This is a genomic window from Hymenobacter sp. BT559 (assembly GCF_017571525.1).
In the GTDB taxonomy this organism is placed as follows: domain Bacteria; phylum Bacteroidota; class Bacteroidia; order Cytophagales; family Hymenobacteraceae; genus Hymenobacter; species Hymenobacter ginsengisoli.
Window position 1 is genome coordinate 1 of the sequence record NZ_JAGETY010000001.1, and the last position, 57671, is coordinate 57671.

At 61.3% G+C, this 57671-nt stretch carries 49 protein-coding genes, 1 tRNA gene and 1 riboswitch (1 of these 51 running past the window's edge); of the genes, 29 read left to right on the forward strand and 21 right to left on the reverse strand.

Annotation, left to right across the window (positions count from 1 at the left end; genetic code table 11):
- Positions 1-812 precede the first annotated feature (812 nt).
- Positions 813-1829: an ABC transporter ATP-binding protein gene (locus J4D99_RS00005; RefSeq protein WP_208129644.1), complete on the forward strand. Its 1017-nt coding sequence runs from the start codon at positions 813-815 to the stop codon at positions 1827-1829.
- Positions 1830-1852: 23 nt separating this feature from the next.
- On the opposite strand, the gene J4D99_RS00010 is transcribed toward J4D99_RS00005, so the two are convergent.
- The 3 genes from J4D99_RS00010 to J4D99_RS00020 form a co-directional block, all read right to left on the reverse strand.
- Positions 1853-2236, reverse strand: a complete 384-nt coding sequence (locus J4D99_RS00010; protein WP_208129645.1) for a DUF3037 domain-containing protein — start codon at positions 2234-2236, stop codon at positions 1853-1855.
- Positions 2214-3011, reverse strand: a complete 798-nt coding sequence (locus J4D99_RS00015; protein WP_208129646.1) for a HipA family kinase — start codon at positions 3009-3011, stop codon at positions 2214-2216. The genes J4D99_RS00010 and J4D99_RS00015 overlap by 23 nt, the downstream gene beginning before the upstream one ends.
- Before the next feature lie 90 nt (positions 3012-3101).
- Positions 3102-3174 (reverse strand) — tRNA-Gly (locus J4D99_RS00020).
- An 86-nt stretch (positions 3175-3260) separates the two neighbouring features.
- Between J4D99_RS00020 and J4D99_RS00025 the strand changes: the two genes are divergently transcribed.
- From J4D99_RS00025 to J4D99_RS00035, 3 genes are read left to right on the forward strand one after another with little or no spacing between them, the layout of a single operon-like run.
- Entirely contained in the window at positions 3261-3515 is a 255-nt protein-coding gene (locus J4D99_RS00025) for a hypothetical protein (RefSeq protein ID WP_208129647.1), read from the forward strand.
- 44 nt (positions 3516-3559) lie between these two features.
- Positions 3560-4111, forward strand: coding sequence for a GNAT family N-acetyltransferase (locus J4D99_RS00030; RefSeq protein WP_208129648.1), 552 nt, complete (start codon positions 3560-3562; stop codon positions 4109-4111).
- A gap of 12 nt (positions 4112-4123) precedes the next feature.
- Entirely contained in the window at positions 4124-5110 is a 987-nt protein-coding gene (locus tag J4D99_RS00035; RefSeq protein ID WP_208129649.1) for a hypothetical protein, read from the forward strand.
- A gap of 30 nt (positions 5111-5140) precedes the next feature.
- Here the strand turns inward: J4D99_RS00035 and J4D99_RS00040 are convergent, their stop codons facing one another.
- From J4D99_RS00040 to J4D99_RS00050, 3 genes are all read right to left on the reverse strand, one after another.
- Positions 5141-7357, reverse strand: a complete 2217-nt coding sequence (locus J4D99_RS00040) for a radical SAM protein (RefSeq protein WP_208129650.1) — start codon at positions 7355-7357, stop codon at positions 5141-5143.
- 150 nt (positions 7358-7507) lie between these two features.
- Positions 7508-9958 carry a TonB-dependent receptor gene (locus tag J4D99_RS00045; RefSeq protein ID WP_208129651.1) on the reverse strand — a complete coding sequence of 817 codons (2451 nt, stop codon included), beginning with the start codon at positions 9956-9958 and terminating at the stop codon, positions 7508-7510.
- Positions 9959-10105: 147 nt separating this feature from the next.
- Positions 10106-11479 carry an Nramp family divalent metal transporter gene (locus tag J4D99_RS00050; protein ID WP_208129652.1) on the reverse strand — a complete coding sequence of 458 codons (1374 nt, stop codon included), beginning with the start codon at positions 11477-11479 and terminating at the stop codon, positions 10106-10108.
- A gap of 217 nt (positions 11480-11696) precedes the next feature.
- On the opposite strand from J4D99_RS00050, the gene J4D99_RS00055 reads away from it, so the two are divergent.
- Together J4D99_RS00055 and J4D99_RS00060 are read left to right on the forward strand one after the other, a co-directional pair.
- Positions 11697-12698: a cation diffusion facilitator family transporter gene (locus J4D99_RS00055; RefSeq protein WP_208129653.1), complete on the forward strand. Its 1002-nt coding sequence runs from the start codon at positions 11697-11699 to the stop codon at positions 12696-12698.
- Between the two features lie 13 nt (positions 12699-12711).
- Positions 12712-13149, forward strand: a complete 438-nt coding sequence (locus J4D99_RS00060) for a GNAT family N-acetyltransferase (RefSeq protein WP_208129654.1) — start codon at positions 12712-12714, stop codon at positions 13147-13149.
- A gap of 9 nt (positions 13150-13158) precedes the next feature.
- Here the strand turns inward: J4D99_RS00060 and J4D99_RS00065 are convergent, their stop codons facing one another.
- Entirely contained in the window at positions 13159-13800 is a 642-nt protein-coding gene (locus J4D99_RS00065) for a DNA-3-methyladenine glycosylase (RefSeq protein WP_208129655.1), read from the reverse strand.
- 146 nt (positions 13801-13946) lie between these two features.
- A riboswitch (cobalamin riboswitch) is annotated at positions 13947-14169 on the forward strand.
- Between the two features lie 167 nt (positions 14170-14336).
- On the opposite strand from J4D99_RS00065, the gene J4D99_RS00070 reads away from it, so the two are divergent.
- Positions 14337-16346 (forward strand): TonB-dependent receptor domain-containing protein, encoded by a 2010-nt coding sequence (locus J4D99_RS00070; protein WP_208129656.1) that lies wholly within the window; start codon positions 14337-14339, stop codon positions 16344-16346.
- A gap of 48 nt (positions 16347-16394) precedes the next feature.
- Complete coding sequence (locus J4D99_RS00075) at positions 16395-17459, forward strand: YncE family protein (RefSeq protein WP_208129657.1); 1065 nt, start codon at positions 16395-16397, stop codon at positions 17457-17459.
- Between the two features lie 104 nt (positions 17460-17563).
- Here J4D99_RS00075 and J4D99_RS00080 read toward each other — a convergent pair whose 3' ends face one another.
- Complete coding sequence (locus J4D99_RS00080; protein ID WP_208129658.1) at positions 17564-17833, reverse strand: hypothetical protein; 270 nt, start codon at positions 17831-17833, stop codon at positions 17564-17566.
- Between the two features lie 185 nt (positions 17834-18018).
- On the opposite strand from J4D99_RS00080, the gene J4D99_RS00085 reads away from it, so the two are divergent.
- Together J4D99_RS00085 and J4D99_RS00090 are read left to right on the forward strand one after the other, a co-directional pair.
- A complete protein-coding gene (locus J4D99_RS00085) occupies positions 18019-18357 on the forward strand; it encodes a DUF2798 domain-containing protein (protein ID WP_208129659.1) in 339 nt (112 codons plus the stop codon).
- A 10-nt stretch (positions 18358-18367) separates the two neighbouring features.
- Positions 18368-18940: a helix-turn-helix domain-containing protein gene (locus tag J4D99_RS00090; RefSeq protein WP_208129660.1), complete on the forward strand. Its 573-nt coding sequence runs from the start codon at positions 18368-18370 to the stop codon at positions 18938-18940.
- A 77-nt stretch (positions 18941-19017) separates the two neighbouring features.
- Here the strand turns inward: J4D99_RS00090 and J4D99_RS00095 are convergent, their stop codons facing one another.
- Positions 19018-19353: a four-helix bundle copper-binding protein gene (locus J4D99_RS00095; protein WP_208129661.1), complete on the reverse strand. Its 336-nt coding sequence runs from the start codon at positions 19351-19353 to the stop codon at positions 19018-19020.
- 230 nt (positions 19354-19583) lie between these two features.
- Here J4D99_RS00095 and J4D99_RS00100 point away from each other — a divergent pair, with 230 nt between their 5' ends.
- The 4 genes from J4D99_RS00100 (at position 19584) to J4D99_RS00115 (ending at position 24194) form a co-directional block, all read left to right on the forward strand.
- Entirely contained in the window at positions 19584-21098 is a 1515-nt protein-coding gene (locus J4D99_RS00100; protein ID WP_208129662.1) for a hypothetical protein, read from the forward strand.
- Between the two features lie 94 nt (positions 21099-21192).
- Positions 21193-21957 (forward strand): ABC transporter ATP-binding protein, encoded by a 765-nt coding sequence (locus tag J4D99_RS00105; RefSeq protein WP_208129663.1) that lies wholly within the window; start codon positions 21193-21195, stop codon positions 21955-21957.
- Positions 21936-23312, forward strand: a complete 1377-nt coding sequence (locus J4D99_RS00110) for a hypothetical protein (protein ID WP_208129664.1) — start codon at positions 21936-21938, stop codon at positions 23310-23312. The genes J4D99_RS00105 and J4D99_RS00110 overlap by 22 nt, the downstream gene beginning before the upstream one ends.
- A gap of 114 nt (positions 23313-23426) precedes the next feature.
- A complete protein-coding gene (locus tag J4D99_RS00115) occupies positions 23427-24194 on the forward strand; it encodes a CPBP family intramembrane glutamic endopeptidase (protein ID WP_208129665.1) in 768 nt (255 codons plus the stop codon).
- On the opposite strand, the gene J4D99_RS00120 is transcribed toward J4D99_RS00115, so the two are convergent.
- Together J4D99_RS00120 and J4D99_RS00125 are read right to left on the reverse strand one after the other, a co-directional pair.
- Positions 24191-24391 carry a hypothetical protein gene (locus J4D99_RS00120; protein WP_208129666.1) on the reverse strand — a complete coding sequence of 67 codons (201 nt, stop codon included), beginning with the start codon at positions 24389-24391 and terminating at the stop codon, positions 24191-24193. The two genes, J4D99_RS00115 and J4D99_RS00120, sit on opposite strands and share 4 nt — an antisense overlap.
- Positions 24392-24581: 190 nt before the next feature.
- The gene (locus tag J4D99_RS00125) at positions 24582-25583 is read right to left on the reverse strand and encodes an aspartate-semialdehyde dehydrogenase (protein WP_208129667.1); all 1002 of its coding nucleotides are present in this window, start codon (positions 25581-25583) and stop codon (positions 24582-24584) included.
- A gap of 799 nt (positions 25584-26382) precedes the next feature.
- Here J4D99_RS00125 and J4D99_RS00130 point away from each other — a divergent pair.
- Positions 26383-27864 (forward strand): T9SS type A sorting domain-containing protein, encoded by a 1482-nt coding sequence (locus J4D99_RS00130; RefSeq protein WP_208129668.1) that lies wholly within the window; start codon positions 26383-26385, stop codon positions 27862-27864.
- Here J4D99_RS00130 and J4D99_RS00135 read toward each other — a convergent pair.
- The gene (locus tag J4D99_RS00135; RefSeq protein ID WP_208129669.1) at positions 27861-28997 is read right to left on the reverse strand and encodes a glycoside hydrolase family 2 TIM barrel-domain containing protein; all 1137 of its coding nucleotides are present in this window, start codon (positions 28995-28997) and stop codon (positions 27861-27863) included. The two genes, J4D99_RS00130 and J4D99_RS00135, sit on opposite strands and share 4 nt — an antisense overlap.
- Before the next feature lie 666 nt (positions 28998-29663).
- On the opposite strand from J4D99_RS00135, the gene J4D99_RS00140 reads away from it, so the two are divergent.
- The 5 genes from J4D99_RS00140 (at position 29664) to J4D99_RS00160 (ending at position 41002) form a co-directional block, all read left to right on the forward strand.
- The gene (locus J4D99_RS00140) at positions 29664-31901 is read left to right on the forward strand and encodes a glycosyltransferase (RefSeq protein WP_236018440.1); all 2238 of its coding nucleotides are present in this window, start codon (positions 29664-29666) and stop codon (positions 31899-31901) included.
- A 135-nt stretch (positions 31902-32036) separates the two neighbouring features.
- Entirely contained in the window at positions 32037-34604 is a 2568-nt protein-coding gene (locus tag J4D99_RS00145) for a lamin tail domain-containing protein (protein ID WP_208129671.1), read from the forward strand.
- 603 nt (positions 34605-35207) lie between these two features.
- A complete protein-coding gene (locus J4D99_RS00150) occupies positions 35208-37952 on the forward strand; it encodes a S8/S53 family peptidase (protein WP_208129672.1) in 2745 nt (914 codons plus the stop codon).
- A gap of 127 nt (positions 37953-38079) precedes the next feature.
- The gene (locus J4D99_RS00155; RefSeq protein WP_208129673.1) at positions 38080-39678 is read left to right on the forward strand and encodes a DUF1800 domain-containing protein; all 1599 of its coding nucleotides are present in this window, start codon (positions 38080-38082) and stop codon (positions 39676-39678) included.
- Between the two features lie 97 nt (positions 39679-39775).
- Positions 39776-41002, forward strand: a complete 1227-nt coding sequence (locus J4D99_RS00160; protein WP_208129674.1) for a DUF1501 domain-containing protein — start codon at positions 39776-39778, stop codon at positions 41000-41002.
- An 87-nt stretch (positions 41003-41089) separates the two neighbouring features.
- Here J4D99_RS00160 and J4D99_RS00165 read toward each other — a convergent pair whose 3' ends face one another.
- Positions 41090-41920, reverse strand: a complete 831-nt coding sequence (locus J4D99_RS00165; RefSeq protein ID WP_236018441.1) for a hypothetical protein — start codon at positions 41918-41920, stop codon at positions 41090-41092.
- 301 nt (positions 41921-42221) lie between these two features.
- Here J4D99_RS00165 and J4D99_RS00170 point away from each other — a divergent pair, with 301 nt between their 5' ends.
- Positions 42222-42731: a hypothetical protein gene (locus tag J4D99_RS00170; protein WP_208129675.1), complete on the forward strand. Its 510-nt coding sequence runs from the start codon at positions 42222-42224 to the stop codon at positions 42729-42731.
- Between the two features lie 60 nt (positions 42732-42791).
- Here J4D99_RS00170 and J4D99_RS00175 read toward each other — a convergent pair whose 3' ends face one another.
- Positions 42792-43553 carry an alpha/beta fold hydrolase gene (locus J4D99_RS00175; RefSeq protein WP_208129676.1) on the reverse strand — a complete coding sequence of 254 codons (762 nt, stop codon included), beginning with the start codon at positions 43551-43553 and terminating at the stop codon, positions 42792-42794.
- A 144-nt stretch (positions 43554-43697) separates the two neighbouring features.
- Here J4D99_RS00175 and J4D99_RS00180 point away from each other — a divergent pair, with 144 nt between their 5' ends.
- The 6 genes from J4D99_RS00180 to J4D99_RS00205 all read left to right on the forward strand — a co-directional run bounded on the left by J4D99_RS00180 (position 43698) and on the right by J4D99_RS00205 (position 49169).
- Positions 43698-44984: a PQQ-dependent sugar dehydrogenase gene (locus J4D99_RS00180; RefSeq protein WP_208129677.1), complete on the forward strand. Its 1287-nt coding sequence runs from the start codon at positions 43698-43700 to the stop codon at positions 44982-44984.
- Complete coding sequence (locus J4D99_RS00185; protein ID WP_208129678.1) at positions 44984-45436, forward strand: c-type cytochrome; 453 nt, start codon at positions 44984-44986, stop codon at positions 45434-45436. Before J4D99_RS00180 ends, J4D99_RS00185 begins: the two co-directional genes overlap by 1 nt.
- 103 nt (positions 45437-45539) lie before the next feature.
- The gene (locus J4D99_RS00190) at positions 45540-46526 is read left to right on the forward strand and encodes an SRPBCC family protein (RefSeq protein WP_208129679.1); all 987 of its coding nucleotides are present in this window, start codon (positions 45540-45542) and stop codon (positions 46524-46526) included.
- Between the two features lie 95 nt (positions 46527-46621).
- The gene (locus J4D99_RS00195; RefSeq protein WP_208129680.1) at positions 46622-46885 is read left to right on the forward strand and encodes a hypothetical protein; all 264 of its coding nucleotides are present in this window, start codon (positions 46622-46624) and stop codon (positions 46883-46885) included.
- Positions 46886-46962: 77 nt separating this feature from the next.
- Positions 46963-47844: a pirin family protein gene (locus J4D99_RS00200; RefSeq protein WP_208129681.1), complete on the forward strand. Its 882-nt coding sequence runs from the start codon at positions 46963-46965 to the stop codon at positions 47842-47844.
- A gap of 164 nt (positions 47845-48008) precedes the next feature.
- Positions 48009-49169 carry a Gfo/Idh/MocA family protein gene (locus J4D99_RS00205; protein ID WP_208129682.1) on the forward strand — a complete coding sequence of 387 codons (1161 nt, stop codon included), beginning with the start codon at positions 48009-48011 and terminating at the stop codon, positions 49167-49169.
- A gap of 545 nt (positions 49170-49714) precedes the next feature.
- On the opposite strand, the gene J4D99_RS00210 is transcribed toward J4D99_RS00205, so the two are convergent.
- From J4D99_RS00210 to J4D99_RS00240, 7 genes are all read right to left on the reverse strand, one after another.
- A complete protein-coding gene (locus J4D99_RS00210; RefSeq protein WP_208129683.1) occupies positions 49715-50281 on the reverse strand; it encodes a DUF4136 domain-containing protein in 567 nt (188 codons plus the stop codon).
- A gap of 100 nt (positions 50282-50381) precedes the next feature.
- Positions 50382-51755: a sensor histidine kinase gene (locus J4D99_RS22105; protein ID WP_208129684.1), complete on the reverse strand. Its 1374-nt coding sequence runs from the start codon at positions 51753-51755 to the stop codon at positions 50382-50384.
- 29 nt (positions 51756-51784) lie between these two features.
- Entirely contained in the window at positions 51785-52462 is a 678-nt protein-coding gene (locus J4D99_RS00220; protein WP_208129685.1) for a response regulator, read from the reverse strand.
- Between the two features lie 88 nt (positions 52463-52550).
- Positions 52551-53483 (reverse strand): hypothetical protein, encoded by a 933-nt coding sequence (locus tag J4D99_RS00225; RefSeq protein ID WP_208129686.1) that lies wholly within the window; start codon positions 53481-53483, stop codon positions 52551-52553.
- On the reverse strand, positions 53473-53763 hold the full coding sequence (locus J4D99_RS00230; RefSeq protein WP_208129687.1) for a hypothetical protein: 291 nt from the start codon (positions 53761-53763) through the stop codon (positions 53473-53475). The genes J4D99_RS00225 and J4D99_RS00230 overlap by 11 nt, the downstream gene beginning before the upstream one ends.
- A gap of 237 nt (positions 53764-54000) precedes the next feature.
- The gene (locus J4D99_RS00235) at positions 54001-54390 is read right to left on the reverse strand and encodes a hypothetical protein (RefSeq protein ID WP_208129688.1); all 390 of its coding nucleotides are present in this window, start codon (positions 54388-54390) and stop codon (positions 54001-54003) included.
- Between the two features lie 258 nt (positions 54391-54648).
- Positions 54649-55503, reverse strand: a complete 855-nt coding sequence (locus J4D99_RS00240) for an aldo/keto reductase (RefSeq protein ID WP_208129689.1) — start codon at positions 55501-55503, stop codon at positions 54649-54651.
- A gap of 194 nt (positions 55504-55697) precedes the next feature.
- Here J4D99_RS00240 and J4D99_RS00245 point away from each other — a divergent pair, with 194 nt between their 5' ends.
- Entirely contained in the window at positions 55698-57233 is a 1536-nt protein-coding gene (locus tag J4D99_RS00245; RefSeq protein WP_208129690.1) for a lipase maturation factor family protein, read from the forward strand.
- A 31-nt stretch (positions 57234-57264) separates the two neighbouring features.
- A protein-coding gene (locus J4D99_RS00250) for a phytoene desaturase family protein (RefSeq protein ID WP_208129691.1) crosses the window boundary here: on the forward strand, positions 57265-57671 show its beginning. Its footprint extends 1045 nt past the window's final position; the window shows 407 of its 1452 coding nt (coding positions 1-407); its start codon is at positions 57265-57267; its stop codon lies beyond the right edge, outside the window.

Genomic DNA, 57671 nt, shown 5'->3' on the forward strand with positions numbered 1-57671 from the left:
ATCCTGAGCCAGGATCAAACTCTCCATTGTAAAATATTCCTGCACCTTACCCAAGTAAGGCTGATGTCGAGTGCTAACCTTGTGCTCTTGTTGACGTTTGCCGTCTAATTCGATTTCGCTTGTTTCTACTTAGCCAAAGCTGAGCAGAATCTTACTATTTTGTCTATTTCCAACATTCAAAGAACGTGCGCTACTTCCAGTTGAAGTAACCCTGTGAGCTGGCTTTCCAGCTCCTTTCTTGCCGTTTGCAAGCCCTTTCTGCGATTGGGAGTGCAAAGGTAAGAAAACTTTCTGGCTTTCCAAATTTAGAGCGAAAATTTTTAAGTTTTTCGCTGCTTCTTTTTTTCAGTCTTTACCGCTTCCGGTCGAAACGGGGTGCAAAGGTACGGTGAGCATTTTTGATTTCGCAAGCGATTTGAAAAATTTCTTTTTCTACTCGGGTTGCGGCGCGCCCGGCAGGTACTACCCGCTGGCTCGCCAGAAAGTTCCGCGACCGGTGCGTTTGCAGCTTGCCAGTGGGCCTTTTGCCGTTTGGGACTGCAAAGGTAGCAGGACTTTTGGAGCAGACAAGCCCATGAATACGAAATAGGACGTGCTGCAGTTGTAAGTGCCTGGGTTTGGGGAAGAAATTTTCTAGTAGGCGAGCAGATGAAATGGCTACAGTGGCTTTGGCTGCCATTACCTAGTAAATGACGTCTTAATTCACACTGATGGGCATTCGATGATTGTAGCTTTTCCATCAGTTGTTAGCTGCGCTTTTACCACTTGTGTTGTGAGAGCGGAGAGGAAGTAAGAAAAGAGTAGCCGCTAGCTTGCAGCCCTACTTAGATATTTTTAGCACGGCGCGCAACATGGAGTTTGTACAGGTTAGGGACCTCAGCTTGAAAGAACGGGGGGCAGTAGTAGTGCACCCGCTAAGCTTTAGCCAAGCTCAAGGCCAGCGGCTGGCAATAGCTGGGGAGAGTGGTGCGGGCAAAAGCACCTTGCTTCAACTAATTGGTGGTTTGATTGAACCCACTACTGGAGAAATTCGCATTGATGGAACTAGGGTACGTGGCCCAGCCGTAGCGTTGGTACCGGGGCATCCGGGCGTGGCGTACTTATCACAAAAGTCTGATTTGCCCAAGTTTTTGCGGGTGGCGCAGGTATTGCGCTATAGTAGCAAGCGGCCTGCAAGTGAAGCTCAGCGCATTTTTGAGTTGTGTCGTATTAGCCAGTTACTTGACCGGCGCACCGACGAACTGTCGGGCGGCGAGCAGCAACGGGTAGCGTTAGCCCGCCTGCTGCTAGGGTCGCCGCATTTATTGCTGCTGGATGAGCCATTCTCGAACCTCGACCGAGTGCACAAGCACTTAATGCAAGCCATCATTGAGCAGCTAGGGCAGCAGCTTGGCATTACGTGCCTCCTGGTATCGCATGATGCGGCTGATACGCTTTCCTGGGCCGATAATATATTAGTGCTGCAGCAAGGACGTGTAATACAGGCTGGTTCCCCTGAGGAAATTTATCATCGTCCAGTGAATGAGTATACAGCTGGACTTTTTGGTGATTATAACCTTATACGCGGCGCGGAGGCTCAGCAATTGCAGCCTAACGCCTCACTTGAGGGCTCGCTAATGGTGCGCCCCGAACACTTGCGGCTAGCCACCAGCCGCGGCCTGCCGGGTCTGGCGCGGGCAGTGCGCTTTTATGGTGGCTTTTATGAAGTGGAAGTTCAATTGCTGAACAATACGGTACGTCTACGGACGGCTACCACAGAAGGCATAGTACCCGGACAAGCGGTGCACATTGAGCTAGCCTCGGCTAGCGGCTGGGCATTGGCACAGTAGCAACTGCAGCACTTAGCAGGTGATTACTGCACTAGTTCGGCATGCAGACGGGCTAGCGTAGTGGCAGCGTCTTCACAAAAGCCGGGATGCACGGGCGAGGTTTGCACTACTGTGCTACGCTGCGCCGTGAGCCAACGAAAACGGGAGGCCGGCGCCAGCTGACCAATGGGGCCGCCGGTAGCCCGACCACCACAGATGCGCTCAAATGAGCGAAGGCGCTCACGCACGTCGGGCAAATCAAGGCTGGCGCTGAAGGCGCGCAACCGGGCTTCGTTTAGCTCGCAGGTGGCTTGCAAAAAGCCTTGCGAGGCGCAGTAGAGAATAACGCCTACGTTTAAAAACTCCTCACGCTCGACGCGGGGCACCACCCGCAGCACGGCATACTCAAACAAGTGCTTGGCGGGCATGGTCGGCTTCTTGGGTGAACGTGGCGGAAACGGCCAAGCGCGCTTCCAAAAACTGTTGGTACTGCGCGCGCTGTTCGGCCGCAGTAAGACCGGGCTCTTGAAACCACTCGTCGGGGACTGCGCTGATAATGCCCGCCAGCACATCAGGCGTGAGGCGAGCCCGGCCCTCGGCATCGGCATCAGCTAGAGCGGAAGCTTGGGGCAGCAGCACATGGTCTTTTACCGAAGGAAAGGGCCTAGTAGCCGATTTGACCCAGTCCGGGCCGGTATGGTGCACGTAGAGCGCGGCGCCATGGTCAATGAGCCACAACTCCTTGTGCCACAGGAGCATGTTGGTATTGCGCGCCGTGCGGTCCACATTCAGCGTGAGGCAGTCGAGCCACACTATCAGCGAGGCCAGGTGCGGCGCGATGGTAGTAACCAAGGGGTCGAACGTACTAGCCCCTGATAAGAAGTGTAGAGCCAGGTTGCGGCCGGTGCTAGCCCGAAGCAAATCCTGAATTTCCTCATCCGGCTCGGTGCGCCCAAAGGCTTCATCCAGCTCACAAAACACCAGTTCGGGCACGCGCAAGCCCAAGGCACGGGCTAGCTCGCCTACCAGCAGCTCAGCTATCAGTACTTTAATCCCCTGGCCAGCACCCCGAAACTTGAGCACATATAAAAAGCCATCGTCAGCTTCGACCAGCGCGGGCAGCGAGCCACCCTCACGCAATGGCGTGATGTAGCGCGTGACCTCAACGGTGCGCAGCGCAGGGCCTAGTGTTTGGTTTATCATCAAGAGGTATGCTATTACCCGCACGGTGGCCGGGCAAAGCTAAATAAAATCAGCCACCCAGACTTACGTCTAGGTGGCTGATACTAACTGAGCGAGAAACGAGGTTCGAACTCGCGACCCTCAGCTTGGGAAGCTGATGCTCTACCAACTGAGCTACTCTCGCGGGGTGGTTGGTAACGCAAAGGTAAGCGTGCATTGGTATTTAACAAGGGGAACATCGCGCTGGGCAGGCGTGTTTAATTTGCAGTTATGCCATCCGCTCGTCGTCCTACATCCCGTACTATTCTCACGCCTACTTCGCGCCGGTTAGTGGCCGGGCTGCTTATTGCAGCGGGTGTGCTGTTTATGATTGGCTACGCCCTGCAGCTATACGTAGTACTATACGAATGGCGGCGGCTGGGCGTGCTAGGTACCTGGCCGCTTACCAAGATTATTCTGGGCCTGAGCGTGGGTGCCATAACCAACTATGTGGGCTGGCGCGTGGGGCTACACCGGCCTAAGTAAGCCTGCCTGTGAGATTGACGCGGCGGGCCGACCTTTGCAGTCCTATGTCATCTCCCCTTCGCATTGCCATTGCCAAGGCTAACCTAGCCACCGCTACCCGCCTGGCCGAGCTAGGCCGCCAAACGTTCAGCGAAACTTTCGCAGCCAGTAATACGCCCGAGGATATGGCCGCGTACCTGGCCGAATCCTACGGACCCGAAATTCAGTTGGCGCAGCTGCAAGACCCGCGCTGCACCTGCCTGCTGGCCGAGATGCAGGGCCAAACCGTGGGCTACGCGCTGCTGCAGGAAGCGTCCACGCTGGGCCTGCCAACCGATGCACCCGCTACTCGGCAGCTTGAAATCAAGCAGCTGTATGTGGTGGAAGACTGGATAGGCACCGGGTTGGGCAAGGCCCTGATGCGGCGCACACTCGATATTGCGCAGGCGGCCCAGGTTACGGCCGTAGTGCTTGGGGTGTGGGAGCATAATGAGCGGGCCAAAGCCTTTTACCAGCGCTTCGGCTTTCGGGAGGTTGGGGAGGTAGCTTTTCGGCTAGGGCAGGATGTGCAGCGCGACCTCATCTATCGCAAAGGCTTGGCGGGGCGGGCTAGCTAGTACTTTTGGGCTATGCCGCTTCGCCGACTGCTCCGCTGTGCGTTTCCTTTCCTTGGCCTGGCGCTCGGGTTACTCGGTGGCCTAGCCAGCTGCCAGAGCTACGGCGATACCGCGCAAGCCGGCCCGGTTGCGCCGCCCACCGGCCACTATACCGGCACGCTGCAGGTAGCCGGCCAGCCCGAGCTGCGGGCCCAGTTGGAAGTGCGCCACCCGCGCCCGGGCCACTACGATGCCGAATTGGTATTGCCCCAGCAGGCCGCCTTCAGCTTCGTGGCCGACAGTCTGGCCTTCGGGGACGATACGCTGCGCCTGGCCCGGCCGGGCCGCCCCGGTGAGACATTGGCGCTGGGCCACCAAGGCAATTTCTGGCGCGGCACCCTGCGCCTCGACTCGGTGCGCTACCCGCTGCTGCTGGTGCGGCGCGGCGACCCCGAGCCGGCTGTGTATCGCGTGCGGCGCGATGAGGTAGCCGGCACTACCGGCCCCGCGCTGCTCTTTAGCCCCGCCGACGAGAGTTTGCCAGGCCTGGGGCTCGCGCTTTTTGCAACCTCGGGCACGGCACTGCTGGCTCCTAGCTGGGCCGATGCGCTAGCCCGTCAGGGCCACACCGTACTACTACTGCCGGCCGCCGATACCCTGGCCGCCCCTGCCCTGGCCAATGCGCTGGCGCTGCTGCGCCGCACGCCCGGCGTCGATACCGCCCGCGTAGGTGCTTGGATAAGCGGGCCACCCGCTAGCCTGCTGCCCCTCTTCCTGGCCGAGAATACGGCCTCGCGCCCGGCGTTTGTCGTGGTGCAGAATATGCCGGCCCCGCCCCTGGCCACCCGGCGCGACTGGCGCGCCCTGGCCCAGCATGGCCACCTGCTAGCCATATACGACCCTAGCCAGCCTCAGGCCGACGTAGCCCAGGCTCGCGCCCTGCTGGGCCGCCCACGCGTGCACCAGGCTTCGGATGGCGGGTTGCAAAAGCAGGTTACCGACTGGCTGCGCGAAAAGTAGCGCGAAACGTTCGCTTCGCGCTACTAGCTTTTATATCAGAAGCAAGCCCTTTTCGCGCAGCAGCTGCCAGGCGGGGCTAGCCAGGAAATTCTCCCACGAGCCGGCACCAGCAGGGAAGCTAGCGGCAGCTTCTTTCAGCAAGACTTTGGTATCGTAGTCGGTACTGAGCTTGGTGAGCAGCGTGTGCAGCCAGGGGCCTAGCAGCTCAGTGGTTTTCACCTCGAAATCTTCGGCCTGCTCGTAGCAGGTGAGGATGGCGCGGGTGGTTTTCTTGTCTTTAGGGCCGTTGCCGCCGGTGGTTTTGAAGCTCAGCTCGGGCACGTTGCCGAGCCAGAAGAGACGGCGATTGAGCTGCGTGGCGTCGGACTTCTGGGGCTCTTGCAGGGCTTGTTGGATGAGCTGGCGCGGCACCGTGGGGCGCGGCGTTTTGAAATCAAACCAGAAGCTGAGCGGCTCGCGCAGGGCCACGCCGTGCATGTAGTTGTAGAGGCTTTTGGCCAGGCCGGGGCCGAAGGTTTCGTGGTCGGCCCCTAGCGGGTCATCGTGCCAGAGGTCGTTCCAAGCGAAGGGGCCGGGCTCGGGGCCGATGGCGGCCACCTGGTACTTAGCCGGATTTTTCCCTACGGGCGAGTGGGCCGTCATTGAGAAGCGGTGCCAGTAGCCGCTTTGCACAATGCCGGCCTCGAAAAGCTGGCGCACTACCTCTAGCGAGTCCACCGTTTCCTGGGCAGTTTGGGTGGGGAAACCGTACATGAGGTAGGCGTGCACCAGGATGCCGGCCTCGGTGAAGCCCTGGGTGACGCGCGCCACCTGGGCCAGGGTCACGCCCTTCTCCATGAGGGCTAGCAGGCGGTCGGACGCTACTTCGAGGCCGCCCGAAATGGCGATACAGCCGCTGGCGGCCAGCAGCCGGCAGAGGTCGGGCGTGAAGGTTTTCTCGAACCGGATATTGCCCCACCAGCTGATGCTGACGCGGCGCTTCAGCAGCTCGATGGCCAGGTCGCGCAGGGCTAGCGGGGGCGCGGCCTCATCCACGAAGTGAAAACCAGTCTGGCCGGTTTGGGCCACTATCTGCTCGATTCTATCGACGAGCAGCGTGGCGGGCGCGGTCTCGTAGCGACCGATGTAGTCGAGCGTGACGTCGCAGAACGAGCAGCGCTTCCAGTAGCAGCCGTGGGCCACGGTGAGCTTATTCCAGCGGCCGTCGCTCCAGAGGCGGTGCATAGGGTTCAGCACCTCGATAACTGATAAATAATCAGTTAAGGGCAAATCTGAGTAATCGGGCGTACCGACCTCGGGGTGCGGAATATCGGGGTGCGGGTGGTTGAGGTACTCGACCTCGCCGGCCTCGTTGCGCAGGAAGGTGCGTTGCAGCTCGGCCTGCGGCAGCTGGCCCTGCAAGTACTCAAACAGCCGCAGCCACGGGCCCTCACCATCGTCCAGCGTGAGGTAGTCGATGTAGTCAAAGAAGCGGGGCTCTTTCAGGCCGCGCAGCTCGGTGTTGGGGTAGCCGCCGCCCATTACGGTCACGGCCTGGGGGCGCACTTGCTTGAGGCGCTGGGCTAGCCGCAGGGCGGCGTAGAGGTTGCCGGGAAAGGGCACGGTGAAGCCCACGATATCGGGCTGCACCTCGGCCACCAGCTCGTCGAGCAGCTCCAGCAGCATGCGGTCCACGAGGTTGGGCGGGGCTAGCAGGGCGTCATGCAGCGGGTCGAAGTGGGTAGCCGACATGGCCAGGCTCTCGGCGTAGCGCGAGAGGCCAAACTGCGGGCCCACGGTTTCCTTCACCAGGTCGGCCAGGTCCTCGAGGTATAGCGTGGCCAGGTGGCGGGCCTGGTCGGTGAGGCCCATCGTGCCGAAAGCCGTTTCGAGGTCGGCCACGTTGTCGAAGCGGCTGGCCTCGGGCAGAAAGCGGCCGTGGCAAATGCGCGGGGCCAGCGTGAGGTCGCGGTTTTGCAAAAACCGGATGGCTGGGCCGATGGTCGCCTCGTAGCGGCGGCGCAGGCGCAGCATCCGCTGGGCGTTGTCGCTGAGGTCGTAGCCACCGGCCTCGATTTCATCGAATACCCGCGTCAGGCCTTCCTTCGAGAATAACTTGAGCACCAGCTCAATGCTGAGGTCGGCCTGGCGCACTTCGTAGCCGCGCCCCACCAAAAAGCCCTTGATATAGGCCGTGGCCGGATACGGCGTATTGAGCTGCGTGAGCGGCGGGGTCAGGAGCAGAAGGCGGGGCGACGAAGTAGGCACGGGGGTACAAACCTACGGCGGGGGCTAGTGGTTCAGATGGGCCGGGCGGCTACTAGGCCCCCAAGGTGTAGCGCAGATTTAGGAGTGCGCGTCTTCAAGCTGCAACCACGGGCCACGCAAGACGCGGACTAAAAGTCCGCGTCTTGCGTGCTAGAATGTCACTACCACCTTCACCCCCACATTGCGGCCGGGGCTGAAAATGCCGAGCCGCCCGCTGGGCGAAGCGGCGTAGTACTCAAAGTATTTGAGGCGGCTGAGGTGGCTTTGGTAGGTGGTGTTGAGCAGGTTGTTGGCCTGCACGATGAACTGCACGGCTTCGCGGCCAGCCTTGGTGCGCAGGGTGGTGCCCACGCCGGCCCCTAGCAGCAGGTAGCCGACGGTGACGGTTTCGGCGCCATCCACGGCGTAGTAGCGGTTTTGGCGGGCGGTGCCATCCAGGGTAAGGCGCAGGTAGCTGGCGGTGAGGCGGCTAGCAGGCCGGAGAGGCGCCGTGAGGCGCAGCTCGGTGCGGGCCTGGGGCGCGGGCATGAGCGGCAGGTAGCGACCGGCCTCGCCTACCCTAGCCAGCAGGCCGGGGTTGTCGTTGAGGCCGATGACGAGCGCGGCGGCGCTGCGCCAGCTTAGCCAGGGCAGGGCGCTGGGGTGCAGATTGAAGCTGAGCTCGCCGCCGTAGAGGCGCGCGGCGGCCTGCTGATACTGGTAGGTGGCGTTGCCGGGCACTAGCTCCACGGGCTGGCCCTGGGCGTCGAAGAGGCGCGCCTGGTAGATAAAGTTTTCCACGTAATTGTGGAAAACTTCGGCGCTAGCTTCGGCTTCCTTGCCTTGCCAGAGCAGGCCCAGGTCTTCCTGCACCGAGAACTCGGGTTGGAAGTCGCGGTTGCCCAGGTACACGATGTGGGCGCCGGGGTCGAGGCCATTGGCCCCGATTTCGGTGATGTTGGGAGCGCGGTAGCCGCGCGCCACGTTGGCCCGCAGCACCCAGCGCTCGCCCAGCGCCAGGCTGCCACCCAGGCTAGCCGACAAGCCTTGGTAGGTGTGCTCGAAGGCCACAAACGGCCGCGTGGCGCCCGGCGTGCTGGGCTCGGCCGCGCCCTCGAAGCCGGTGGCTGGGTCGGGGGCTAGGTAGAAGTCATCCCAGCGCATTTGGCGCACATCGTAGCGCAGGCCGCCCATTAGCTCCAGCTTGCCGAATGCCTTTTTGGCTACCCCGAAGCCACCGATGTCGAACAGCCGATAGGCTGGAATGGGAAAATCGGTGGCCTGTAAGTGGCTGTTTACCTGGCTCATGCCGTTGGCGCCGGCCGTGAGTTCGATGCCGTGCCAGGCAGGCGGCAGGTAGCGCGCTTCGTAGCTGGCGGTGGTCAGGCGTAGGTCGAGGCCCGGCTGGCTAGGGGCGGTGGGGTGGTTGAATTCCTGCCGGTGGTTTTGCTGCACTCCGCCCAGCAGCCGCAGCTCGCCCGCGCCCAGCTTGATTTCGCCGCTGGCAAAGGCCCGGCAGTGTCGAATGTGCTGGCGCAAGTCACTGGTGACGTAGCTCCGCAGCTCAGCATCAGGCACCACGGGGCGATTTTTGAGGTCGTCATTATTTCCCTCAAATACCTGCCGGGTAAAGGCGCGACTAAGCGAATCGCGGCTGCCGTCGGGTATTTCCTGGTGGTTGTCGTAGCTGGTGAGCCAGAGGTGGGCGCTGCCCCAGGTCTTTTGCACGCCCACCATGCCGGTCAGGGTCAGCTCCCGAAAGCCGGTGTTGTAGACGAGGCCATCCACGGCATTGCGATAGTCGTGGGCTAGCCGGTGGCTGGCGCGGAAGCTGGTTTGCAGACCGTTTTTCTGGTAATTGAGGGCTAGCGACTGGCCCAGCAGGCCGTTTACCGACTGGTACTCGGCCAGGGCCTCGCCGTGCAGCTCACCGCTAGGGCCGGTGGGCAGGGCGGGCAGCAGGTTTACCACCCCGGCCACGGCATCGGAGCCGTAGAGCAGGCTAGCCGGCCCCTTCACCACCTCTACCCTATCCACGCCGTAGGCATCGACCTCGATGCCGTGCTCATCGCCCCACTGCTGCCCCTCCTGGCGCAGGCCGTTGAAGAGCGTCAGCACCCGATTATACCCGAGCCCCCGGATGAACGGCTTGCTGACGTTTGGCCCGGTGGTCACGGCCGTGAGGCCCGGCACGCCCCGCACGGCCGCGTCAATCGCGTTGGTGCTGGCGTTGATGCGCAGCTCGCGCTGGCTCAGGGCCGCGATGGGTACCGGCGAGCGGCGCAGCTCAGTGGCCCGGCCCACGCCCGTAACCACCACTTCAGCTAGCCCCTGCTGGCTAGCCACGAGCCGGACGATGAGCGGCGCGGCCAGCGGCAGCGTCACGAGCGGGCTAGCCGGGGCGTAGCCTACGGCGCTCACGGCCAGGCGGTGCGGGCCCGCAGGCAAGCCGGCTAGGGTGAAGGCACCGACTTCGTCGGCCGTGGCACCTTGCTGCAAGGCGGGCACCGCCACACTGGCGAAAGGCACCGGGCGGCCGGCAGCATCTTGCACAGTACCGCGCAGGGCCTGGGCCCGGGCCAGGGTGGGGAGCAGCAGGAGGAAGAGAAGAAGTTGCTTCATAAAGCCGGGGTGGGAAAGTCCGGCCGAAGGGGCAAGGCTCCGCCCGGAGCCAGCTTTACAGCCGCTTGAAAAAGAAATCAACCTTAGAAAATCAGCGAGTTAGCTTGCCTCCTCGCCGCTCGGACGCGGGCTATAAAGCCTGCGCTATTAGCCCACCACCGTTTCCCAGAGCAGAAACACGTTGAGCATGATGATGAGCCCGGCTACCGACCAGGAGGCCACGCGTACCCAAGGCCTGTTCACAAATACGCCCATTTTAAGCTTGTCATTGGTGAAAAGCACCAACGGCACCACCGCAAATGAGAGTTGCAACGACAGCACTACCTGGCTGAAAACCAGCAGCTGTCCCGTGCCTTTTTCGCCATACAGAATGGCTACTACCAGCGCCGGCACTACTGCTACCAGCCGGGTGATAAGCCGACGCACCCAGGGCTTGAGGTGCAGGTTGAGGAAGCCTTCCATCACAATCTGGCCAGCTAGGGTGCCGGTGAGCGTCGAGCTTTGGCCCGAGGCTAACAGCGCCACGGCGAATAGGGCGCTGGCAGCGCCCGCGCCCAGCACCGGCGTGAGCAACTTGTGGGCATCGGCAATGTCGGCCACGTCTTCGTGGCCCTTGCCGTGGAAGGCAGCGGCCGCCGTAACCAGGATGGCCGCGTTGATAAAGAAGGCCAGAAACAGTGCCACCGTGCTGTCGATGGTAGCAAACTTGACGGCCTGGCGCTTGCCAGCCTCGGTGGGCTCTATCTGGCGCACCTGCACGATGCTGCTGTGCAGGTAGAGGTTGTGGGGCATCACGGTGGCGCCCAAGATGCCAATGGCCACGTAGAGCATGGCCGGGTTGGTCACCACTTCAAGCTGCGGCACCAGGCCCCGCGCCAGCCCTAGCCAGTCGGGGTGCGAGGCCACGATTTCGTACACAAAGCAGGCGAATATCAAAAAGATAAGGCCGGCTACCAGGCTCTCAATTAGCTTGAAGCCCTTGTTCTGCATGAGCAGCACCAGCAGCACATCGAGCGTGGTAATGGCTACACCCCAGGGCAGCGGCAGGCCAAAAAGCAGATTCAGGGCAATGGCCGAGCCAATGACTTCGGCCAAATCGCAGGCGGCAATAGCGATTTCGCAGAGCAGCCACAGGGCCACGGCCACGGGCTTGGAGTAGTGGTCGCGGCAGGCCTGCGCCAGGTCGCGGCCGGTCACGATGCCCAGCTTGGCCGCCAGGTGCTGCAAGAGCATGGCAAACAAGTTGGAAACCAGTACCACGCTCAGCAGCGTGTAGCCGAAGCGGGCGCCACCGGCCAGGTCGGTAGCCCAGTTGCCGGGGTCCATGTAGCCCACGGCCACCAGCAGCCCCGGCCCCCAGTAGGCCCGGAAGCGCTGCCAGAAGCTGGCCCCCGGCCCCGGCATGGGGATGCTGGCGTGAACTTCGCTGAGTGAGGTGCCCCGGCGGGCGTGCCGCCAGCCCGGCTCGGGGGCTTCGGCAGCAGTTGTAGCAGTGGTAGGTGAGGTAGCAGTAGGTAGCAATGCGTTGCGAATCAGAACTGAAACAAAGATAAGTTTATTTTTAGGCTAGCCTAAAAATATTTTTAAACTACCCTAAATACTGTTTTTCTGTCAAAAAGTTGCGCGCTTGTAGCGCGGACTTTCAGTCCGCGAATGCCTATCCTACCGGCTCGCGGACTGAAAGTCCGCGCTACTCCGCCTGGGTGTGCCGACCTTTGTGGGCCCTAGCCACTTTTCTATGTCCGCATCTCCTGGCCTTAAGCGGCGCCTGGGCTTGCTCTCCTTGGTGGTGAGTATTGCCTTGGTGCTTACCAAGTTCTACGCCTACCGCCTCACCCGCTCGCAGGTGGTGCTCACGGACGCGCTTGAGAGTATTATCAACGTGTTTACCAGTGGCTTTGCGCTGTACAGCCTGTACCTGGCCGACCAGCCCAAGGACGAAAATCACCCCTATGGCCACGGCAAGGTCGAGTACCTGAGCATTGGCTTTGAGGGGGCGCTCATTGTCAGCGCCGGCGCGTTTATTCTGTTCGATGCTACGCGCTCGCTGCTGCACCCGCACCCCGTGGCCAGGCCCGACTTTGGGGTGCTGTTGCTAGCGGGCACGGCGCTGGTCAATTTTGGGTTGGGGCTGTGGCTGGTGCGGGCCGGGCGCCGGGTGCAGTCGGTGGCCCTGGTGGGCGATGGCAAGCACCTTTACCTCGATGCCCTCACGAGCATCGTGGCCTCGGCGGTGCTGGTGCTGGTGCATTTCACGGGCATCACGCGCCTCGACGGTGGCGCGGCGCTGGTGCTAGGGGCCTTTATTCTCTACAACGGCTATAAACTGGTGCGCAGCGCCGTGGGCGGCCTTATGGACGAGAGCGACCTGAGCACGGTGGCCGAGGTAATTGCGGAGCTGCAGCGCCTGCGCCGGCCCTGCTGGATAGATGTGCACAACCTGCGCGTGCAACGCTACGGCGCCAACCTGCACATCGACTGCCACATGCAGATGCCCTACTACTACTCGCTGGAGAAAATTCACACCGAAATCCACGAAGTAGAGGAGCTGATTCGGGCACGCTTCGCGGCCGTAGAGGTCGAGATGTTTGTGCACGCCGACCCCTGCTCCTACGCGGCCTGCTCGCTGTGCCACATGTCCGACTGCCCGGTGCGGCGCCACCCCTTCGAGCGCGAAATAGTGTGGGATATCCACAACGCCGTGAAGGACGAGCGCCACCACTTGGGAATGCGGGAGTAACCCCCTCAGCCACATGGATTACTTAATTAGCACCGACCCGGCTCGCCTCGACGTAGCCGCCATTCATGGGTATTTGAGCCAGGAATCGTACTGGGCCCGGCATATTCCGCTAGCCACCGTAGAGCGGGCCATTGCCCACTCGCTGTGCTTTGGCGCTTATGCGCCCGATGGCGCGCTGGCCGGATTTTGCCGGGTGGTCACCGACCGGGCTACGTTTGCCTGGCTCTGCGATGTATTTGTGCTGCCCGCCCATCGGGGCCACGGCCTGGGCAAGCAGCTGGTACGCACCATGCTGGCGCATCCCGACCTACAAAACCTGCGCCGCCACCTGCTGGCCACCCTCGATGCCCACTGCCTCTACGAGCAGCACGGCTACACACCGCTGCGCTACCCCGAGCGCTGGCTGGAACTGGCGCACCCCAACCCCTACCCGGCGCCGGATGCCTCGTAGCTGAGCTACTTACTTGGCTGGGCTCGTCCACTTACTATCCTTCACCCGAAAGCGCCAGGGCAACGCCACGGCTGCTTCGCCGGCATATTCAAGGCCCACGCGCGAGCTGGCCAGCACATTTTCATCGGCGATGATTTCGCCCGCGTCTTCTATCCAGATAAGCGGGCCGGTAAGCAGCTCGCCATTGAGGGCCGGCGACAGGCCCAGTGCCTGGCTCAGCACGCCGGGGCCGGCCGTGAGGTTGCGAGCCACGACCGCTAGCCCCCGGCGGCGCAGCATCACCTCAATGCCCGCCAGCGGCTCAATGGCCCGGATGAGCACCGCGTCGGGGTGCTCGGCGTCGTGCGTGGTGAGGTTAAAGAGCGTGTGCACCCGGTACACGGTATAGAGATAGGCGTGGCCGCCGGGCTGGTACAGCGCCTGGGCCTGCTTGGCTTTGCGCTGCAGGTGTAGCGTGATGCTAGGGTCGCCCTCGTGCCGGTAGGCTTCGGTTTCGACAATGCGGCCGCCCGTCAGCTCACCGTCAATACACGTAAACACGTGCTTGCCGAGCAGCTCGCGGGCTATAGTGAGCACGTCGGGGCGCTGGTAGAAGGCGAGCGGGAGCACGGTTTCAGCGTTGCTTTTAGTGCCTGGATAATCGTCTGTCATTGCGAGCGTAACGAAGTGGAGCACGGTAATCTTTCCTTGCTTCCTTGCCGCTAGGGGTAGTAACCCCAGTCGAAGGGCAGATTGCCGCGCTCCGCTTCGTTACGCTCGCAATGACAGACAGTTTTCTGTCGTACCTCAACTTTGCCGTACCTTTGCCCCGCCACGGTGACCAGACTCCTAGCCACGGAGCGAGGTTGAAAAGGGAATCCGGTTCAATTCCGGAGCTGTCCCCGCAACTGTACGCGCTACATCGGGGTGGGCACCCCACGCCACTGCCGGCCCTAGCTATCAGCTTGATAGCCAAGCTAGCGGGAAGGCCGCCCACCCGGCAGCGCAAGCCAGGAGACCTGCCGCGGCACTCACAGGTTCAGCGCTCGCGGAGGACGAGCGGAGAATGAAAGCCTATGCCCGGCCCTGCTGCCCCTAGTGGCAGCGCTGGCGCGGCGGCTTTCGGCCTCAGCCCCGGCGTGGTTTTCGGCTTTAGCCAAAAATCCCGGTAGGGTTTTGGACTGAATTTTCGCTTGAAAATTTAGTTCGTGTTGGTTTTCAGCTTCTTTGCAAATGCGCTTTCTCGCCCGGCCGGCGGGTGGCTTGCCGGTGCCCTGGCGGCGCTGCTGGCCGCTAGCCCCGCCGCGAGCGCCCAAACGCGCCCGGCCGACACGCTAACTACCCGCGCGCACCGGCTGCCCGAGGCGCGGGTGCGCGCCGTGCGGCCCGAGCGCTTTGCCGTGGGCAGCCAGCGGGTAGAGCTCGACTCGGCGGTGCTGGCGCAGTACCGGGGCGGCACGGCAGCCGATGTGCTGGGCAGCCGCCTGGGGCTGTATCTCAAGAACTACGGGCCGGGGCAGCTCGCTACTATTTCGCTGCGGGGCACGTCGGCCCAGCATACGGCCGTGCTCTGGAACGGGCTCAACATTGCCCTGCCCACGCTGGGCCAGAACGACCTGGCGCTGCTGCCCATCAGCGGCAATACACAGCTGGCGGTGCAAGCTGGCCCGGCGGCCGCACTCTACGGCAGCGGGGCCGTGGGCGGGGCCATCTTACTGCGCACCGAGCCCGACTGGCGGCCCGGCCTGCGCGGCAGCGTGCAAGCCGATGCGGGCAGCTTTGGCCTGCGCGGCGGCAGTCTGGAAGCCCGCACGGCCTCGTCTACCCTGGCCGTGCGCGTAGCCGGCAGCTACCGCCAGGCCCAGAACGACTATCCCTATTACCTGCGCCAGCCCACCGGCCTGGTGCGCTACACCATGCAAAACGCGGCGCTGCGCCACCAGTGGAGCTTCAGCCCCGACCTGGCCTGGCGCGTGGGCGCCGCCGGCGAGCTCACGGCTGCCGTGTGGCTCACCGATGCCGACCGCGAAATTCAGCAGGGTACGAGCATTGCGGGCTCCAACGCCCGCGAAATCGACCAGAGCCGCCGCCTGGTGCTGGGCTACCGCCGCGCCACCACTGGCGGCGGGCAGTGGGCCGTGCGCGGGGCGTGGTTTGAAGACATTATCAATTACTCCGACCAGGGGGCCGTCAGCAACTCGCGGGTGCGCACCACCCAGAGCCAGGCCGAGTACACTGCGCCGCTGGGCCAGCGCGCCAGCCTGCGCGTGGGGGCCGAAGCCCAGCACTTTGCGGCCCTCGTCGATGGCTACGGCAGCGAGCCGATAACCGAAAACCGGGCCGCCGCCTTTGCCTTGCTGCGCTACGACCCGCGCCCCGGCCTGCGCCTCTCGGCCAACCTGCGGCAGGCGGCGCTGCCCGCCGGGCTAGCCCCCCTCACGCCCACCGTGGGCCTGGAATGGGACGTGCTACGACCCGCTAGCCCCCCCGACTCGCTGGCCCCCGCGCCTGGCCTCACGCTCAAGGCCAGTGCGGCCCGCACCTACCGCGCCCCCACCCTCAACGAGCGCTACTGGCAGCCCGGCGGCAACCCCGACCTGCTGGCCGAGTCGGGCCACGGCTTCGAGGCCGGGCTGCGCCACCGCCTGGGGCTAGCCAGCCATGTGGTGCTCGAAAGCGAACTGACGGCTTTTACTCAATTGGTAGACAACTGGGTGCAGTGGCTGCCGCTGGGCCCGGGCGGCATCTACTCGCCCCGCAACCTGCGCCAGGTGCGCAGCCAGGGCCTGGAAGCCAGCACGGCGCTGCGCCTGCGCCAGGGCCGCTACCAGGCTGCCGCCCGGCTAGCCTACGCGCTCACCCAAACTCAGAAGACCCAGGGCGTGGCCGCCGATACCGACCCCGTGGGCATTCAGCTGGCCTACGTGCCGCTGCACCGCGCCAACATTACTACCGACCACCAGTGGCGCGGCTGGCTGGCCAGCGCGGCCTACACCTTCACCAGCTACGTGTATACCGATGCCTCGGGGTCCGATTTTCTGCCCTCGGGCGGGCTGCTAGGGGCCACACTGGGCCGCACGGTAGCGCTGCCGGGCCGCACCAGCCTCACGCTGCTCGTGCAAAGCACCAACCTGCTCAACCGCAGCTACGAGAGCTACCCCACCCGGCCCGGCCCGCCACGGGCCTTCAGCGTCAGCTTGCGGCTCAATTACAAGTGATTATCTACCAGCTTTTCTTCTTTTAACAATCTTATTTCCACACTTTTCATGAAAAGACTTCTGCTCGCCCTTGCCCTGGGCGCCACGGCCCTGGCTGGCTGCGACCCCAAACACAGCCCCGACCCTGTTCCTACTGCTTCCAGCACTTACGTCCTGAGCGAAGGCCAGTTTGGCAAAGGTGATGGCGCCGTAAGCGCCTTCAATACCATCACCAAGGCCATCACGGTCGATGCCTTTGGGGCGGCCAACAACGGCGCTAAGCTCGGCGACGTGGTGCAGGATATGGGCATTGTGGGCACGCGCGGCTACGTTTGCGTCAATGCCTCGGGCAAGGTCGAAGTGGTGAGCCTGCCCGATTTTAAGTCGGTAGCAACGATAACCAAAATCCCGCAGGTACGCTACTTTGCCTCTACCTCAGCCACGCGCGGCTACGTCACCTCGTGGCGCGGGCCCTACACCAACTACCTGCCCGGCAAGGTGATAGTGCTGAACCTCAGCACCAATACCGTTATCGACAGCATTACGGTGGGCCGCTGCCCCGAGCAGCTCACGGTGCTCAATGGCAAGCTCTACGTGCCTAACAGCTACGACAATACCATTTCGGTTATCGATGCCAGCACCAACCAGGTAACCTCGACCGTGACGGTGGGCGACGGCCCGCGCAACGTGGTAGCCGACCAGGCCGGCAACATCTGGGCCCTGTGCTCGGGCTTCACGGTGTATAACTCCTCGCCGCCTTACAACGTCATCAGCAGCACGCCGGCCTCGCTCGTGCGCTTTGCCCCGGCTAGCCCCTCCACGCTGCTCACGCTGCCCTTCAGCAGCGGCAGCCCCCACCAGCTGCGCACCAGCCCCGACAAAACCCAGCTTTACTACAGCTACGGCGGGGCCGAGTACCAAATGAGCACTTCGGCCACGGCGCTGCCCACCACGCCGTTTATTCGGCGCGATTTCAACGGCTTTGCCATCGACTCGCGCGACAATACTATCTACGGGGCCGTATCGACCGGCTACACCACCAATGGCTACTTTCTGCACTACCCGGCGGGCGGTGGCAAGGTCATCGACTCGGTTACCGTAAAAGTGGGCCCTAGCGGCTTCGTCTTTTATTAAGCGGCCAGCTGCCGGCTGCTGAGCCGGCAGCCTGGACTACAACCAAAAAGGCCAGCCTCGTTAGGGGCTGGCCTTTGTTCTTTCTGGGCAGAAGGGTAATAAGCCTAGTCGGCTACCCCATCGTGGTTTTGGTCGGCAGAGCGGGACGCATTCTTATAAATCTGCTTGCCGGTGGGGTAGCGGCTGGTATCGCGACTCAAGCCCGCGGTGAGCGAATCGCCGTTAGGGGTGCCCTGGTGCCCGCTGGCGTGCTCTCCTTTAAGCGAGCCCATCTCGACGTTGGCCGACCCCGGCTTGGGGCTATCGCTGCAAGCGCTAAGGAGCGAAGAAAAAGCCAGGGCCGACCCTAGCAGGCAAAAAGTGCGAATGCTCATAAAAACTAAAATGTTCGGCTGCCCGGCAGGCAGCCCGCAGTGGAGAAAATCAGCGCACTAAGGTAATACCGGAGGCAGTAGCCGCTAGAATCAGCGCCTTGCCAATACCCCAAAACGCGGGCCTTGGTTACCCTGAAAGTCCGGCCCGCCGCTCAATGCGGCGGCAGCGGTAAATTTGCGCTCCGATGGCTCGTTCTACCACCCTTCCCTTATCGCAGCGCTTGCGCCGCCGCCTGGCTGCCTACCAGTGGCGGCCGGTGGGCATACTGGCCCTGGTGAGCTTTGTGCTAAGTTTCAGCCTGATAAGCTATTTATTCGGCTTTAGCGACCGGTTTTTTGGGCGGCTCAGTGCAGCCTTTTTCATCGGATTTTGCCTGTTATTCGTTACTTTTCTGGCCGTTATTCCGTTTATTGGCTGGGCTACCACCCACTGGTTCGGAAAAAGCTGGTCGGGTGCCCCCACGCCCGCCCCGGCGCGGCGAGCCAGCCCACCGGCGCCGCGCCGCTCCACCTCATTATCATAAATTCTATTCCGTGAAAACTAATCTGCTGCACATCAAGAACATGGTTTGCCCGCGTTGCGTCGAGGCGGTTCAGAATCTGCTGGTAAAAGCCGGCTACGAGCCCACCAAAGTGACGCTCGGCCAGGCGCAGCTAGCCCCCGGCACACCCGTAGACCCCCGCGTAGTGGCCCCGCTGCTGCGCGAAGCTGGCTTCGACGTGCTGCTCGACCGTGCCGAGCAGCTGACCGAGCAAATCAAAGGCGTGCTGCAAGAATACCTGGAGCACCTGCGCACCGCGCCGGCGCCGCTCACTACCTCGGCTTTTCTGGCCGACCGCTTTGCCACTACGTACTCGCACCTGAGCAAGGTGTTTTCGCGCACGGCCAACCTGACTATCGAGAAGTACCTCATTCGCATGAAGATAGAGCGCGTGAAGGAGCTGCTCAGCTACGGCGAGATGACCCTGGTGCAGATAGCCGACCAGCTGCGCTACAGCTCGGGCCAGCACTTGAGCAACCAATTTCGGCAGGTGACCGGCCGCTCGGTAAGCGAGTTCCGCCGCATGCTGCAGCCCGAGCGCCTCTCGATGGACGCGCTAGGCTAGCACACAATGGGTAAATGCGTGAAGGGGTGAAGGGCTGAATGACGTACCATCATTCAGCCCTTCACCCCTTCACGCATTTACCCATTGTAGGCGCGGCAAGCGTCGAGGCATTCGCGGCAGGCCTGGGCGCACTGCTGGCAGTGGTCGTGCTGGTGCTTGCCGCACTCATCGGCGCACTTCTGGCAGATTTCGATGCACTCTTTGATGATGTGCTTGGCGTGGTCGGAACCTCGGGCGATGAAGGCGGCAGTGAGGCGACAGATATCGGCGCAGTCGCGGTCGAGGCGGATGCAGGGCACCATCATTTGCACGTTGTCTTCGTGCAGGCAGGCGTCGGCGCAGTATTCGCAGGCGGCCACGCAGCGGGCCAGGGCGTCGAGCAAGGAACGGTAGTCTTGGGGTGCGTTTTTCATACAAATAGGAAAAGGAACTGGCGCTAGCCTTCGTGGCCGAGCCAGTTTCTTGTACGCAGCCGGCTGGCCCGGCGGTGGTATAAGGTACGGGCCGGGCGCGTGCATAATCCGGGGCTAGCCGGGCGTTTGCCCGAATCTTGCACCTTCTCCGCCCTAACCTTGCCGGGCTAACGAGCGACTGAGAGCGCGGCTTTACCGTTAGATGAGCAGTTGATTAACTGCGTCTTCTTATGAGAAAAGCTACTAGCCTTCTGGCACTGGCCGGTGCCCTGGCCGCCCGGCCGGCCCTGGCCCAGCACGAGCACCACGCCATGCCCGGCATGACGATGCCGGCCAAGCCGGCCCCGGCCGACACTACGCGCCGCGCCAGGGCTGCCAAAGCCGCCGCGCCCATGCCCGGCATGACAATGCCCGCCGACACCAGCCACCACATGGCGGGGATGCAGCACGACATGGGGGGGATGGAGATGGATGGCATGGGCACGATGAGCCACGCCTACTCGCGCCACCTGCCCATGAGCCGCAACGGCTCGGGCACCGCCTGGCAGCCCGACCAGACGCCCATGTATATGTGGATGCAGCACAAGGGTCCCTGGATGCTGATGTACCACGGCGCGGCGTTTGGGCGCTACACCAGCCAGAACTTCAACCACGACGGCGGGCGCGGCCACGCCAACGCCGTAGACGGCCCCAACTGGTTTATGACAATGGCCCAGCGCACCGTGGGCGAGCGCGGCCTGCTTAACCTAAGCCTGATGATGAGTCTCGACCCGCTCACCGAAACGCGCGGCGGCTACCCGCTGCTGTTCCAGACCGGCGAGAGCTACAAGGGCCAGCCGCTCATCGACAAGCAGCACCCGCACGACCTGTTTTCGGGGCTGAGCGTGGCCTACACCCACGCTTTTTCGGAAGATGTGGACCTGACGGCCTACCTGGGCTACCCCGGCGAGCCGGCCATTGGGCCTACGGCGTTTATGCACCGGCTTTCGGCCATGCCCAACCCCGATGCGCCACTGTCGCACCACTGGACCGATGCCACGCACATCACCTACGGGGTAGCCACGCTAGGGCTGCGCTACAAGCGGTTTAAGCTGGAAGGCAGCAACTTCACCGGCCGCGAGCCCGACCAGTACCGCTTCGACTTTGATAAGCCCCGCGCCGACTCGTGGGCCGGCCGCCTCAACTGGAACCCGACTAAGGAGCTAGCCCTGCAAGTAAGCCACGCCTACATCAAGAGCCCCGAAGACCTGCACCCCGACGAAAACGTGCACCGCACCACGGCCTCGATGCTGCACAGCCGCAGCTGGGGCGAGCGGCACTACATTGCCTCGGCGCTCGTCTGGGGCATGAACCAAGGCACCGGCCACGGCGCCGAGCACGCCGTGCTGGCCGAAACCAACCTCACGCTGGGCCGGCTTACCTTTTACGGCCGCTACGAGTTTGTGCAAAAGGACAGCGAGGAGCTGAATTTTTACGCCTCTGGCCCAAATGACCAGCTGCTGGACAGGGTGTTTAACGTGCACGCCCTCACGCTGGGCAGCAGCTACCGTCTGGCCAGCCTGGGCGGCTCGCGCGGCCCCGAGCTAAGCGTGGGTGGCCAGCTCACGGGCTATTTCATTCCGCAAAGCCTGCAGGCCGACCGCTATGGCCTGGGCTATGTAGGGCCGGGCTACGGCAAGCTGCCACTCTCGGCCTCGGTCTACGTGCGCCTCACGGCCCCCTGGATGCAGATGGGCCGCATGTAATACCCGGCGCCAGGCACCGATGAAGTGCGTATCGAAGCAGGCCAGCAGGTACCTTGCGACCTTGTTTCGATACTCGCTTTTTTAGTGCCTAGCAATGGTTTTAGAAATACAAAACCTCACCAAGTCGTTCGGCCGCAACCCGGTACTGCGCAACGTGAGCCTGACGGCCGAAACCGGCATGTGCGTGGGTGTAGTGGGCCGCAACGGCGCGGGCAAGAGTACGCTCTTCAACCTGCTCACCAACATCTTGCTGCCCGACAGCGGCCAGCTTGTACTCGATGGCCAGCCGCTGGGCGAAACCTTCCCGCTGGCGGTAAAGCGGCGCATGGGCGCGCTCGTCAACCAGGCGTATCTGGTCGAGCAGCTCACGCCCGAGGAATACCTGCAGTTCGTGGCTCGCATCTATGACCTGCCCGATGCCCAGGCGCGCATCGAGAGCCTGCTGGCGCACTTGCTCGAAGATTACCCCACGGTGCGCCACAAGCGGCTAGGGTCGTTTTCGACGGGCATGAAGCAGAAAGTGGCCATTGCCTCGTGCCTGCTGCACCGGCCCGAGCTGCTGATTCTGGACGAGCCGTTTAATGGCCTCGATGTGTTTTCGGGCACCAGTCTGCTGTCCTTGCTCAACAGCTACCGGCCGCAGGCGCTTACGTTTATCTCGTCGCACAACCTGGCTCATATCGAGCAGGTAGCCACGCATTTGCTGGTTATCGATAATAGCGAGGTGAAGTACTGGGGCACCCTGACCGATTTTATGCACGGCGAGCGCGCCGTGCTCGGCGATACGCTGCTGCAGCTCATTCAGCCCACGGCCACGGCCTCAACCCAAGACCTGTCATGGCTGACTACGCAACGCTAGGCCACTACCTGCCCTACTTGCTGGGCCGCCGCCTGCGGGCCGTGGTGTGGCCCGCCGATGGCGGCGAGCGCGCCGTAGCCCTCTTCTTGCTGGGGCTGATGGCGCTCTACGGCGCAGGCTTTGGCTTTATGCTCAATCACCAAAACAAAGCGGGGCTAGCAGAGGCGCTGCCGGGCATTTTAATAGGCCTGAACGCTACCTGGCTGGTGTCGACGCTGCTGGTCGATTTCTTCCCCACGCTGCGGTCCGTGACGCGGCCGCTGCCCGAGCTCTTCCCGGTGTCGGAGCGGCAGAATGTGGTCACGGCTTTTCTGCTCGATTTAATCACCCTGCGCCGCTTCATGCTGGGGCTGGGGCTGCTGGTGGCCATGCTGGTAGCGCCGCGCCACGCGGCCATTCCGGGCTTCAGCCTACTGCTATTGCTAGGGGCTAGCGTATTGAGTTTCAACGTGCGCCTACTGGCGGCGCTGGGCCGCTGGCGGCACCCGCTGCTAGCCGCCAACCTGCTGAGCCTGGGCCTGATGGCTTGGTGGCTGAGTGTGCCCCTGGCACCCTACGCCCAGCCGCTGGGCGTGGGCATGGCGCTGCTGCCCTGGCTGGTGGGCGCGGCGCAGCTCCACTGGCTAGCCCCCTATTTCAGTGCCCGCTACCTGCCGGCCACGGTGGCCGCCACGACTACGCCTGCCGGCAGCACCCTAGCCCGGCTGCCGCTCGAATGGAAGGTGTACCTGCGCCGGGCCGGCGCACCGCTGCTCTACGGGCTGGCGCTGAAAATCATCTTTCTCGTCGTCAGTGGCCTCTACATGACCTCTAATGGCAAGGACCTCAACCCAGGCTTGTTTTTCTTCGCCTTCCTGCCGCTCATCGGGTTTTCTTACGTCAACAACAACCTTTTTGCCGTGGTGCAAAACCTGGTAGCCAACGAGTTGCTGCGTCTGGGCTGCACTGCGCACTTGCTGCGGCTGTATGCCCGGCTGGTGCTGCCGGTGGTGCTGGTCGATTGCCTGGTATCGGTGGTGCTGCTGGTGGCGCTGTTTCCGGCGTCGCGGCTGCCGCAGCTGTGGCTGCTGCCCCTGAGTGTACCGCCGCTGCTGAGCCTGGGGCTGTGGGGCAGCCTTTACCTGGCCAAGCCTGCTGCCGAGAAAATCAACTTCGCCAATTCCCGCAAAAACGTTTCGACCGCCGCCAACCTGCTCACCATAGCCTTCGCGCTGGCGCTGTTTTTTGTGCCCTTGTGGTGGGTGCGCTTGCCGCTGGCGGCGGTAGCAACCGTGTCGGCCGTGTGGCCGTTGCGCCAGGTGCTGCGCAACGATGGTGAGCTGCGGCGCAAGCTGTGGCGCGGCATCGGGGCCTAGTTCAGCTTCCACAGCCATCTACCACTGGCCAAATCTGCCTCCCCTATGCCCTACGCCTATGCGCTCGCGCTGCTCTGCTGGGTTCTTCTATGGGGCGGCCTGTGCCTAATTCTAGTGGCGCCGAAAATTCGGCAGGCTCCCCGGCGGGCAGGGCTGGCGGCGCTGGCCTGCGCCCTACACGCCCTCGCCCTCGCGCTGCCGTCGTGGCAGTTGCTGGCGGTCCTGTTTGGCTTTGCGCCGGTCACGACTACCACCTCGCTCGCCCATCCGCTCAACTGGACGGGGCAGGTGGCAGCGCTGCTCGTATCGGTACTTTTCATTTATAGATTACGGTGGGGTAGGCCTGCTGTGGCGGACCTGCACCGCCCCCAGCCAGGCTCGCTGCGCGCAACGGGTGTGGTGGTGGGGCTGATAGTCTTGGCTATTTTCATCAATGCCTACCTGGTGCGCCAGGCTAGTATTGCCCTTTGGTGGCACGAGCGCCTCTTCTACACCCTGGTGCTGGGCGTAGAGGAAGAACTATTTTACCGTGGCGTGCTGCTGGGGCTATTAAGTCCGGTTTTTTCGCGTTCCATTCGGCTACCGGGCGCCTACACCTCGTGGGGCGGGCTAGTCAGCGCCCTACTTTTCGGGCTCGGCCACATTATCAAAATTACGCCTATCCACTTCGTCATTAGTGATTTGCTAGCCGGCGGCCATACAGCAAACTGGCCTCGCTGGTGGCTGCTACCATTCTACTTCCCGCCCGCCGAACTCCTTTACCCCTTCGCGATGGGTCTATTTTTTCTGTGGGTTCGAGAGCGCACAGGCTCGGTTTGGGTAGCGGCCGGTACCCATTGCTTGTGCAATGCGGCGCTCGTTTTAGGTCGCTCGCTGGCCTAGTGCGCTGGCTGATGGCCAGCAAATATCCCTAGCGGCGCCGGCACGTCGGCCCACAGCAACAGCGCTTCCGATAGCGGGCTGGCATCGAGATTCACCACCCGCACGCCGTAGCGCAGCTTGTTGCCCTCGCGCACCTCGCGGCTGCCGAGGCTGATGACGCGCCGCAGCCGCTGGGCCCGCCCCTTCCTGAATAACATGTTCCAGGTAATTGAGCCGCAGCCGCACTCAGGGCGCGCGGGCGGCTCGTAGCTATGCCAGCTAGCGGCTACCCCTAGTCCCAGCCCCAGCGCAGGCGGTGCAAATGCCTTTTTTCATTGCTATGCTATAATCAAAAGCCCGTCGTGCCGCGCGGCACGACGGGCTTTTCTGCCACTTCGGTAGCGCAGCTTACTTATTCTCTACCAGCCCCTTGGCCACCAGGTACTCGGCAATCTGCACGGCGTTGGTGGCGGCGCCTTTGCGCAGGTTGTCGGCTACTACCCACATATTGAGGGTGTTGGGCTGGGTTTCGTCGCGGCGCAGGCGGCCTACCAGCACGGCATCGCGTCCGTGGCTGTCCTTGGGCATGGGGTAGCTGTTCTGGCCAGGGTCGTCTACCAGCTCCACGCCGTCGGTGTGGCGCAGGATGTCGCGCACTTCGCCGAGGTCGAAATCCTGAGCAAATTCGATGTTTATCGACTCTGAGTGGCCGCCCATCACGGGTACGCGCACGCAGGTAGCGGTGACGCGAATGCTGTCGTCGCCCATGATTTTCTTCGTTTCATTCACCATCTTCAGCTCCTCCTTGGTGTAGCCGTTGGGCTGAAACACGTCGATGTGGGGCAGCACGTTCAGGTCGATGGCGTGCGGGTAAGCGGGATTGCTAACCGGCTGGCCGGCGCGCTCCTCCATGAGCTGGTCTACGGCTTTTTTACCGGTGCCGGTCACGCTCTGGTAGGTGCTCACTACGATGCGCTCGGCCTTGTACTTCTTGTGCAAGTCATTGAGCGCCACCACCAGCTGAATAGTCGAGCAGTTGGGATTGGCAATGATTTTATCGTTCTGGGTGAGCACGTCGGCGTTCACCTCAGGCACCACCAGCTTCTTGCCGGGGTCCATGCGCCAAGCCGAAGAGTTATCGACCACCACGGTGCCAACTTCGGCAAACTTGGGCGCAAATTCGAGGGATACGCCACCGCCCGCCGAGAAAATGGCAATGGCCGGGCGCGCCGCAATGGCCGTTTCCATGCTCACCACCGGGTAGTCGGTGCCTCGGAAGTGCACCACCGTGCCCACCGATTTGGCCGAGGCCACAGGCAATAATTCAGTAACGGGAAACTGGCGCTCAGCGAGCACTTTCAGCATCTCGGTGCCCACCAGCCCGGTGGCACCCACTACGGCAACTTTCATGAGGGTAGGAAATAAAACTGCGAGCCAGCAAGAGGCCGCTAAAGCAAAGGTCGGCCAGCGCCCGCTAATTATCTGCATATGCGGCCCTACTACTTGGATGAGGCTGCGGTGCTACGCTGCCGCTACCGAGTTGAAGTTGTTCCCCTACTGGTATTACCCACGGCAAGGGAGCTTACTCTGGCATAAAATATTTATAAGAACAATAATAACGGAGATAATCCTAATTTACTATCCACAGTAATTCTTACTGCCGAACTAGACAAGTTTAATTTTATTATAAATATGCAATTTTTAAGCCTTAAAATCAAAATTTTTTACAATTTTGTTCCTTTATCTTTGCCGTTGCTTTATCCCAACCATTTATCATATGAACCTAAAAGTACTATTCACGGCAGTCTTAGTTTTCACTCGTTTTACTTATTCATTAGCGACCGACTACTATTTGAACGCTGCCGGTAATGATGCTGCAGCCGGAACCTCGGCAGCTCAAGCTTGGCGTACTACTGCGCGGGCCAGTGCCGCGCACTTTCAGCCTGGCGACCGCTTGTTACTGGCCGGAGGGCAAACCTTTGACGGTGGTCTCTGGCTACGGAGCAACAGCATGGGAACTGCCAGCAAGCCTATCACTATCCGCTCATACGGCACTGGCCAGGCAATTATACAAAGCGCTGACTCCTACGGGTTTTACGCGCAAAACACCGCAGGAATCGAGTTACATAATTTGCGGTTCGAAGGCTCCGGCCGACTAACGAACAAAAACTCAGGCGTTGTTTTTTACCTCGACTCGGCTGATACCCACTTGAACCATTTGCGCCTCGACAGCCTCGATGTGAGTGGCTACCGCAATGACGGTATTTTGGTAGGCAGCTGGAATGGCCTAAGCGGCTATGCTGACGTGCGGATTACTAATTGCCAAGTGCACGCCAATGGTGAGGCCGGTCTTTGCTCCTACGCTTTTTACCCAGCTACCGGCCTAGCGCACCACGACTGGTACGTGGGGGGTTGCACAGCCTACGACAACGCGGGCCGGGCCGATATCACAAATACGCACACGGGCAATGGCATCGTACTCTCGGGTATCGATGGCGCGCTTGTGGAAAAGTGCGTTGCCTACCACAACGGGTGGCTTAATGCCAATCAAAGTGGCGGGCCAGTGGGCATTTGGGGCTGGAGCTGCAATAACCTCATTATTCAGCTCTGCGAATCGCACCACAATATGTCTGGCACCAGCAAGGATGGGGGCGGCTTTGACCTCGATGGGGGCTGCACAAACTCAGTGCTACAATACAACTACTCGCATGACAACCAAGGCCCAGGCTACCTGCTGGCGCAATTTGGGGGCGCACCCGCCATGCACGACCTGACGGTGCGCTATAATATCAGTGAGAACGATGCCCGGAAGTATAATCAAGGTGCTATCGAACTGTGGTCATCGGGTGACAACGGAGGCATCGTGCGGGCTAACATATACAACAATACCGTCTACCTGGGTGCAACGGCCGATGGCTCAGCACCTTCGGCAGCATATATCACGAGCGATGGCATTACGGCCGTCGCCCTACGTAATAATACGCTGCAAACTGCTCCGGGCCTGCCAGTTCTTATTTCGCGCACCGACGCTGGCGTGCGGCTTGAGGGCAACTGCTACTGGACACCTGGGGCGGCGCTGCAACTGCTTTGGAACGGCACTACCTACTCATCACTATCAGATTGGCGCACTGCCACCAGCCAGGAAACGCTTGATGCCGGTACCCGCCCAACGGGCCTATGCGCTGACCCAAGCATGAGCATCTTCACCACCAGCAGTGCCAACAGCACACTCAGCACGGCCACGGCAGGCTACAACCCAAAGCCTACTTCGGCAGTGGTGGGCGCAGGCCTGCGGCTAACCGTCGAGTTCGGGTTAAATCCTGGCGAACGCGATTTTTTCGGCAATCCTACTCCTGCCAACCAAGTAGCGGGCAACATCGGGGCATCTGAAGCGCGTGCCGCCCCGCTGGCCACTGCTGGGGCTGCTACGCCAACAGCGGCTTGGTGCACTATCTTCCCGACCATCGTGCGCGACGAAGTACACGTAGTAACCGGCCAGCCGGCAGCGCTCGTTGAGGTTCAGCTTTTTGACCTGATGGGCCGCCTCTGCCATCAATGGCAGGTGCCAAGCGGGCAGCTGAGCGCCGACAGCCCGGGGCTAGCACTGCCTACCCTAGCGGCCGGCCAGTATGTACTGCAAGTTGGCTGTGGCACCCGTGTGCAACGCCAGAAGCTGGTAGTGAGCCGCTAGTAAGTCGGTGATGGCTGGGCCACTACCTTAAATGGAATATTGGCAGTAGCTACACTCCCGTGGCCGTCGAATACACGCACGAAGAGGCGGTAAGTTCCAGGCGGCGGCATGCGCACGCGCACCTGCCGCCCGTGCGCCGGCTCGATGCAGCCTAGCACTGCCTCAGGCGGTGTGATGAGCCGCTTGCCCCTGACCTGAGATGGTAACTCGGGCAGCACTTCCCAACGAGTTGTCAGTGAGTCGCCCTCGGGGTCGGCTGCGGTTACTACAGCCGGGTAATACGCGCCGCTGAGCAGCACGGGGCTCATGGTATCAACCACACCCGCCAGCCGCAGCTCAGTAAGGCGGGGAGCCCGGTTGGCGGGGTAATGCCCCTGCCAAAGCTGCTGCAGCTCATCTACCAGCGCAGTTTTTTCGCCGGTAGGCTCAAATAGGCTGAACCAAGTAGGCGTATATTCAAACTTACTGCCCCAAAAGAAGATATAGCTTCCCATGCAATGGCTCGAATCGCGCTGAATCGCCTGCTCGTAGCGCAGACGCATGAAGGCGGCCTTGGCTGTACTGCTTTGTTCTACTGGAGCCTCCCAAGTTGTATTATTAAATGCCTCCCAGAAGCCTCTACCCCCATATTCCGTTACAACGTAAGGGCCATCCCACTGGCTTGCGCGTAACAGCGCCGGTAGTATACGTAGCGGCGAGTAGGTGTTCACCGATAGAAAGTCGAGGGCGGGCACCCACCGCTTAAGGTCGACGGCGTGGTGGGCAAAGTCGGCCTGCGATACCGTGACTGGGTGGTAGGGGTCAAGCTCGTGGATGAGCAGGGCAATCTGATTGAGTGCCTCGTAAAACCGAGGGCTACTAGAGCTAATTTCTAATTCGTTAGCGATATTCCAGCACAATAGCGCGGGGTGGCGGCGATAGCGCAGCACCTGTTCCCGAACGCGCTCAAGCTGAGCCTGTACCTTTGCGGGGTCGTAGTAGCTAAAAGTTTTGCTCTCGAGCTCGAGCGATAAACCTAGCATCACAGTCAGATTTTGCTGCTGGGCTTTATCAAGCAAGGGGGCAGCGTAATCGGTACTCCAGAGGCGGATGGTATTGCCCCCAATTGCCCGTAGCTGTGCCAACTGTTGCACGCCGGCCCCTCCCCGTAAAAAATAAGGCCTACCCCCGCGTAACAGCCGGTAGCCTCGGGGCGTTCGCTGCACCTGCACGGCTACTACCCCGGGTGGCGGATGCGCTAAGTCAGCAGATGACACATGCTCCGGGGAAGCTGGCTGGCAGCCCTGCGCCAGGCCAACCAAGATTAGTCCCAATAAGCAACACACACATGCAACCCAATTGTAGTTTAAAAAAAACTCGGAATACTTTTTGCTACTTCCTTTTAGCGACAACACCATACAATGATAAAATAACGCAAAATTAGTTTCCCCTTCGGCACTAACCTTCGTTATTTATTGAGCAAGACAAAATAAGTCATAATTTATTCAAGTTTTTTTATTGCTTTTCAAATCAATTACCTTTGACATTCGTAACAACGCCCCAACCGGACCGGGCGTTGCTTGCTTACCTGCTCTATCTACCGCTTTGTAAGTTCTTTTTACGCTATTTCGCCAACCCAATTGGCGGTTAATAAACTTTTCCTCTTGTCCAACTTTAATGCTTACCATCTCCATTTTCGGTCTGCAGCACAAAAATTAGGTCGGCGCTGGTTAGCAACGGCAGGTATACTATGCCTGCTGTACATGCTGTACTGGTTTACTCAGATAGCACAGCCAGGTTACGCCCCGCTCTACTGGCTAATGGTGGTTTCGCTCACCTATAAGGTGTTGTGGATACTGCACGAGTGGTTTCACTACGTGCAGATAAGTGCGCCGGTACCCCCTGCATACCCCACCCGCCTGCGCACCGTAGACATGCTCACCACGGCCTGCCCTGGCGAGCCACACGCTATGATTATCGGCACCCTAGAGGCGATGCAGGCCGTGCGTTACCCACATACTAGCTACCTCTGCGATGAGGGTGACGACCCAGTGCTGCGCGCAGCCTGTGCCCGGCTAGGGGTAGTGCATGTGACGCGCCTGCTGAAAACTGATGCCAAAGCGGGCAATATTAATAACGCACTACGCCAAGCTACCGGCGAGCTCTGCGTGGTGCTTGACCCCGACCACGCGCCCACGCCTGACTTTCTGGACCACGTAACCCCCTATTTTGAGGATGACAGTGTAGGCTACGTGCAGGTAGTACAAGCCTATGGCAATCAAGCAGACAGCCTAGTGGCCCGCGGGGCCGCCGAGCAGACTTATCATTTTTATGGCCCCCTGATGATGGGGATGAATGCGTATGACACTGTGCAGGCCATTGGCGCCAACTGCACGTTTCGGCGGGCAGCGCTCGACAGCATCGGGGGCCACGCGGCGGGCCTTACCGAAGATATGCATACCGCCATGCGCCTGCACGCGGCAGGCTGGCAGTCGGCCTATGTGCCGCAGATAGTGAGCCGGGGCCTAGTGCCGTCTTCGCTGGCCGCCTTCTACGCCCAGCAGCTAAAATGGTCACGCGGTGCTTTCGACCTACTTTTTCGAGTATATCCCAAGCTTTTTGGGCGCTTTAGTTGGGCGCAGCGGCTACATTACCTTTTGCTGCCGCTTTACTTTTTATCGGGCGCTATTACGCTGATTGACTTCATCCTGCCTATTCTGTGTCTATACCTGAGCCAGCTTCCCCTAATAACTCGTCTAATTGACCTAGCTCAGTACACGCTTCCCTTCCTCATAGTGTCACTGCTGATTCATCAGCAGGCTCAGCGCTGGCTGCGTGAGCCTAGCGAAAGAGGTATGCACTGGGCGGGAAACTTTTTACAGGTTAGCACATGGTGGGTATATACGCTAGGGCTGCTTTACGCTATAGCAGGAGTACGGGTCCCCTACATCCCCACGCCTAAGGAAGGCCGCCAAAGTAATGAATGGGGGCTGGCCATTCCCAACTTGCTCCTCATTGCGCTTCTGCTAGGTGCCTGCGTCTACGGCCGCAGTGCCGCCCCGGGCTATTATACTAACCTCATGGTGTATTTGGCTTTATTCAACGTGCTGCTGCTAACAGGCGCCGTGGGCCTGGGGCTGCATGAGGTGGTACACTGGCTAAGGCAACGCCTGACTACCCAGCCTCTGCGTTGGTTTACGCTAGCCGTATACCAGGGGCTAGCTCGCATTGGCACAGCACTTTTGCTTGGCGTTCAGCGCTATAGCCCCGGCGCTGCTTTGCTGCTGTTAGTCGCTTTTGGGCTTATTAGTTACCTGCGCCACGACCAACTAAGCCGCCAGCCTAGCGGATGGCTGCTAACCGGCGCTAATAGCGTGCACCTGGGCTGGGCCGCCGACCGCCCCGGCTCGCTGCTTTCTTACCCCGCTAGGCACTGGTGGCAGTTTACGGCATCTGCTACCCCGTACGCCATTGCCGCGCTACCCTTTGCAGCCACTGAGCCCATTCCAGAAGCCACCCGCCAGCTGGCACGCCACCAAGTGCCCCTGCTCAGCTGGGCAGTGCGTAGTGCCGATACCTGGCAGCCCGACTACTGGCTGCCCCTGGCCCGGCAGGTAGCCAGCCTACCGAGCCCAGTAATGCTGCGCCCGAACCTAAGTGCCCCTACTGCTTCGGCCTACCGGCGCGCCTGGCAGCATATGGTCCGCTCGTTCAAGCAGGCCCACGTCACAAATGCCGTCTGGGTCTGGACGCCTGAGGCCACCGACTCCCTTTTTCAGCGGTTTCCTGGCTCGGCCTATACCGACTGGCTGGCCTGCCGGCTGCAAGGCCAAGGCGATATGGCTAGCTACGCTGCCTTGCGCCCGCTGATGGCCCAGGATATTCTCTTGCACGACCTACCAGTATTGCTGCTAGCCCCTACCCCAGCAGCTAATCCCACCCAAGCTGGCCAACGTCTCAGCCAGCTTTACCCAGAGCTGAAGGCCATCGTTTTTGCTTCTCCCCAACGGCTGATGCCTTTAACTGCCCATACCCGGCCCAGCGCGGCCTGCCAATAACCAGCGAGCCAGCTTCGCCCTCGGCCGCTCGGGCGGCTTAAAATATACTTTCAGGAATACGCCCGTACTTAGATGTGCCCTAATTCACCGGGCCATTCGATGAAGTCTGTTTTCCTGCTCTTTTGGCTGTGGCCCATGCTCGCACTAGCCCAGCTCACCGACTCGTTTGCCGATGGCAACTTTACCACTAGCCCCACCTGGACAGGCGACGCCGGTAGCTTCGTAGTAGCCAGCCAGGTGCTGCAGAGCGCCGGGCCGGCCGTTACGGGCACGCAGCTGCAACTCGTGACGCCCTGCCGGGCCAGCACCGGCACCACCTGGGAGTTTTGGGCTAACCTGAAGCTCGCCACCTCCGCCAGCAACCTAGCCGACGTGTGGCTGCTGGCCTCGCAGGCCGACCTCAAAAGCCCGGCCACCAAGGGCTACTTTGTGCGCCTGGGCGGCACCGACGACGAGGTAAGTCTTTTCCGCAAAGACTCGGCCCGCAGCCCGGTATTGGTACTTGATGGCCAGAACGGCACCCTAGCCAGCACCAACAACCTGGTGCGCGTGCGCGTAACCCGCTCGGCACAAGGCCAGTGGACGCTAGCGCGCGACCTCACTGGCGGCCGCGCCTTCGTGGCCGAGGCTAGCCAGCCCACCGACAATACCTACCAGCGCAGCGCCGTGGTGGGCGTATCGCTGCTTTACTCCTCGGCCAATGGCAGGAACTTTTACTTCGACGATTTCAGCGTGACCGATGCCACGGCGCCGCTGCTCGTGCGAGCTGCTGCCACGGATGCCCGCACCGTTGACGTGGTTTTTAATGAAGCTGTAGATGCAGCGGTGGCCGCCGACCCCAGCCACTACCGGTTGGCCACCGGCGCAGTGCCTACGGCGGCCGTGGTATCGCCCCTGAACCCGGCGGTGGTGCGGCTAATTTTCGGGCAGGATTTTGGGGTGGCGAACACACTGGAAGTGCGTCAGCTGGCCGACCTCTACGGCAACGTGGCGGCCGGGCCACTCATAGCCGCCTTTGCCGGCGTGCCCGTGGCGCCCCAGGTGGGCGAGCTGCTGCTCACCGAAATCATGGCTGATGAAACGCCCGTAGTGGGGCTACCGGCTTCGGAGTTTGTGGAGCTTTATAACAACTCGGCTAAAGCACTGAGCCTGCGCGGAGTGCGCTTGCTCAAGCCCGGCAGCACTACCGCCGCCCTGCTGCCCGACACCGCCCGCCTGCTGCCCGGCCAGTACGCCGTGCTGTGCGGCAGCACCCGGGCCCCGCAGTTTGCAGCTTATGGCAAGGTATATGGCCTCACCAACTTTCCTTCACTTACGAATGCCGGCGACCAGCTGGTAGTGCGCGGCCCGGGTGGCACTACGCTCTTCGAAATCACCTACGCCGACACCTGGTACCGCGACCTGCGCAAGGCCCAAGGCGGCTGGACTTTGGAGATGATAGACCCCACTAGCTACTGCGGCGGAGCCACCAACTGGCGGGCCAGCCAGGACCCTAGCGGCGGCACGCCCGGCCGCCGCAACAGCGTGGCCGCCTCCAACCCCGACCGCACGCCCCCTAGCCTGCTCGGCGCGGTAGCCCTCACCCCTACCACCATCCGCCTCAGCTTTGGCGAGAAGCTCGACAGCGCGGCCGTGGCTAGCCCGGCGCTCTACACCCTGCAAAGCAGCACAGGCACCGCGCCGGCCGTGAGCCGGGCGGTGCCTGTCGGGCCCGATTTCCGAGCTGTCGACCTCACCGTGAGCCCGGCGCTGCTGCCCAGCCGGCCACTCACGGTGGCCGTGGCCCGCGCTACCGATTGCGTCGGCAATGCCAGCAGCGCGCTTACCACGGCGGGCGTAGCCTTGCCCGAAACTGCGCAACCCGGCGATGTGGTCGTTAATGAAGTGCTTTTCAACCACGCGCCCGGCGGCGTGTACTTCGTGGAGCTGCTGAACCGCTCGCTGCGCTACGTCAACCTGCAAGGGTATCAGCTTACCAATCAGAAGGCTAGCGGCAGCGGCGCAGCCGTTATCAGCCCTAGCGTGCCGTATGTGCTAGCGCCCGGCAAGCTCGTGGCGCTGACTTCGGACGTGGGTATTTTGCAGGCGCAGTACCCTACCAGCAGCGAGCCGGCTGCCCTGCTGGCCGTGGCTGGCTTCCCGGCGCTGGATAATAGCGCGGGCACCATCTCTATCTACAACGCCAGCGGCGCCGAGCTCGACCATTACGCCTACGACAAAAGCCAGCAGCTGAGCTTGCTAAGCGCCCAGGTTGGGGTAAGCCTGGAGCGCATTCGGGCGCAGGGCCCTAGCGCGGCCAGCAACTTTCACTCGGCGGCCAGCACCGTAAATTTTGCCACGCCCGGCCGGCCCAACTCGCAGGCCCAGGATGCCGTGGGCAACGGCCAGGAACTGAGCATGGCGCCTGAGCTCTTCACCCCCGATGATGATGGCCAGCAAGACTTTACGACGCTTAACTACCAGCTCGACCAGCCTGGCTACGTCGGCTCGGTGACGGTGTACGACGCCCTGGGCCAGCTCACACGCCGCCTGCTGCGCAACGAGAGCCTGCCCACCACCGGCTTTGTGCAGTGGGACGGCCTCGACGAGCACGGCCGCAAGGCCGCCGTGGGCTACTACATCGTGCACGTCGAGCTGTTTCGGCCCAGCGGCGGCGAGCGGCGCGAGTACCGCAAAACGGTAGTAGTAGGCGCGCGCCTATGAGTTATCCTTGATACCTATTTAGCCGCTAAAACCTGGCAAAAATGTGTTTTGGTGGGCATTTGTTTACACGACCGCGACCGCTTCTTTGAGCGTTTCATTTAGCAACGTTACCGGAGCTTCGTCCTGCTACCGCTTCAGGTGAAGGGGGCAGATTACGTTGAACAGTTGCTATATCAGATGTGCCGCGCTACCCTATGAAAATTGCTACCAACCAGGGTCCCGTTTAGCTAGGCTAGCTTCGCCTACTAGCTGAAATTTTACTTTTTGAGGAAAATAAAAGGGATAAGGCACCTAAAATCCGGGAGAGAGATGATAGCCACTCCAGGCTGATTGTCACTTAGTTGAAAGGAGGATTTTCTAGGAAACGCACTGTGCTCGTAAAATTTTCATCTTGAAAATGAGCATGTTAAAAAAAGTTCCGGCTTATCGCTAAATCTTATTTTAAAACCAGTTCCGTAGGTCCGCACGTGGCCGGTAAAGCTTAATTTCCAGCGAAGACTACAGTGCTAATTACTTATTGTCTTTTTGTTGTTTTTGCTTGCGATAAGGCTGACCACCAGCCATTAATTTTTCCAAACCCCTCTCCTATTTCCACATTTTTACATGAAGATTACCTTTTCCACCCTCCTCCTGGGGGCTGGTCTCAGCCTCCAGGGGTTTACCTCTCTGGCTCAGGCCATCGTCGACCCTGAGCTGAAAGCGGCTTTCGTTAGCCAGCCCGTTGCGCAGGTGGTCGTCACCTTTAACGGAACCGGTGCCCCGCTGCCGTCCGAGCTGGCGTTGCTACAGCAGCTTGGCATCACGCAGGGCATCACGTTTCAGGCCCTGCCCATCGCCGGTGTACTGGCAACGGCCGACCAGGTAGCCGCCCTGGCGCAACGCCCCGAAGTACGGTCGCTGTATTACAACAAGCGCCTGACGTACTACGATTACGATGGCACTAACCTGACCGGGGTGCGCCGCCTGCGCCTCGACCCGCAAGTGACGGCCCGCAATAACGGCTCGCCTGTATCGGGCAAAGGCATTGGGGTACTCATCAACGACAGCGGCGTTGACGGCACGCACGACGACATCAAGTACGGCTCGCACTTGGTGCAGAATGCGCTGGGCTCGACCAACCTCAACTCGGTCAATAGCATGCTGCCCGTTTCGTATGTAGAAGGCGTACCCAATACCGATACCAACTCGGGCCACGGCACCCACTGTGCGGGTATTGTGGGCGGCAACGGTTCTAAGTCGAATGGCAAGTACGAGGGCGTGGCCCCGGGCGCGTCGCTGCTGGGCTACGGCTCGGGTGCAACGTTGTTGGTGTTAGATGCCATCGGCGGCTTCGACTACGCCCTGACGCACCAGTTCCAGTATAACATCCGGGTTATCAGCAACTCGTATGGCAGCAGCGGCAAGTTTGACCCCTATGCGCCTATCAACATAGTGACCAAGCAGGTCACCGACCGTAATATGGTAGTAGTGTTTGCGGCGGGCAACTCGGGCCCCGGTGCCGACACGCACAACCCCTACGCCATTGCGCCGTGGGTGATTTCGGTGGGCGCCGGCGATAAGAACGGCCAGCTAGCCGATTTCTCTTCACGCGGGGTGAAAAATGAGCAAGGCACGTTTACGATGGACGGCCAGACCTTCGCCTACCAGAATAAGCCGGTAATTGTAGCCCCCGGCGTCGACGTGGTTTCGACCCGCGCTATTGCCCCGGTGCCGCTGCTGGGTGTCCAAACCGACCAGGCGACCCTCACGGCTACCGAACTCCCCTACTATACCGTGCTGAGCGGCACCTCGATGGCGACGCCGCACGTGGCGGGGGTGGTGGCCCTGCTGCTGGAAGCCAAGCCTTCGCTCTCGCCGCTGCAAGTGCGCCGCGTTATTGAGCAGACCGCCACCAACATGCCCGGCCGCGAGCCCTGGGAAGCGGGCGCCGGCTATATCAACGCCTATGCCGCCGTGGACCAGCTCCAGCGCGGCAGCAACTTTGGCTCGACCGTGAACCTGACGCGCCAGTTCAACAGCAGCGTAAACACGGCCAGCAGCGTGCAGAACTTCACCGTCAACTACAACCCAGCTACCACGGCCAGCAACCAGTTCACGTTTAATGTGGCCTCCGGCGTCAACAGCATCGAAGCCAAGATTACGGCTGGCGGGGTAATGGGCCAGACAGGCAACATCGTCAACCTGATTTTGCTCGAGCCCAATGGTACGCAGCACCGCTCGGGCATTCCCGTGGAGTTTGCCCTCTCGCAGGACCGCAGCGTAGATGTAGCAGCCCCAACCCCGGGCACTTGGACGCTGCAGGTAGCCGGCCTGGACGGCGCCGCCCTGCCCGATACCATTAAAGGCAAAATCACGCAGCTGACCTCGACCGGCACCAGCGGCATGGCCGATATTGTGGGCAACCCCGCCGAAACATCCATTATTGCAGCAGTAAACAGCCGCCTGGTTGATGGCCTGAGCACGGGCTACAAGCCTAATGACCCCCTGACCCGCATTCAGCTGGCCGACTACCTGACGATGGGCCTGGCCGTGCGGCAGTACTACCCCACCACCGGGGCCATGACCTACTCCGATGTCACGGGCAATAACATCCTGCTGGCCGAAGCCGTGTCGGCGCAAGGCGCGGCCCTGCGCGACCGCTACTACCAGTACAATGGCGTCATGCTGCCGACTGCTCCAGGCATTTTCTCGCCCACCGCGACTGTCAACCGGGCTTCGCTGGCCTACTCGCTGGTGCAGGCCTTGGGCTTCCAGCCCAATGCGCTGGCTCGTAGTGGCAAGCCCGTTACGGTGAAAGTGAACGGCCAGGTTATTACGCTCGATGATAACAGCAAAATACCGGCCGGCCTCGAAGGCTACGTAAGCATCGCCCTGGAGCTCAACCTTATCAATGCCTACTACACCGTTATGCAGGGCCCGTATGACTTGCAGCCCACTCTGCACGCCAGCTTCAAGCCGGCCCAAACCGTGAGCCGCGGCGACTATGCCGTCATCATTACCCGCACGTTTGCGCCGTTCAACGCCCTGACGCAGCCGACCAGTGCGTCGGCCAGGACTTCATCTACGCTCACCACGGCCAATGCGGCCGCCCCGAGCACCGAAACAACGGCCTACCCCAACCCCTTCACCGGTAGCACTACCCTGAGCTACTATCTAACCCAGGATAGCCCGGTGAGCGTGGAAATCTACAACACCCTGGGCACTAAAGTGCGCACCCTGCTGGTAGGCAACGAAACCGCTGGCAGCCATCAGCTTCGGTTCGACGCGGGTATACTGGCACAGGGAACCTACCTATTCCAGGTTAAAACCGGCGAAACCACAACCACTAAGCGCCTAGTACTGCAATAAGCCGCTCGGCGCCTGCACGTGCAAACAAAAAAGACCTGTTCGGCCGAACAGGTCTTTTTTGTTTGCACGTGCAGGCGCTCCATCCGGCGGCCGTTAAACCTCCATAGCTTGCCCTTGTCCAACCGCTATGAACACGCAGCAGCTTCAGCATTTGTATTGGCGGGCCGGCTTTGGGCCGCGCCCCCAGGATGTGGCCGCCGGCCTCAGCCCCGCCAAGGCGCTGCGGCAGTTGCTGCACGAGGCCCGCGCCTACGAGCCTATTCCGAGCGCCACGCTAGCCGGCTTTCAGGACCCGCTAGGGGCCGTGATGGCGGTGCCGCCTGGCGTCCCTGCCCCGGCTACTATGGGGGCGGCCGGCCCGGCGGCCGCGCCACCCGCCCCAGCCAGCTCGGCCCAGCCGGGCACGGCTAGCCCGGCCCTACCGCTAGCACCGGTCGATGAGCTGCGGCCACGCTCGGCGCTGGCGCTGCGCCGGGCGGGCCTGCCCCAGCTGCGCCGCGCCGACCTCACGCCCGAGCAGCGCAAGCTGCAAAACGAGAGCATCCGCGATGCTTTTATCAGCATGAGCACGGCCTGGATGGACCGGATGGCCACCTCGCCTGGGCAGCTGCGTGAGAAAGTGGCCTTGTTCTGGCACGGACACTTTGCCTGCCGCACGCGCCGCCCCGACGACTCGCTGGCCCTGCTCAACACCATCCGGGAGAAGGCGCTGGGCAAGTTCCCAGACCTGCTGCTGGCCGTGAGCCAGGAGCCGGCCATGCTGCAATTTCTTAATAATCAGCAAAATCGCAAGGAGCATCCCAACGAGAATTTTGCCCGCGAGGTGATGGAGCTCTTCACGCTGGGCCGGGGAAACTATACGGAGAATGACGTAAAGGAAGCCGCCCGCGCCTTCACCGGCTGGGGCTTCGACGGGCAGAGCCGGTTTGTGTTTCGGGAGCGGCAGCACGACGCGGACCCGAAAACGCTGCTGGGCCAAACCGGCAACTGGGGCGGCGAAGACGCGCTGCGCATTATCATGCAGCAGCCGGCGGCGGCTACTTTTCTGGTCACGAAAATGTACCGCTACTTCGTGAACGACGTGCCCGACCCGGCGCATATCGCGCCGCTAGCCGGGGCGTTTCGCAAAAGCGGCTACGACGTGAGCGACCTGCTGGAGCGGATGTTTTCGGCCGACTGGTTTTACGCGCCCGCCAATACGGGCAGCCTCATCAAGTCGCCGGTGGCGCTGGTGGCCGGCCTGCGCCGCACCCTCAACCTAAAAGTAGACAACGACAAGCAGCTGCTCGGCTACCAGAAAGCGCTGGGCCAGACGCTGTTTATGCCGCCCAACGTGGCTGGCTGGCCCGGCGGCCGCGCCTGGATAGACTCGTCGTCGCTGCTGCTGCGCTTGCAGCTGCCGAGCATCCTGTTCAAGAATGCCGAATTTGCGGTGCGCCTCAAGGACGACGAAAACGACATCACGCCCCAAACCACCGGCAAGGAGCGGCTGGTGAAGAACGCCGAAACCACCCACCTGCCGCTAGCCCCCATTCAGCTGCTGCTGGGCGCGGTGCCGCCTGAGCAACAGCCGCAGCGGCTGGCCAGCTTTCTGCTACAAGCCCCGTTGCGCCCCGAAAACCTGGCCCTGGTGCAGCTAGCCGCGGCCAAGGCCGCTACGCCCGAAGAGCGCCTGCGCAACACGCTGGTGAGCTTGCTGAGCCTGCCCGAGTATCAGCTGGCGTAATTCAAGTTTCAGCCTGCGCTGCCCTTTCCCTGCCACTGCCGCGCTATGCCCGCAATGGCAGAAAATTACCTAATTAGCACTTAACTATCAGTTTATTATGCAACGCCGCCAGTTTCTGCAAGCTTCTGCCCTCGCCAGCACCCTGCTGCTGGTGCCCAAGTTTTTGCACGCCCTCGACCGGCCCGAAACGGCGCTGGCGGCCCGGCTGCGCGATGCCCCCGGCGGCGCGGCACGGCGCCTGATTGTGGTGCAGCTGGGCGGCGGCAATGATGGCCTGAATACCCTCGTGCCGTATCGCAACGACTTGTATTACAAGGCCCGGCCCACGCTGGCACTCAAGGAGGCCGATGGCCTGCTGCCCCTCGGCGACGAGCTAGCCCTGCACCCGAGCATGAAGGGATTGAAAGGGCTGTTTGACCAGGGGCAGGTGGCTATTTGCAACGCCGTGGGCTACCCGAATCCTGACCGCTCGCACTTCCGCTCGATGGATATCTGGCAGACGGGCTCGGGCTCGGAGCAGCTGCTGAGCACCGGCTGGCTGGGCCGCTACCTCGACAGCACCTGCGCCGGCGGGGCCCCCGCCTACCAGGCCCTTGAGCTCGACGACACGCTGAGCCTGGCCCTGAAGGGCGCCACCCGCAATGGCTTGGCCCTCAAGAACCCTGGCAAGTTTCACCAGCTCACCCAGAGCCGCTACCTAAGCGCGCTGAGCCAGGAAAAAGCCGCCGCGCCGGCCGGCTCGGAGCTCGACTACCTGTATAAGACCCTAGCCGAAACGGCCTCGTCGGCCGACTATCTCTACGACAAGTCGAAGATTCACACCAGCACGGCCACCTACCCCAATACCGACTTTGGCAAGAGCCTAAAAACCACCGCCGAGCTGATTGGCTCGGGCGTAGAGTCGCGGGTGTACTACCTGGCGCTCAGTGGCTTCGACACCCACGTGCGGCAGCACGAGCAGCAGAGCCGCCTGCTGGGCGAGCTCTCGGACGGGCTAGCCGCACTGGCCGCCGACCTGCAAAAGAGCAACGAGTGGAACAACACCTTGGTAATGGTATTCAGCGAGTTTGGCCGCCGCGTGACCCAGAATGCCAGCAATGGCACCGACCATGGCACCGCCAACAACGTGTTTTTGCTAAGCGGTGCGCTGCGCAAGCTGGGCCTGCTTAACCAGCCCGCCAGCCTCCAGGACCTTGACCAGGGCGACCTGCGCTACCAGCTCGACTTTCGCAGCCTGTATGCCAGCATCCTCACCGACTGGCTAGGGGCCGATGACAAGCTGGTGCTCGGGCCAGGGATAGAAAAACTGGCGGGGCTGGTGTAGCAATGGGTGAATGAGCGAAGGGGTGAATGAGTGAATGACTTTGCACGACATTCACTCATTCACCCCTTCGCTCATTCACCCATTGCCTTAAATCGGCACGTTGAAGCCGAAGCCGTAAATCAGCTGCGCTGAGCCGAAGTGGTGCGTAACGCGCCCCAGGCGGTCGGCGCCGATGTAGCTATTGGTGTAGCGCGCATAGGCGCCCTGAAAATCAGTATTCAGGAAGAAGTAGCGGTAGAGTTCCAGGCGCAGGCCAGCGCTAGCCCCGGCTACCCAGCCTTCGTAGTGAAACGGCCCTTCGGCGTGGCTGGTGAAGATGCTAGAGATGGTGTAGGAAATCATGGGCCCACCGCCCACCTTGCCGATAGCGCTTAGCACCACGTGCCGACCGGCCGCAAGGCTGTGGCGCTTCACTAGGTTCACCATCAAGTAGTTGTTGCCGTTGGTGTGCTGCAAGTGCACGAAGTCGGGCGTTACGAGCGTGTCGCGGTCGAAGCGGAAGCCCCGGATTTCGCCCGATACGCGCATGGTCTGGTAGTCATCGACCACGTACTTGAGGTGGTTCCAGCTTACCTCGATGCCTAGGTCGTGCTTGTCGTGAAACATGTAGCCCACTGTGAGGTCGTACTGCGGCACGGTGAGGTTGCTGAGCTTCCAGAAGTCGCTCATGCTAGGGTGGTCGTGGGCTACGGCGTTGTGAAACGTAAAGTCGTAATCGTCCGACTTATCATTTCGAAAGCGAATATCCGACTTGGTGTACCAGTCGCGGTTGTAGCTCCAGTTGAGGTAGATGCTGCCGTGGTCGTGGGCCTTGGGCGAAAAGCTGCTCAGGATAGCATTGGGCACGGGCGGCGCCGTTTGGGCCTGCCCCACGCTGGCCAGGCCCAGCAGGCCAGTCAGCAGTACATAGTTTTTCATTATAGCGGATAGAAACCCCTGCCGGATGCGCAAGGCCGGTACAAAGTTACTGCCGAGGTTCTTTCCTGCCGAGGTAATCAGGGAGCGCCAACCTGGAGAGCAGATGTAGCATCGCCTAGCAGGCTAACCACTTGCCGGGTAAGCGCACTGCCAAGCGAGCTTTAGCAGCAGCCACAACCGAGCCTACAAGGCATAGGAGTGCGGAAGCTTCCCATTTTCATTTTACATTCATAGCTTTGCCCAGTCGCCTCAGCTCCTCTTGGCTGGGGTATTTCTATTTTCTTTTTTACACCCTTTCTGCATGAAAGTAACTTTACCAACCCTTTTGCTTGCCAGCACGGCGCTGCTGAGCTCCTGCGCCTCTATCGTGAGCCATTCTACCTGGCCGGTAGCCTTAAGCAGCGCGCCCGCCGGTGCCAGCGTTTCGGTTGTGGACCGCGGCGGCCGAGAAGTGTATGCGGGCACTACGCCCGCAGCAGTGCAATTGAAATCTGGCGCTGGCTTCTTCCAGCGGGCCAAATACACTATCAAGTTTACCAAAGCGGGCTTTGCTACTCAAACCATTCCGCTCGAAGCCAATGTAAATGGCTGGTATTTTGGCAACCTCTTCTTTGGCGGCTGGATTGGCATGCTCATCGTAGACCCCGCCACTGGCGCCATGTACCGCATTCCGCAGAAAGACGTGCAGGTGGCACTAGCCCAAACCACGGCCTTTGACCTGAACCCCACCGCCCCCACTGGCCTGCGTATTGTCTCGCTCGATGAGGTGCCCGCCACTGTGCGTACCCTGATGGTGAAAGTGCAGCCTTAAGCTGCCAGCAGGCAAGGTATTGCGCACTAAAAAAGCGCTGGCTCCCGGGTCAGCGCTTTTTTAGTGCGCAAGGGCTGCTTCGGCCAGCGCCAGCACGGCCCGGCGCGTCGCCTCGGGCTGCTCCAGATACGCCTGGTGGCCACTGCCTTCCAGAAAAAGCGCGGCCCCGGTGGGGGCTAGCGCGGCCTGGGCTACCGAGTCGGCCAGGGGCACGGCCACGTCGTGCTTGCCGGCCACCAGCAGCACCGGAAACTCGGCTTCGCGCAGCACGGCGGTGCGGTCGGGGCGGGCGGCCATGCCGCGCAGCGCGCCGGCAATGGTGGCTTCGGGCGTGGCCTTGCCAATGTCTTCTAGCAGGCTTAGCGCTTCGGGCAGGCGGTCGCGGTTGGCTGGGGCAAACAGTGGCCGCACGAAGCTGTCCATAAACTTTTCGAGGCCGTGGCGCTCCACAAAGCCGATGTTCTTCTCACGGTTCTGGCGCTTTTCGTCGGTGTCGGCGTAGGCAGTAGAATTAATGAGGGCTAGCCCGGCCACGCGGTCGGGGTATCGCTCGGCCAGGGCCAGGGCCACGTAGCCACCCATGCTGTGGCCTACTACCAGCACCGGGCCGGGGCAGCCCTTCTGGTCGAGGTAGCTCACCACGTAGCGCGCCTGGGCTTCCATGCTAAAGTCGGGCACTGGAGCGCGGTTGGTGCCGTGGCCCAGCAAATTGGGCGTGAGCAGGCGGTAGCCGGCCGGAAAGGGCCTAGTAAAGTCGGTCCAGACCTCGCGGCTTTCGGCAAAGCCGTGGAGGAAGAGAATGGTGGGCAGAAGGCTAGCCATAAAGATGTGAAGCAACAAGCAGGGGCAAAAGTAGATGCCGCCCCCGCTAGGTGCCGCCGGGCCGCAACCTTCGCCACCGATTCGCAGTTGGGGAAGTGGCTTGTTTAAAGCTTATTTCGCCTCGTCATTTTCTTACTCCTTCCTATGCGTTTCTTTTCCCCTCGTTTGCTGCTGGCTACTTCGGCCGTGGCGGGCAGCCTGGCGCTACTGGCCAGCAACCCCCACACCCCTAGCGTAGCTCCCGACCCCGACAATGCCGGCCTGAAGCTGCCCGCCGGCTTCGGAGCGCTCAAAGTGGCCGAAACCGGCGGCCGGGCCCGTCACATCGCCGTCACGCCCCAGGGCATTATCTACGTGAAGCTCAACAAGGTGAAGGATGGCAAGGGCATCCTGGAATTGAAGCCGCAGGCCACGGGCAAGGCCACCGTGACGGGCGGCTTCGGCGACTACGGCGGCACCGGCATGTACGTGAAAGACGGCTACCTCTACGCCTCTTCCGACCACAACGTGTACCGCTATAAGCTTGATGCCAAGGGCGAAGTAACCGACCCTAACAAGGGCGAGCTGCTGGTGCGCGGCCTGAAAGTGGGCAGCCAGCACGAGTCGAAATCCATCGTGCTCGACAATGCCGGCAACCTCTACGTGAACATCGGCGCCTACGCCAACGCCTGCCAGGAGCAAGACCGCACGCGCGGCTCGAAGGGCATCCCCAACTGCCCCATTCTGGACTCGGCCGGCGGCATCTGGCAGTTTAAGGCCAACCAGGCCAACCAGACCTACAAAAACGGCACGCGCTACGCCACCGGCCTGCGCAACGTGGTGGGCCTCGACTGGAACCAGCAAGACAACCAGCTCTATGTGATGCAGCACGGCCGCGACCAGCTCGCCGACAACTGGCCGCAGTTTTACAACGAGAAGCAGTCGGCCGTGCTGCCCGCCGAGTGCATGTACGCCCTCAAGCAGGGCGACAACGCCGGCTGGCCCTACACCTACTACGACCAGCTGCAGCACAAAATCATGCAGGGCCCCGAGTACGGCGGCGATGGCAAGAAGGAAGCCACCGGCAACTACCTCGCTCCCGCTGCTGCCTACCCCGGCCACATGGCTCCCGATGGCCTGCTCTTCTACACCGGCACCATGTTCCCGGCCAAGTACCGCAACGGTGCCTTCATCGCCTTCCACGGCTCCTGGAACCGCGCCCCCGAGCCCCAGGCCGGCTACTACGTGGTGTTTCAGCCCTTCGTGAATGGCAAGCCCAGCGGGCAGTGGGAAGTATTTGCCGACAACTTCTCGGGCTCGGCAGCCAAAACGGCCGCTGGCCGCGCCGACCACCGCCCCTGCGGCCTCGCCCAGGGCCCCGACGGCTCGCTCTACGTAAGCGACGACTCGAAGGGCACCATCTACCGCATCGTGTATAACGCTAAGAAATAATGATTTTCAAACAAGCTTTCCTGGCGCTAGCCCTGGCTGGCGGCGTGCTCTCGCTGCAAGCCCAGCACCGCCCGGCCCCCAAGAAAACCGCCGCCAAAGCCGACCCGGCTATGGCGGCCTCCATCAAGCGCGGCGCGGTGGTGTATAAGAACGTGTGCATTACCTGCCACCAGGCCGACGGCGGCGGCGTGCCCAACATGAACCCGCCGCTCATCAAAACCCAGTACGTGCTCGGCGACAAAGCCCGGCTAGCCCACATTGTGCTGGCCGGCCTGGCCGAGCCCATCGAAATCGACGGCAACGACTACAAGCAGCACATGCCCGCCCAGAACTACCTCACCGACCAGCAGGTGGCCGACGTGCTCACCTACGTGCGCAACAGCTTCGGCAACAAGGCCAGCGCCGTGCAGGTAGCCGAGGTGAAAGCCGTGCGCGCTACGCTACCTAAGTAACTGCTGCTAAACCCTTACACGCGGCGGCTCCGGTAGGCGGGGCCGCCGCGTTGTAGTTTTGGGCAAAACGGTCAGAGTTACCGCTATACCTGTTTGCTGCTAAATGATTACGCCACAGCGTCGGCCTTACTTCTACTCTATCGGCATTGGGTTATTATACGCGCTCATCGCGCGCTTTGTATTTGACCGCCATCTTATCCCTCATAACGATTTTCTGCTTTCTGTGAGCTTTCTACTGCTCACACCGATTGCGCTCGGGGCTGTTTCGGCCCACTTTACGCCTGATGAGGCGAGCGACTCCTGGCGTAGCTATTGGGCACCCTTCCTGAATACATTGCTGTTCTTGACAACTGCCCTAATTTTTCATTTAGAGGGGATGATTTGCGTCATCATTCTTTTCCCGTTGTTTCTGGGGCTAGGGCCGGTTGGGGTAATGTTTTACGATATTTTCGCCAAGCCCCGTTCCGACTCGCGCAATAAAACGCTGGTAGTAGCCGCATTTGCCTTGCTGCCTTTCGTGGCGGCGCCACTTGAAAACCAATTTACTACGCCCGACAATTATCATCGGGTTGAGAACTCGGTGGTTATCGCTGCGCCAGCGCCAATAGTCTGGCAGCACATTATCCGCGTCGCACCCATTCAGGCGGCCGACCTGGGCCCCAGCTTTATTGATGCTATTGGCTTTCCCCGGCCTGTCGAAGCTACGCTTACCCACGAGGGGCTAGGCGGCGTGCGGCACGCCACGTTTGAGCACGGCGTTGAGTTTATCGAAACCGTAGACGACTGGCAGCCGCTACGACGACTGTCGTTTGGCATTGAGCCCAATACGGCCACCATCCCACCCACGACCTTTGATGAACACGTGACAGTAGGCGGCAGGTTTTTCGACGTGCTGCGCGGCACCTACGAGCTTCAGCCCGCTGGCCCTGGCCGCACCCGGCTTGTACTCTACAGCCAGCAGCGCGTCAGCACCAACCTCAATTGGTATGCTAGTCTCTGGACCGATTTTGTGATGAGCGAGATTCAACAGCGCATTCTCACGGTGCTTCGGCACCGGTGCGAAGCGTCAGCGGCGATAGTGGCAAGGTAAGCAGTTGGCTCCTGGCTGCTTGTCGGCGGGCCTAGCCACGCCAGAACTCCCCGAGGCTTTCCGCGTACATTTTGGCTAGCCTTATTACTCAGCTTATGAAAACGACGATTCTGCTAGCACTCATTCTCAGCAGCGCTACGCTCGCCCACGCCCAAACTACCCCTAGCTCCACCCCCGCCGCTGGCGCTGCCCAGGCTGCTTCGGGCACCAAAAACGTGGGCAGCGACCGCGCCGACGCGCCCCAGGCGCCGGGCATGCAGGCGGCGCCCATCTCATCGGGGCGCCTGCACAGCACCAAAGCCCACACCCGGCGCGGCGCCCGCAAGGCGACTAGCCGGACGATGGCGCCCAAACAATAAGCACCGTCGAAGCTAGCCGATAACCTTTTGCCGCGTCCGAGCTTTTAAAAGCCGTATTCACTCCGCAGTTTTCAGCTATGGCCGGTTCCGAATTTCGCCGCGTTTTTCAGGTTATTGATGGCAACAAGAAGCTCGTCGGCGACGGCTTCGACGTGACCAGCCCCATGCCGGGGCCGCGCATCCGGCAGCTCAGCCCCTACCTGCTCATCGACCACATCGGGCCGATGCAGATAGCGCCTACCGACACGCCGCTCGGGTCGCCGCCCCATCCGCACCGCGGCTTCGAGACGGTTACCGTTGTGTACGATGGCTACCTGGCCCACCGCGACACGGCCGGCCACGATGGCACCATTGGCCCCGGCGATGTGCAGTGGATGACCGCCGGCGCCGGCCTGCGCCATGCCGAGATGTACGACCGCGACTTTGCCCGGCGCGGCGGCAAACTCGAATTGCTTCAGCTCTGGGTGAACGTGCCCAAGGCCGACAAGCTGGTGCCGCCCAAGTATCAGGAGCTGCGCGCCGCCAGTATCCCCAGCGTGCCGGTGCCGGGCGGCCAGGGCAGCATTCGGGTCATTGCGGGCAGCTACGGCGGGGCCACTGGCCCGGCCAGCACGTTTTCGCCGCTCACGCTGCTCGACTTACAGCTAACGAAGGGCGATGACTTTGCGCTGACGCTGCCCGCGGCCTACAACGTGGGCCTCTACGTGGCGCGCGGCGCGGTGCTGGTAAACGGCGACCGCCCCGCCAAAACGCAGCAGCTCGTAGTGCTGGGCTGGAACTCGACCGATGTACAACTCACGGCTTCCGAAGACAGCCTCGTGCTGGTGCTGGCCGGCGCACCTATCGAAGAGCCCCTAGCCACCTATGGCCCCTTCGTGATGAACACGAATGAGGAGTTGATGCAGGCCATCGCCGACTTTGAGAGCGGCAACATGGGCAAGTTTCCGGAGGACGAGTAGGGCTAGCGGCCTCTTTTAATCAGATACAAAACCCCGTCTGGCATGCTGACGGCGTTTGTAAGAGCATACGTCAAAATACTTTAAGCCAAAGCAGGAAAGTAAGCTGAACGTAACACCGCTAGCTCCACAGCGGTATGTGTAGCAAGCCTTTCCGCCACTTCCCTATGCCCGACTTGTTGACTTCCGATACCTCGCGCCGCGAGTTTATGCGCACGCTTTCGCTGGGGGCTGGGGCCTCGCTGCTGGGTGCCTCGGCGCTGGCTAGCCCTCTCGACTGGCTGGCGCCCGAGCGCAAGCTGGGCGTGGCGCTGGTGGGCCTCGGCAACTATAGCACCGGTCAGCTAGCCCCCGCTTTGCAGCAAACGAAGTATTGCCAGCTGGCAGGCGTGGTTACAGGCTCGCCGGCCAAGGCGGCCCAGTGGCAAAAGCAGTATGGCATTCCGGCCAAGAACTGCTACGACTACCAGACGTTTGACCGCATCATCGACAACCCGGCCATCGACATTGTGTACGTGGTGCTGCCCAATGCCCTGCATGCCGAGTACGTGGTGCGGGCGGCACAGGCCGGCAAGCACGTCATCTGCGAAAAGCCGATGGCAACTTCGGTAGCCGATGCCCGGCGCATGATTGCGGCCATGCAGAAGGCTGGCAAGAAATTCAGCGTCGGCTACCGACTGCACTTCGAGCCGCACAACCAGGCCATGATGCGCCTGGGCCAGACACAGGCCTACGGCAAAATCACCCACCTGGCAGCCGACAACGGCTTCCGGTTTGGCAGCGGCGGCACGCCCTGGCGCCTCAATAAAAAGCTTAGCGGCGGCGGCCCGCTCATGGATATGGGCATTTACTGCCTGCAAGGCTGCCTCTATACCAAGGGCCAGGTGCCGGTTTCGGTCACGGCCAAATTCACGCCCGAAACGGGCACCGGCATTTTTAAAGAAGTAGAAGCTGGCCTGAACTGGCAGCTGCGCTTCGCCGACGGCTCGGTGGCCGACTGCCGCACCAGCTACACCGAAAATGTGAGCCGCCTGCGCGCCGAAACCGCCAATGGGTGGTTTGAGCTCGAGCCAGCTTTCGGCTACGGCGGGCTAGCGGGCCGCACCAGCAAAAACGACGGCCTGCTCAACCTGCCCAACATCAACCAGCAAGCCGCCCAGCTAGACGACTTCGCCCAGTGCGTACTGCTGAACAAGCCCACCCGCGTGCCCGGCGAAATGGGCCTGCGCGATGTGCAATTGCTGGAAGCCATTTACCGCGCCGCCGAAACCGGCCAGTCGGCAGCTACTACGGATGTAGTACAGCTTATTGACCGAGTAAAGCCTTAGCAGAATCTAACCACGATACTTAGCGCTTAAATAAATTATTGGAATTTTTATAAAAAAAGCCTCCATAAAAATGAATGCTTTTTTTATTAGCGCATTTAAGTAATCTTGCTAGGATACAAGTGAAATAAAGTTTTTATTTGCTGAATAATACAGTTGTCCAATTTATTAATTTGCCCACAGCAAAGCTTCATTCTTAAATTAGCCAAATGCAATCGCATATTAGTACAAGTCCAGGCCTTATTAGCTCGTTTTCGAGAAAGCTGCTAGCTTATGCTACACAGCATGAACACAATGCAAGCTTAAACTTTGCAAACAAGCATTCAGGTAGCGCTAGCAATAAGTGTGAACGGCTGGCCTGGCAAAAAATAAATTGCGTGGAAACAGGCTCTTTGGAAGCTAGTATAGCCGTGTCGGCTAAGGCCTCCTTGGACGTGTTTTTGACAACCTTACAGCAGGAGCTCCATTACGAATATCGCTTTCAAAGGGCAACTCCTACCGCGGACTGGAAGCTCGTGCAAAGCTGGAGCCCCACCGACTATTAAGGCCTAGCGGGCCGGCACCGGAAACTTCAAAAACACGTCGGCTACGCCTTTGTCAATCTGCTTGGCAGCCTTGGCAGGCGCCCGCGATAAGATGGCCGACGTGGTGCCCTGCCACACCAGTTCCTTGCGGGCGGCATCGACCAGGTCGATGGTGGCGGTGCCTTCCTGGTACTGGCCCACCGGAATGTCGCCGGCCTCCCAGTGGTAATTGCGCTGCCCGATGTAGTAGGGCGCACCATCGGTCCGGAAGTTGGCCTGGCGGGTTTGGGTGCGCGTTTCGGTCACCATGCCAATATTTACCCACAGGTCGGGCCGGGCGGCTTTCTGAAAGCCACGGGCTTCCAGTTGGCGCGTCACGGCGCGCTTGAGGTCGAAGATGTTGGAGCCCGAGTTTATGAATGCCGAGTCGTTGCGTGCCGTCTCGTCCATAAAGTTATAAGTATGGTAGCGCGACAGGTCTACGCCGGGGCGGCCATCAACCCGGGTTGTGGCCTGCTCCGATGAGCAGCCGGCTAACCCTAGCGCGAGCAGCGGCCAATACTTTTTTACAAACGGGCGAAGCACGGGCATAAGCTACAGTTTATTAGCAACAGCAGGCTGCTAAGTCTTTTTTATACGCACCGCCGCCGTCGCGTGTTGGGAAGCAGGAACTACGGGCCGCCCAGACGCCCTAGGCTGGCGGAAATACCACCCGAAACGAGGTACCCAGGCCTTCTATCGAGTTGACTTCTACTTCAAGGCGGTGCAGCTCGGCAATGGTTTTGACGATGGAGAGCCCCAGGCCGTAGGAGTCGGCATCGGCTGCGGCACCCTTGTTGAAGCGCCGAAAAAGGGTGGCTAGCCGCTCGCTGGCAATGCCCAGGCCGGTATCGCGCACTTCGAGCTCGTAGCGGCCATCGGGGGCGGGGCGGTAGCCGCCGCGCACCAGTACGTCGCCGCCAGGGCGGTTGTACTTGAGGGCGTTGTTGACGAGGTTGAAGAGCAGCGTAAATAGCAGGCCACGATTGGCTCCATTTAACTGATAGTCAGGCTCTACCTGTTGGTCGAGGCGCAGCTCCAGCACGGCCAGCCGCTCCTGAGCCTCGTCGGCCACCTCGGCCACCAGGGCAGCCACCGACACGGTATCGGTGCGCTCAAACTGGTCATTTTCAATCTTTGAGATGAGCAGCAAGGACTTGATAATGGCCCGCAGGCGGTACACCGTGCGCTGCGACTCTACCACGCGCAGCTGGTTTTCCTCGCTCAGGGCCTCGTCGCCGAGCATGTTGTCGAGGCGGTATTGCAGCGTGGCCAGGGGCGTGAGCAGCTCGTGCGAGGCATCGGCGATAAACTTGCGCTCCTTCTCAAACGAGAGGCGCACGGTGGTCATCATCTCGCGCAGGCTCTGGTCGAGGTAGCGAAAGTCGTCGGTGCTGGTGCCAATGGGGTCGAAGTTGAACGCCGCCGGGTGGCGCACATCGCGCAGCCGCCGCCGGATAATGGTGCGCAGCGGCTCGACCAGGTAGCGAAAAAACGCCAGGTCGGCCAGGGTAGTGAGCCCCACGGCCACCACCAAAATGAAAAAAGCGTAGCGCCGAAAGTTGCGCTCGGTTTCGCCGATGCTGCCCACGCTGCGCCCTATTTCGAGCAAGTAGTGGCGACCCTGCTGGGCAAAGGAGTAGCTCAGCACGCGGTAAGTCACAATCTCGTCTTCCACGGCCCGCTTCGAGTCCTCAATCACGTTGATATTAGGGCCGGGCGGAATCTCTTCGAGCGAGATAAACTCCTCCTTGAGCAGGTTGTAGCTGCCGTATGATTTTTGCCCGCGCTCGATAAACGCCGACACACCCTGGCGGTACACTAGGCGCAACACCTTGTCTTTGGTCTGGGCCAGCCGCTGGTCGGTGGTGAGCAGGGCTAGCCGGCTCATCGTTCCCGGCAGCACGCCCACCAGCAGCAGCACAATGGCCACCCGCGACAGGGCGTTGAACAACGAAAACTTGGTGCTGAGCCGCAACGCCGGGACGAAGTAAGAGTTGAGTACGAAACCGGCCGCAAGTTGCACCCCGCACCGGCAACCGAGCGGCCCCGCGCCTACTTGAGCGTAGCGCGGTAGCCGAGCCCGCGCACCGTTTCGAGCCAGTCGGTGCTGGCAAAGCGGCCGAGCTTTTTGCGCAGGTTTTTGATGTGGGCGTCGATGTAGTTGGAGTCAAAGCCCGTGTCGGGCAAATTGCCCCAGATGTGCTCGCTCAGCTGCAGGCGCGTGAGCACGCGGTTGCGGTTGAGCACCAGGTAAGCCAGCACATCAAACTCTTTGAGCGACAAGGTAATCAGCTCGCCTTGGTGCAGTACCCGGCGGCTTTGCACATCCAGCTCAAACTCGCCCATCGGCACCAGCGGCTTGCTCAGGCCAAAGCGCCGCCGCGTGATGGCGTGCATACGGGCCAGCAGCTCGGGCAGCGAAAACGGCTTGGCCAGGTAGTCATCGGCGCCCATCTCCAGCCCCCGGATGCGGTCTTCCACGGCGCCGCGCGCCGTGAGAATGATGATGGCCGCCGCCAGCCCATTCTCCTTAAACTCGGCCAGCAGGGCTAGCCCGTCGGTATCGGGCAGGCCCAGGTCGAGCAAGATAAAATCGAAGGGCATATCGGCCGTGGCCTGGCTGGCATCCTGACCATTGCGGGCCACGGTGCAGGCAAAGCCGTGCTGGTGCAGGAAAAACGCCAGCTCCTTGGCCAGCGCCCGCTCGTCTTCTATTAGCAATACGGTCACGAAGCAGAAAGTAAAATCAGGTAATCAGTCTTATCACTAGCGAGTTGGCGCAAGGCATCTTTCAATGAGCGGGCTAGGGCCGCCGGGCTCAGAACGTGACCGAAACGGTGGCTGTGACATAAGAGCGGGCCGTAGAATCGTCGTCGGGCAGCACATTTACGGGCACGAGGTAGCGGTAGGCTACTTCTGCGGCTACCTTGCCCTGGCTGTAAGTAAGCGGCAGGCGCAGCTCGTAGGCCAGCACGTCGAAGCGCGTGGAGATAGTGGTGGTAGTCGGCGGCCCGCCATTGCCGCCCCCGCCGCCTTTGCCGTGGCTTTTGGCGTTGTTGCCGCGGGCAGTTTGCTGCCTCACGCTGGTTTCGGCAAAGTTTTGGGTACCAGCGGTAATGCTGAGCTTGGGCTCGGTCGAGAGCGTGGCCTTGCTGAAGGTTTTGAGGGCGATGTAGCGCGAGTTGTCGAGCACCAAAAAGCCATCGCGCGAGTCGGGGCCAAATAAAAACGCGGCGTTCAGGCGGGTGTACACGAAGCCCCAATCGTAGCCCAGGTAGCCCTCTAGCGAGTTGGCGACGCTGGATTTGATGAGCGGACTATTGGCCGGAAAAAAGAAGTGCGCGTAGCTGATGGAGGCATCGAGCTGCTTAGTGAGGTCGCCATCCCAACCTACCGAGAGGTCGGCCTCATCCACGGCGGCGGTGGTATTCAGCAGGTTATTGGCCTGCAGCGAGCCCCACACGCCGACTTTGCTGGTGTAGGCCAGGGCGGCGCTCAGGTATGGGTAGGGCGTGCTTTGGGTGCGCCCGTAAAACGCCGAATTGCTGCCGTAGCCTAGCGAGGCGGCCAACGACCCATGGGTAGCCGGGGGCGCATCAGCAGCCGGCGCCGGGCTAGGCGGTGCTTGCTGCCCAAAGGCCAGGCCTAGCGGCAGTAGTACGAACGCAGCAAGCCGGGCACAGCCGGCGGCGAAATGTAGCTTGTTGTGCAAATCGTGGGGGTTTTCGCTAGCAGCTGAGTTAATGGCCATGCATGTGCAGCGCTGGCCCCCGTCCAATCTGAGGCCCTCGGGCGCCGCCGGCGGCGCCACGCGGGGCGCGGGCACTGCGGGGCGCGCGCGCAGCGGGCGCCGGAGCGGCCTCTTCCGGGCCCGGAGTGGCTTCTTCTACCCGCTCTGGCTTGAGCTTGCGCTCGGTTTGGGGCACCGCCTTCACGGGCCCCTCCGAGCTGCCCGGCACGGTTTGGGCCGCTGCCGAAGTGCTTACCAGGCAAGCAACCAGCAGGCTGGCCCACGAGGCGTTAGGGTTCATACAAGGAGTGCACTAGAAGATTAGCAAACAAAAATACTGCTTACCTTAATTGCCAGCTACCACCTTTGTAGGCCGGTAGCTGGCAATTAAGGTAATATACAACGGATATAGAAGCGGAATAATGTCTAGTAACGATAACTCTTTAAAGAGAGGTGGGCGGGCAGCGTCCTCGCTGGTGGCCGTGCCGGCGTTTCGAAACCCGGAAAGCGGCTGCCTGGCTTTCTGCGGCCAGGTGGCCTAGTGCCCGTGGCCGTGACCGGCCAAATGGGTGCGGCCAGCCGCATTTTGGTGGGTGCCGCCGGGGGCCATGCGCGGGGCGCGGGCACTACGAGCGGTGCTGGGGCGAGTCTGGTCGGTTTTGGCCACGTTGCGGATAGCCGCGCCTTTAGCCGCACCGGTGAGCGTGGTGGCACTTTCCTCGGCCTTTACTACCTGGCCGTGGTTGACGGGCGCCGTGGCAGGGCGGGTACCTTCTGCCACTTCCTCGCTGCCTTTGGCCGGCCTAGCGGGGCGGGTAGGCGTAGCAGCGTGGCCACTGGCCTGCGAAGCAGCTGGCGAAGTCTGGGCCGACGCAGTGAGCGCAGCTAAAGCCGCAATGGCGGCGAGCATACTTTTTTTTATGTGCATACAAGGGGTTCGTAAGGGAAGCGAAACAAGCTGCAATTGCGACCGCTAACCTACTGGCCTTGGATGATAGCACTATGATAAGATGCTACTTCAGGTGCCGTGCCGTCCGGCTACCGGCGCTGGTTTTTTGACGCACCCGCTAGTCGCTTTTTTGCGCGAGCGGCACTGGCAGCGCCTACTTGAAAAAGCGCTAAAAAAGCCCGCCAGCTTCTGCTAGCGGGCTTCTGCTTAAGCCAGCGGCTACGTAGCTGCAGCGCTTTAGATTTTATCGAGCGTGGCCATATCCTCAGCCGAAAGGTGAATGTCGGCCGTTTTCATGTTTTCCTCCAGGTGCTTCACCTTCGAAGTGCCGGGGATGAGCAGGATGTTGGGCGAGTGGTGCAGCAGCCAGCTCAGGGCAATTTGCTGCGGGGTGGCGCCGTGCTTTTTGGCTAGGGTATCGAGCGCGGCCAGGGCCTCTTTGTTGCCGCCCGAGAGCGGATACCACGGAATGAAGGCCATGTTTTGTGCGCGGGTGTAGTCGAGCACGGCTTCCCACTTGCGGTTATCGACCGAGTACATATTCTGCACCGATACCACCGGGAAAAACTCCTGGGCCTTTTTAATTTGGTCGACATCAACCTCGGACAGGCCAATGTGCTTTACTAGGCCCTGCTGCTGGGCTTTTTGCAAGAACTTGAATGTATCCTCCATCGGCACGTTTGGGTCGATGCGGTGCAGCTGGTAGAGGTCAATCTGCTCGACTTTCAGGCGCTTGAGGCTGCCGTGCAGGGCTTCTTCGAGGTGCTTGGGGCTGGCATCGACGGGCCACTGGTTGGGGCCGGTGCGCAGCAGGCCGCCTTTGGTGGCGATGATAACCTGCTTATCAGCATAGGGATACAGAGCCTCAGCAATCAGCTCTTCCGACACATTGGGGCCGTAGCTATCGGCGGTGTCGATAAAATCGACGCCCAGCTCCACGGCGCGCTTTAGTACGCGAATGCTTTCGTCGTGGTCTTGGGGCGGGCCCCAAATGCCATCGCCGGTGATGCGCATGGCGCCGTAGCCGAGGCGCTTCACGGTGAGGTCGCCGCCAATGGTGAAGGTGGCGGGGTAAGAAGTGGCAGTAGCCATGAGTAGGTAGTGGAAAAGGTGGGAGAACGGGCCGGGCAGACGAGCGCGGCCAGTGCTTTCTACGACAAACATCTACAGGCACTTGTTTGGCAAAGCCGCGCATTTGCCCCGCGTGGCGCCACTAACCTGCGCCTTAACCAACGCGGGGTTTGGGAGTATGTACAGGCAATTTTCCGTGCTTCTCGGCCCACCTCATGGTTAGTGAAACCCCTTCTGTCTTCGCGGCTGCGGGCGCGGCGCCCAGCTACTGGCTCACACGCTTTGTGCTGCTGCGGCTGCTAGGCGGGCTGTATGCGGTAGCTTTTCTGGTGGCCATCAACCAACTGGTGCCGCTGATTGGGGCCGATGGACTGCTCCCGGTTGGCCCGTATTTGCAGCAGCTAAGCCAGGCGCTGGGCGGCACGGGCGCGGGCTTTGCGCGGCTACCGTCGCTGTTCTGGTTTTGGCACTCCGATGCGGCGCTGCTCACAGTGGCGTGGGTGGGCTTTGGGCTGGCCTGCGTGGTGCTGGCCGGCTACGCCAACGCCGTGCTCCTGGCGGTACTGTGGGCGCTGTACCTGTCTATCGTGCACGTGGGGCAGGAATGGTACGGCTACGGCTGGGAAATTCAACTCTGCGAAACCGGGTTTCTGGCCATTTTTCTGTGCCCGCTGCTCGATGGGCGGCCGTTTCCGCGCTACGCGCCGCCGCAGCCTATTATCATCTTATTCAGGTGGCTAGCGGTGCGCGTCATGCTTGGCGCTGGGCTGATAAAAGTGCGCGGCGACGAGGTATGGCGCAACAGCACGGCGCTCTACTATCATTTTGAAACCCAACCCATCCCAGGTCCCCTCAGCCGGTGGTTTCACTTTTTGCCGCGCTCGGTGCTGCAAGTCGGCGTGTGGTTCAACTGGCTGGCTGAGCTGGTGGCACCCTTCTTCGCCTTCGGCCCGCGCACCGCCCGGCATGCGGCGGGCGTGGTGATGGTACTGTTTCAATTTTCGATTATTCTCAGCGGCAACCTCTCCTTTTTAAACTGGCTGACCATCCTACCCGCGCTAGCCTGCTTCGACGACGGTTTTTGGGCGCGACTGCTGCCAGCTGGGCTGGTAGGCCGGGCCGAAATGGCAGCCGCGCAGGCCGAAGAATCGCGCCCTATGCGGGTCACGGCCTGGGTAGTTACGGCCGTTATCGCACTGCTCAGCGTGCAGCCGGCGCTCAATATGGTTTCGCCGGGCCAGGTAATGAACACGTCCTTCGACCCGCTCGACCTCGTGAATACTTATGGCGCCTTTGGCTCGGTGGGCAAAGAGCGCCTGAACGTAGTATTTGAAGGAACCCTGGATGCCGACTCCAGCGACCAGGCGCACTGGGTGCCTTACCCCTATAAGGGACTGCCGGTGGCCCTAGCCCAGCGCCCGCCGCAGGTGGCACCCTATCAGCTACGGCTCGACTGGCAGATGTGGTTTGCGGCCATGGCCTCGCCCGCCGATTATCCCTGGACGCTCAACCTGGAGTGGAAGCTGCTGCACAACGACCCCAATACGCTGAATTTGTTTGCCAGCAATCCGTTTCCGGGCCGGCCGCCGCGCTACATTCGGGCCGTGCTCTACCGCTACCGGTTTGCGCCGCCCGGCAACCCCGAAGGCAACTACTGGCAGCGCGAGCGCCTGGGTTTGTGGCTCGTGCCGGTTTCGGCCCATGACCCACGCCTGCTGCGCTATCTGCAAGCCGCCGGCTGGCTGCGCTAGCCTATTTACCCGTTTGCTCGTTTGTTATTCTATGGATGCTACTTATGATGCCGTTGTTGTCGGCTCTGGCCCCAACGGGTTAGCGGCCGCCATTGCTATGCAGCAAGCGGGCCTGTCGGTGCTACTGCTGGAAGGCAAAAAGGAGTTGGGCGGCGGCCTGCGCACGGCCGAGCTGACGCTGCCCGGCTTTCGCCACGACATCTGCTCGGCCATTCACCCGCTGGCGGTGGCCTCGCCTTTCTTCCGCACCCTGTCCCTAGCCCAGTATGGGCTTAATTTCATTACGCCGCCGGTGGCTGCCGCGCATCCTTTCGATGATGGTACGGCAGTCGCAGCCGTGCATTCTTTGGCTGAAACCGCCCGCCAGCTAGGCCCTGATGCCGACGCCTACCAGTGCCTGCTAGCCCCGCTGCTGGCCCGCTGGCCCCAGCTGGTACC

Excerpts from the sequence above, each read along its gene's own strand:
- J4D99_RS00010 (WP_208129645.1), bottom strand. The coding sequence starts at position 2,236 with ATGCCCGCCAAGCACTTGTTTGAGTATGCCGTGCTGCGGGTGGTGCCC.
- J4D99_RS00015 (WP_208129646.1), bottom strand. The coding sequence starts at position 3,011 with ATGATAAACCAAACACTAGGCCCTGCGCTGCGCACCGTTGAGGTCACG.
- J4D99_RS00025 (WP_208129647.1), top strand. The coding sequence starts at position 3,261 with ATGCCATCCGCTCGTCGTCCTACATCCCGTACTATTCTCACGCCTACT.
- J4D99_RS00030 (WP_208129648.1), top strand. The coding sequence starts at position 3,560 with ATGTCATCTCCCCTTCGCATTGCCATTGCCAAGGCTAACCTAGCCACC.
- J4D99_RS00035 (WP_208129649.1), top strand. The coding sequence starts at position 4,124 with ATGCCGCTTCGCCGACTGCTCCGCTGTGCGTTTCCTTTCCTTGGCCTG.
- J4D99_RS00045 (WP_208129651.1), bottom strand. The coding sequence starts at position 9,958 with ATGAAGCAACTTCTTCTCTTCCTCCTGCTGCTCCCCACCCTGGCCCGG.
- J4D99_RS00055 (WP_208129653.1), top strand. The coding sequence starts at position 11,697 with ATGTCCGCATCTCCTGGCCTTAAGCGGCGCCTGGGCTTGCTCTCCTTG.
- J4D99_RS00060 (WP_208129654.1), top strand. The coding sequence starts at position 12,712 with ATGGATTACTTAATTAGCACCGACCCGGCTCGCCTCGACGTAGCCGCC.
- J4D99_RS00065 (WP_208129655.1), bottom strand. The coding sequence starts at position 13,800 with ATGACAGACGATTATCCAGGCACTAAAAGCAACGCTGAAACCGTGCTC.
- J4D99_RS00075 (WP_208129657.1), top strand. The coding sequence starts at position 16,395 with ATGAAAAGACTTCTGCTCGCCCTTGCCCTGGGCGCCACGGCCCTGGCT.
- J4D99_RS00080 (WP_208129658.1), bottom strand. The coding sequence starts at position 17,833 with ATGAGCATTCGCACTTTTTGCCTGCTAGGGTCGGCCCTGGCTTTTTCT.
- J4D99_RS00085 (WP_208129659.1), top strand. The coding sequence starts at position 18,019 with ATGGCTCGTTCTACCACCCTTCCCTTATCGCAGCGCTTGCGCCGCCGC.
- J4D99_RS00095 (WP_208129661.1), bottom strand. The coding sequence starts at position 19,353 with ATGAAAAACGCACCCCAAGACTACCGTTCCTTGCTCGACGCCCTGGCC.
- J4D99_RS00100 (WP_208129662.1), top strand. The coding sequence starts at position 19,584 with ATGAGAAAAGCTACTAGCCTTCTGGCACTGGCCGGTGCCCTGGCCGCC.
- J4D99_RS00105 (WP_208129663.1), top strand. The coding sequence starts at position 21,193 with ATGGTTTTAGAAATACAAAACCTCACCAAGTCGTTCGGCCGCAACCCG.
- J4D99_RS00110 (WP_208129664.1), top strand. The coding sequence starts at position 21,936 with ATGGCTGACTACGCAACGCTAGGCCACTACCTGCCCTACTTGCTGGGC.
- J4D99_RS00120 (WP_208129666.1), bottom strand. The coding sequence starts at position 24,391 with ATGTTATTCAGGAAGGGGCGGGCCCAGCGGCTGCGGCGCGTCATCAGC.
- J4D99_RS00125 (WP_208129667.1), bottom strand. The coding sequence starts at position 25,583 with ATGAAAGTTGCCGTAGTGGGTGCCACCGGGCTGGTGGGCACCGAGATG.
- J4D99_RS00140 (WP_236018440.1), top strand. The coding sequence starts at position 29,664 with ATGGTGGTTTCGCTCACCTATAAGGTGTTGTGGATACTGCACGAGTGG.
- J4D99_RS00145 (WP_208129671.1), top strand. The coding sequence starts at position 32,037 with ATGCTCGCACTAGCCCAGCTCACCGACTCGTTTGCCGATGGCAACTTT.
- J4D99_RS00150 (WP_208129672.1), top strand. The coding sequence starts at position 35,208 with ATGAAGATTACCTTTTCCACCCTCCTCCTGGGGGCTGGTCTCAGCCTC.
- J4D99_RS00155 (WP_208129673.1), top strand. The coding sequence starts at position 38,080 with ATGAACACGCAGCAGCTTCAGCATTTGTATTGGCGGGCCGGCTTTGGG.
- J4D99_RS00160 (WP_208129674.1), top strand. The coding sequence starts at position 39,776 with ATGCAACGCCGCCAGTTTCTGCAAGCTTCTGCCCTCGCCAGCACCCTG.
- J4D99_RS00165 (WP_236018441.1), bottom strand. The coding sequence starts at position 41,920 with ATGAAAAACTATGTACTGCTGACTGGCCTGCTGGGCCTGGCCAGCGTG.
- J4D99_RS00170 (WP_208129675.1), top strand. The coding sequence starts at position 42,222 with ATGAAAGTAACTTTACCAACCCTTTTGCTTGCCAGCACGGCGCTGCTG.
- J4D99_RS00175 (WP_208129676.1), bottom strand. The coding sequence starts at position 43,553 with ATGGCTAGCCTTCTGCCCACCATTCTCTTCCTCCACGGCTTTGCCGAA.
- J4D99_RS00180 (WP_208129677.1), top strand. The coding sequence starts at position 43,698 with ATGCGTTTCTTTTCCCCTCGTTTGCTGCTGGCTACTTCGGCCGTGGCG.
- J4D99_RS00185 (WP_208129678.1), top strand. The coding sequence starts at position 44,984 with ATGATTTTCAAACAAGCTTTCCTGGCGCTAGCCCTGGCTGGCGGCGTG.
- J4D99_RS00190 (WP_208129679.1), top strand. The coding sequence starts at position 45,540 with ATGATTACGCCACAGCGTCGGCCTTACTTCTACTCTATCGGCATTGGG.
- J4D99_RS00195 (WP_208129680.1), top strand. The coding sequence starts at position 46,622 with ATGAAAACGACGATTCTGCTAGCACTCATTCTCAGCAGCGCTACGCTC.
- J4D99_RS00200 (WP_208129681.1), top strand. The coding sequence starts at position 46,963 with ATGGCCGGTTCCGAATTTCGCCGCGTTTTTCAGGTTATTGATGGCAAC.
- J4D99_RS00205 (WP_208129682.1), top strand. The coding sequence starts at position 48,009 with ATGCCCGACTTGTTGACTTCCGATACCTCGCGCCGCGAGTTTATGCGC.
- J4D99_RS00210 (WP_208129683.1), bottom strand. The coding sequence starts at position 50,281 with ATGCCCGTGCTTCGCCCGTTTGTAAAAAAGTATTGGCCGCTGCTCGCG.
- J4D99_RS00225 (WP_208129686.1), bottom strand. The coding sequence starts at position 53,483 with ATGGCCATTAACTCAGCTGCTAGCGAAAACCCCCACGATTTGCACAAC.
- J4D99_RS00230 (WP_208129687.1), bottom strand. The coding sequence starts at position 53,763 with ATGAACCCTAACGCCTCGTGGGCCAGCCTGCTGGTTGCTTGCCTGGTA.
- J4D99_RS00235 (WP_208129688.1), bottom strand. The coding sequence starts at position 54,390 with ATGCACATAAAAAAAAGTATGCTCGCCGCCATTGCGGCTTTAGCTGCG.
- J4D99_RS00240 (WP_208129689.1), bottom strand. The coding sequence starts at position 55,503 with ATGGCTACTGCCACTTCTTACCCCGCCACCTTCACCATTGGCGGCGAC.
- J4D99_RS00245 (WP_208129690.1), top strand. The coding sequence starts at position 55,698 with ATGGTTAGTGAAACCCCTTCTGTCTTCGCGGCTGCGGGCGCGGCGCCC.